Annotated in this window: 49 protein-coding genes, 3 tRNA genes and 2 pseudogenes; 14 read left to right on the top strand and 40 right to left on the bottom strand. The window is 68.8% G+C overall.

Annotated elements, in window-relative coordinates; all coding sequences use genetic code 11:
* Positions 1-149 precede the first annotated feature (149 nt).
* Positions 150-695 (bottom strand): hypothetical protein, encoded by a 546-nt coding sequence (locus tag ACFUTX_RS14340; RefSeq protein ID WP_378865983.1) that lies wholly within the window; start codon positions 693-695, stop codon positions 150-152.
* 301 nt (positions 696-996) lie between these two features.
* Positions 997-1,227, bottom strand: coding sequence for a hypothetical protein (locus ACFUTX_RS14335; protein WP_378865980.1), 231 nt, complete (start codon positions 1,225-1,227; stop codon positions 997-999).
* A gap of 115 nt (positions 1,228-1,342) precedes the next feature.
* Here ACFUTX_RS14335 and ACFUTX_RS14330 point away from each other — a divergent pair, with 115 nt between their 5' ends.
* The gene (locus ACFUTX_RS14330; protein ID WP_378865978.1) at positions 1,343-1,699 is read left to right on the top strand and encodes a hypothetical protein; all 357 of its coding nucleotides are present in this window, start codon (positions 1,343-1,345) and stop codon (positions 1,697-1,699) included.
* 183 nt (positions 1,700-1,882) lie between these two features.
* Here the strand turns inward: ACFUTX_RS14330 and ACFUTX_RS14325 are convergent.
* The 4 genes from ACFUTX_RS14325 to ACFUTX_RS14310 all read right to left on the bottom strand — a co-directional run bounded on the left by ACFUTX_RS14325 (position 1,883) and on the right by ACFUTX_RS14310 (position 4,851).
* Positions 1,883-1,956, bottom strand: a tRNA-Met gene (locus tag ACFUTX_RS14325).
* A gap of 35 nt (positions 1,957-1,991) precedes the next feature.
* Positions 1,992-2,063 (bottom strand) — tRNA-Thr (locus ACFUTX_RS14320).
* A 64-nt stretch (positions 2,064-2,127) separates the two neighbouring features.
* Complete coding sequence (locus tag ACFUTX_RS14315; RefSeq protein WP_378865975.1) at positions 2,128-3,846, bottom strand: peptidoglycan DD-metalloendopeptidase family protein; 1,719 nt, start codon at positions 3,844-3,846, stop codon at positions 2,128-2,130.
* A gap of 198 nt (positions 3,847-4,044) precedes the next feature.
* Complete coding sequence (locus tag ACFUTX_RS14310) at positions 4,045-4,851, bottom strand: inositol monophosphatase family protein (RefSeq protein WP_378865972.1); 807 nt, start codon at positions 4,849-4,851, stop codon at positions 4,045-4,047.
* 57 nt (positions 4,852-4,908) lie between these two features.
* Here ACFUTX_RS14310 and ACFUTX_RS14305 point away from each other — a divergent pair.
* Positions 4,909-6,533, top strand: a pseudogene (locus tag ACFUTX_RS14305) (phytoene desaturase family protein).
* Positions 6,534-6,542: 9 nt separating this feature from the next.
* Here ACFUTX_RS14305 and ACFUTX_RS14300 read toward each other — a convergent pair.
* The 20 genes from ACFUTX_RS14300 to ACFUTX_RS14205 form a co-directional block, all read right to left on the bottom strand.
* Positions 6,543-7,601, bottom strand: a complete 1,059-nt coding sequence (locus tag ACFUTX_RS14300; protein WP_378865969.1) for a hypothetical protein — start codon at positions 7,599-7,601, stop codon at positions 6,543-6,545.
* Positions 7,602-7,703: 102 nt separating this feature from the next.
* Positions 7,704-9,104 carry a UDP-glucose dehydrogenase family protein gene (locus tag ACFUTX_RS14295; protein ID WP_378865967.1) on the bottom strand — a complete coding sequence of 467 codons (1,401 nt, stop codon included), beginning with the start codon at positions 9,102-9,104 and terminating at the stop codon, positions 7,704-7,706.
* A gap of 38 nt (positions 9,105-9,142) precedes the next feature.
* Entirely contained in the window at positions 9,143-10,543 is a 1,401-nt protein-coding gene (locus ACFUTX_RS14290) for a glycoside hydrolase family 26 protein (RefSeq protein ID WP_378865964.1), read from the bottom strand.
* 4 nt (positions 10,544-10,547) lie between these two features.
* Positions 10,548-12,167 carry a glycosyltransferase family 2 protein gene (locus tag ACFUTX_RS14285; protein WP_378865961.1) on the bottom strand — a complete coding sequence of 540 codons (1,620 nt, stop codon included), beginning with the start codon at positions 12,165-12,167 and terminating at the stop codon, positions 10,548-10,550.
* A 493-nt stretch (positions 12,168-12,660) separates the two neighbouring features.
* Positions 12,661-13,080 carry a GNAT family N-acetyltransferase gene (locus tag ACFUTX_RS14280; protein ID WP_378865958.1) on the bottom strand — a complete coding sequence of 140 codons (420 nt, stop codon included), beginning with the start codon at positions 13,078-13,080 and terminating at the stop codon, positions 12,661-12,663.
* 154 nt (positions 13,081-13,234) lie between these two features.
* Positions 13,235-13,429, bottom strand: a complete 195-nt coding sequence (locus tag ACFUTX_RS14275; protein ID WP_378865955.1) for a hypothetical protein — start codon at positions 13,427-13,429, stop codon at positions 13,235-13,237.
* A 33-nt stretch (positions 13,430-13,462) separates the two neighbouring features.
* The gene (locus ACFUTX_RS14270; protein ID WP_378865952.1) at positions 13,463-14,131 is read right to left on the bottom strand and encodes a hypothetical protein; all 669 of its coding nucleotides are present in this window, start codon (positions 14,129-14,131) and stop codon (positions 13,463-13,465) included.
* 148 nt (positions 14,132-14,279) lie between these two features.
* Complete coding sequence (locus tag ACFUTX_RS14265; RefSeq protein ID WP_378865949.1) at positions 14,280-15,158, bottom strand: ATP-binding cassette domain-containing protein; 879 nt, start codon at positions 15,156-15,158, stop codon at positions 14,280-14,282.
* A gap of 13 nt (positions 15,159-15,171) precedes the next feature.
* Positions 15,172-16,584 carry a PH domain-containing protein gene (locus ACFUTX_RS14260; RefSeq protein WP_378865946.1) on the bottom strand — a complete coding sequence of 471 codons (1,413 nt, stop codon included), beginning with the start codon at positions 16,582-16,584 and terminating at the stop codon, positions 15,172-15,174.
* A complete protein-coding gene (locus tag ACFUTX_RS14255; RefSeq protein ID WP_378866003.1) occupies positions 16,571-17,074 on the bottom strand; it encodes a PH domain-containing protein in 504 nt (167 codons plus the stop codon). The genes ACFUTX_RS14260 and ACFUTX_RS14255 overlap by 14 nt, the downstream gene beginning before the upstream one ends.
* Positions 17,075-17,161: 87 nt before the next feature.
* Positions 17,162-17,347 (bottom strand): hypothetical protein, encoded by a 186-nt coding sequence (locus ACFUTX_RS14250; protein WP_378865943.1) that lies wholly within the window; start codon positions 17,345-17,347, stop codon positions 17,162-17,164.
* 179 nt (positions 17,348-17,526) lie between these two features.
* A complete protein-coding gene (locus tag ACFUTX_RS14245; protein WP_378865940.1) occupies positions 17,527-18,210 on the bottom strand; it encodes a LuxR C-terminal-related transcriptional regulator in 684 nt (227 codons plus the stop codon).
* Positions 18,211-18,867: 657 nt separating this feature from the next.
* Positions 18,868-18,952 (bottom strand) — tRNA-Tyr (locus ACFUTX_RS14240).
* 97 nt (positions 18,953-19,049) lie between these two features.
* Complete coding sequence (locus ACFUTX_RS14235) at positions 19,050-19,964, bottom strand: PfkB family carbohydrate kinase (RefSeq protein WP_378865937.1); 915 nt, start codon at positions 19,962-19,964, stop codon at positions 19,050-19,052.
* Entirely contained in the window at positions 19,961-20,461 is a 501-nt protein-coding gene (locus ACFUTX_RS14230) for an FBP domain-containing protein (RefSeq protein WP_378865934.1), read from the bottom strand. Before ACFUTX_RS14230 ends, ACFUTX_RS14235 begins: the two co-directional genes overlap by 4 nt.
* A 276-nt stretch (positions 20,462-20,737) precedes the next feature.
* Entirely contained in the window at positions 20,738-21,523 is a 786-nt protein-coding gene (locus tag ACFUTX_RS14225; protein WP_378865931.1) for a hypothetical protein, read from the bottom strand.
* A complete protein-coding gene (locus ACFUTX_RS14220; RefSeq protein WP_378865928.1) occupies positions 21,520-23,490 on the bottom strand; it encodes a glycoside hydrolase family 13 protein in 1,971 nt (656 codons plus the stop codon). Before ACFUTX_RS14220 ends, ACFUTX_RS14225 begins: the two co-directional genes overlap by 4 nt.
* A gap of 129 nt (positions 23,491-23,619) precedes the next feature.
* Positions 23,620-24,627, bottom strand: coding sequence for a sugar ABC transporter permease (locus tag ACFUTX_RS14215; protein WP_378865926.1), 1,008 nt, complete (start codon positions 24,625-24,627; stop codon positions 23,620-23,622).
* A complete protein-coding gene (locus ACFUTX_RS14210) occupies positions 24,627-26,222 on the bottom strand; it encodes an ABC transporter permease subunit (RefSeq protein WP_378865923.1) in 1,596 nt (531 codons plus the stop codon). The genes ACFUTX_RS14215 and ACFUTX_RS14210 overlap by 1 nt, the downstream gene beginning before the upstream one ends.
* 95 nt (positions 26,223-26,317) lie before the next feature.
* A complete protein-coding gene (locus ACFUTX_RS14205) occupies positions 26,318-27,565 on the bottom strand; it encodes an extracellular solute-binding protein (protein WP_378865920.1) in 1,248 nt (415 codons plus the stop codon).
* A gap of 264 nt (positions 27,566-27,829) precedes the next feature.
* On the opposite strand from ACFUTX_RS14205, the gene ACFUTX_RS14200 reads away from it, so the two are divergent.
* Positions 27,830-28,318, top strand: coding sequence for a YajQ family cyclic di-GMP-binding protein (locus ACFUTX_RS14200; protein ID WP_378865918.1), 489 nt, complete (start codon positions 27,830-27,832; stop codon positions 28,316-28,318).
* Between the two features lie 49 nt (positions 28,319-28,367).
* Here the strand turns inward: ACFUTX_RS14200 and ACFUTX_RS14195 are convergent, their stop codons facing one another.
* Complete coding sequence (locus ACFUTX_RS14195; RefSeq protein WP_378865915.1) at positions 28,368-29,063, bottom strand: hypothetical protein; 696 nt, start codon at positions 29,061-29,063, stop codon at positions 28,368-28,370.
* 53 nt (positions 29,064-29,116) lie between these two features.
* Positions 29,117-30,163, bottom strand: coding sequence for a zinc-dependent alcohol dehydrogenase (locus ACFUTX_RS14190; RefSeq protein WP_378865912.1), 1,047 nt, complete (start codon positions 30,161-30,163; stop codon positions 29,117-29,119).
* A gap of 176 nt (positions 30,164-30,339) precedes the next feature.
* Between ACFUTX_RS14190 and ACFUTX_RS14185 the strand changes: the two genes are divergently transcribed.
* A complete protein-coding gene (locus ACFUTX_RS14185) occupies positions 30,340-30,555 on the top strand; it encodes a hypothetical protein (protein WP_378865910.1) in 216 nt (71 codons plus the stop codon).
* Between the two features lie 95 nt (positions 30,556-30,650).
* Here the strand turns inward: ACFUTX_RS14185 and ACFUTX_RS14180 are convergent, their stop codons facing one another.
* Positions 30,651-31,157: a flavodoxin family protein gene (locus tag ACFUTX_RS14180; RefSeq protein WP_378865907.1), complete on the bottom strand. Its 507-nt coding sequence runs from the start codon at positions 31,155-31,157 to the stop codon at positions 30,651-30,653.
* A gap of 162 nt (positions 31,158-31,319) precedes the next feature.
* On the opposite strand from ACFUTX_RS14180, the gene ACFUTX_RS14175 reads away from it, so the two are divergent.
* Together ACFUTX_RS14175 and ACFUTX_RS14170 are read left to right on the top strand one after the other, a co-directional pair.
* The gene (locus ACFUTX_RS14175) at positions 31,320-31,826 is read left to right on the top strand and encodes a universal stress protein (protein ID WP_378865904.1); all 507 of its coding nucleotides are present in this window, start codon (positions 31,320-31,322) and stop codon (positions 31,824-31,826) included.
* A gap of 11 nt (positions 31,827-31,837) precedes the next feature.
* Positions 31,838-32,302: a GyrI-like domain-containing protein gene (locus ACFUTX_RS14170; RefSeq protein WP_378865901.1), complete on the top strand. Its 465-nt coding sequence runs from the start codon at positions 31,838-31,840 to the stop codon at positions 32,300-32,302.
* Between the two features lie 69 nt (positions 32,303-32,371).
* Here ACFUTX_RS14170 and ACFUTX_RS14165 read toward each other — a convergent pair whose 3' ends face one another.
* The 6 genes from ACFUTX_RS14165 to ACFUTX_RS14140 all read right to left on the bottom strand — a co-directional run bounded on the left by ACFUTX_RS14165 (position 32,372) and on the right by ACFUTX_RS14140 (position 39,320).
* On the bottom strand, positions 32,372-34,951 hold the full coding sequence (locus ACFUTX_RS14165) for a cation-translocating P-type ATPase (RefSeq protein WP_378865898.1): 2,580 nt from the start codon (positions 34,949-34,951) through the stop codon (positions 32,372-32,374).
* Complete coding sequence (locus tag ACFUTX_RS14160; RefSeq protein WP_378865896.1) at positions 34,932-35,618, bottom strand: GIN domain-containing protein; 687 nt, start codon at positions 35,616-35,618, stop codon at positions 34,932-34,934. The genes ACFUTX_RS14165 and ACFUTX_RS14160 overlap by 20 nt, the downstream gene beginning before the upstream one ends.
* Before the next feature lie 44 nt (positions 35,619-35,662).
* Positions 35,663-36,115 carry a hypothetical protein gene (locus ACFUTX_RS14155; RefSeq protein ID WP_378865893.1) on the bottom strand — a complete coding sequence of 151 codons (453 nt, stop codon included), beginning with the start codon at positions 36,113-36,115 and terminating at the stop codon, positions 35,663-35,665.
* 23 nt (positions 36,116-36,138) lie between these two features.
* Positions 36,139-36,633, bottom strand: coding sequence for a universal stress protein (locus ACFUTX_RS14150; protein ID WP_378865890.1), 495 nt, complete (start codon positions 36,631-36,633; stop codon positions 36,139-36,141).
* A 207-nt stretch (positions 36,634-36,840) separates the two neighbouring features.
* A complete protein-coding gene (locus tag ACFUTX_RS14145; RefSeq protein ID WP_378865888.1) occupies positions 36,841-38,778 on the bottom strand; it encodes a heavy metal translocating P-type ATPase in 1,938 nt (645 codons plus the stop codon).
* Positions 38,779-38,792: 14 nt separating this feature from the next.
* Positions 38,793-39,320, bottom strand: a complete 528-nt coding sequence (locus ACFUTX_RS14140) for a pyridoxamine 5'-phosphate oxidase family protein (protein ID WP_378865885.1) — start codon at positions 39,318-39,320, stop codon at positions 38,793-38,795.
* Positions 39,321-39,442: 122 nt separating this feature from the next.
* On the opposite strand from ACFUTX_RS14140, the gene ACFUTX_RS14135 reads away from it, so the two are divergent.
* Genes ACFUTX_RS14135 through ACFUTX_RS14120 form a run of 4 tightly spaced genes read left to right on the top strand, consistent with a single transcriptional unit; the run spans position 39,443 to position 43,356 of the window.
* Complete coding sequence (locus tag ACFUTX_RS14135) at positions 39,443-41,164, top strand: GAF domain-containing protein (RefSeq protein WP_378865883.1); 1,722 nt, start codon at positions 39,443-39,445, stop codon at positions 41,162-41,164.
* Positions 41,161-41,826, top strand: coding sequence for a response regulator (locus tag ACFUTX_RS14130; RefSeq protein WP_378865880.1), 666 nt, complete (start codon positions 41,161-41,163; stop codon positions 41,824-41,826). Before ACFUTX_RS14135 ends, ACFUTX_RS14130 begins: the two co-directional genes overlap by 4 nt.
* Positions 41,827-41,884: 58 nt before the next feature.
* Positions 41,885-42,703: a universal stress protein gene (locus tag ACFUTX_RS14125; protein WP_378865877.1), complete on the top strand. Its 819-nt coding sequence runs from the start codon at positions 41,885-41,887 to the stop codon at positions 42,701-42,703.
* A complete protein-coding gene (locus ACFUTX_RS14120) occupies positions 42,700-43,356 on the top strand; it encodes a hypothetical protein (protein WP_378865874.1) in 657 nt (218 codons plus the stop codon). The genes ACFUTX_RS14125 and ACFUTX_RS14120 overlap by 4 nt, the downstream gene beginning before the upstream one ends.
* Before the next feature lie 11 nt (positions 43,357-43,367).
* On the opposite strand, the gene ACFUTX_RS14115 is transcribed toward ACFUTX_RS14120, so the two are convergent.
* Together ACFUTX_RS14115 and ACFUTX_RS14110 are read right to left on the bottom strand one after the other, a co-directional pair.
* On the bottom strand, positions 43,368-43,847 hold the full coding sequence (locus ACFUTX_RS14115; RefSeq protein WP_378865871.1) for a hypothetical protein: 480 nt from the start codon (positions 43,845-43,847) through the stop codon (positions 43,368-43,370).
* Positions 43,848-43,850: 3 nt separating this feature from the next.
* Complete coding sequence (locus ACFUTX_RS14110; RefSeq protein WP_378865868.1) at positions 43,851-44,696, bottom strand: universal stress protein; 846 nt, start codon at positions 44,694-44,696, stop codon at positions 43,851-43,853.
* 166 nt (positions 44,697-44,862) lie between these two features.
* Here ACFUTX_RS14110 and ACFUTX_RS14105 point away from each other — a divergent pair, with 166 nt between their 5' ends.
* From ACFUTX_RS14105 to ACFUTX_RS14095, 3 genes are all read left to right on the top strand, one after another.
* Positions 44,863-45,615 carry an SDR family NAD(P)-dependent oxidoreductase gene (locus ACFUTX_RS14105; RefSeq protein WP_378865865.1) on the top strand — a complete coding sequence of 251 codons (753 nt, stop codon included), beginning with the start codon at positions 44,863-44,865 and terminating at the stop codon, positions 45,613-45,615.
* Positions 45,616-45,655: 40 nt separating this feature from the next.
* Complete coding sequence (locus ACFUTX_RS14100) at positions 45,656-46,204, top strand: flavodoxin family protein (protein WP_378865863.1); 549 nt, start codon at positions 45,656-45,658, stop codon at positions 46,202-46,204.
* Positions 46,205-46,286: 82 nt separating this feature from the next.
* Positions 46,287-47,639, top strand: coding sequence for an MBL fold metallo-hydrolase (locus tag ACFUTX_RS14095; RefSeq protein ID WP_378866000.1), 1,353 nt, complete (start codon positions 46,287-46,289; stop codon positions 47,637-47,639).
* Positions 47,640-47,645: 6 nt separating this feature from the next.
* On the opposite strand, the gene ACFUTX_RS14090 is transcribed toward ACFUTX_RS14095, so the two are convergent.
* The 3 genes and pseudogenes from ACFUTX_RS14090 to ACFUTX_RS14080 all read right to left on the bottom strand — a co-directional run bounded on the left by ACFUTX_RS14090 (position 47,646) and on the right by ACFUTX_RS14080 (position 51,164).
* Positions 47,646-48,128 (bottom strand): universal stress protein, encoded by a 483-nt coding sequence (locus ACFUTX_RS14090; protein ID WP_378865860.1) that lies wholly within the window; start codon positions 48,126-48,128, stop codon positions 47,646-47,648.
* 87 nt (positions 48,129-48,215) lie between these two features.
* A pseudogene (ppsA, locus tag ACFUTX_RS14085) lies at positions 48,216-50,628 on the bottom strand (phosphoenolpyruvate synthase).
* A 119-nt stretch (positions 50,629-50,747) separates the two neighbouring features.
* Positions 50,748-51,164, bottom strand: a complete 417-nt coding sequence (locus ACFUTX_RS14080; protein ID WP_378865857.1) for a hypothetical protein — start codon at positions 51,162-51,164, stop codon at positions 50,748-50,750.
* Positions 51,165-51,230: 66 nt separating this feature from the next.
* On the opposite strand from ACFUTX_RS14080, the gene ACFUTX_RS14075 reads away from it, so the two are divergent.
* Positions 51,231-52,019, top strand: coding sequence for an alpha/beta fold hydrolase (locus ACFUTX_RS14075; RefSeq protein WP_378865854.1), 789 nt, complete (start codon positions 51,231-51,233; stop codon positions 52,017-52,019).
* Positions 52,020-52,097: the final 78 nt, after the last annotated feature.

The raw sequence follows: 52,097 nt of genomic DNA, 5'->3' as shown, positions 1-52,097 counted from the left end.
CGCCTGGCTCCATCACTACAATCACCACAGACCCCACACCGGCATCGGCGGCACCGTCCCCTCAGACCGCGTTCACAACCTCACGGGGAAGAACAGCTAGCCGTCATGCTCTCGGGTGGCTGGCATCCGCAGAAACGCGCGCCGAGGCGCTACTGATCGGCGACTCGCGCGCGCAGGGCGCGGTATCCGGTGAGTTTCGCGCGACGCAGGGCCCGCATCACGTCGCCGTTCACGATCAGGTGCCCGGCCACATTGGGGCGCTCGGTCACCGAGATGCCCTCGATCTTCGGCGCAGAGAGGAACCAGCGTATCGGGAGGCCGGACGGGCCCCATTGGGTCCACTCTGGATCAAGGATGTCCCGCTCGCCTGGGAAGTGCGGCACCCAGCGCCGAGCCTCGTCTCCACCTTTTGTGCGCAGTGTCATCGGTAGCCACTGCAGATCGTCCGTCGGCGTGAGATGGGCGTCGATCACCGCCCGGAACCGGTCTGAAAGGAGGGGAATCATCCACAACCCCCACACCCAATCGGGCGGCGGCACGTCCCCCTGGTAGAACCAGCGGACGTCTTGCTCGTCGTCGATCCGACCCGAGGTGCGTAGCTTGTGTGCGAGGGATCGTTGGAACCCGGGGGCATCCGGTGCCGTGTCAGCAACGCCGAAATTCTCGCGAGGCATCAAGAGGTAGTACGGGTTCATCGTCCGGCTGGTCGCTTCCGCGTGGTTATGGGCATACGGTGTCACAGGGGCCTCGCGGGACGGCCTCACGGCTAGATTAGAGGCACAAACACCGGACGCTTCGCGGATCTTACACATAAGGGGCCCGGCGAAAGCCGAGGCCCCTTATTCTCTACCCGGTATCCGACCATCTCACCGCTGGGAGGCGGCTCGAACTCCAGGTTCCGCCGGTCGTCGTCCTGAACGTGACGAGTGGCGGCGCCTCGTCCCTCTCCCATGATCCTGTGGAGGATTTAGGGAACCCGCGAGGGTGAGCCCTGCGCTACGAGCCTTCTCGCGCCGACAGGCGCGCGCGGGCTCCCTCGAGGATCTCCGCATATCTCAGATCGAACGGCTCGGACAGGACTCGTTCCAGCGCAGCCGACAGCGCCCCGAGCGCCGCAAGCTCCCCCGGCTCGAGTGGTAGCTCCCGGTTCTCCTCGTCCCAGCGATGCAGCAACTCGAAGAGAACCAACGCCTCGTCAGTCTCGAGTGAGATCGAACGGTCCGCCACACGGACAGGGCTAGCTGTCGAACTTCATCGATCGTGTGAGCAGATACCCCGCGACCTTCGGAAAACTGAGCGGCGGTGGAAGGCGGTCGGAGCGCCTTGCGCGGATTCGCCGGAGATGAAGCCGGAAAAGCGCTGGTCGAAGCAACCGCTCGCCGGGCCCGGGCGGCCGCGGTTGCGCGCCGGAGCGAGCTCCGTGAAGAAGCGGTCAGCTCTGAAGAGGCTCGAGTGGAATGCCAATTTGTGCGCGATCGCCGGTGTTGTGATTATCGCCCTAGCGATCGTGCTGATGATCACGGATCCCATAAGCGCTGCTGGCATCATGCCTGCGATTCCCTTCTTCCTGGCGATCTTGGGCCTCGTCGCGCTCCTCTCGGGTCTGTTCGGAGTGATGCTCCTCCTCCACGCGCAAGCGCTCGTCGAGGGCGTGCCAACGGGCACGCTCAACGCCGATCGGTCAGAGCACCCGCAGTAGCTCGGCAACATCTTCCGACGCTGCAGTTTCCGGCATCCGCTGCGTCGCAAGGATTAGGCGGATGCCGCAAAGTGGCGCCCGCGCGGCATACTGCCCGCGCAGCGGGACCGCTCGCGCGTGACGGCCTCAAGAACCACCCCCTCGAACGACCGAAGAGGGCCCACAAGGGGCCCTCTTCGTTCGTAGCAGGAGCGGGGCTTGAACCCGCGACCTCACGATTATGAGTCGTGCGCTCTCACCAACTGAGCTACCCTGCCGCGAGGCATCCGCTCACGGATGAATGGATGCTGCGAGCCCCGAGTCAGGATTGAACTGACGACCCCTTCCTTACCATGGAAGTGCTCTGCCACTGAGCTATCGGGGCGTGCTGCCCGCACGCGGGCAACTAGAAGAGGATACCAGAGCGAAGGCGCCTCTCTGAATCGACGTCAGCCTCCGGCGTGCTCGCGCAGCCAGGGCATCGGGTCGATCGGGGTGGTGCCGTTCATCAGGATCTCGAAGTGCGTGTGCGCCCCGTACGAGCGGCCGGTGTTGCCGGTCTTGCCGAGGACCGTGCCCACGGTGACCTTCTGCCCGGGGACGACCTCGAGCGAGCCGTACTGCATGTGCGCGTAGTGGCTCGACACGAGCTGACCGTCGATCATGTGGTCGATGATCACGTGCACGCCGTAGGCGCCGCCGGCCTCGGACGCGACGCGCACCGTGCCCTCGGCGATCGCCTGGATCGGTGAGCCGGCGCCCGGCGTGAAGTCGATGCCCTCGTGCATGCGGCCCGAGCGCATTCCGAACCCGTACGACATGGTCACGCCCACCGCGAACGGCCACTGGATCGCCGAGTTCGGGTCGTTGTGGAACAGGTTCGAGAAGTTCTGGATGCCCGCCTGCGACGCCAGCTCGGCCGTCGTCACGGTGTCGTAGGCACCTGCGCGGTCGAGGGTGTCGGCCTCAGCCTCGGCCGGAGCGACGTACGCCTGGATCTCGTCGGCGTCGACCTCGGTGACGGTGGTCGCGCCCGGAGCCACGATCGACATCGAGACATCCGCGCCGCTCGCGGCGGCGACCGCCTCGGCGGGGGTGGTCATGCCGACCGTCATCACGCCGACGGTGCCCATCACACCGACCGAGAACGACGCGGCGGCCAAGCGCTTGAAGCTCGCCCCGCGCTCGGCGCGGGTCTTGCGGGGCGCCACGTGCGGCTCAGCCGTGGCCTGCGCGTCGCCGGCCTCGCTGTCGGAGTCCTCAGCGGACGCCTGAACCGACACCTCGCCGGTGAACGAGAAGAGCCGGGCAGCGGCCTCGAACTCATCGATTCCGGATGCCTCGTCCTCGGCCTCACCGGCATCAGCGGCCTGCTCGCCCGACGCGGTCGGCTCGTCGCGAACCTCGGCTTCAACAGCGTCGGCATCAGCCGCAGCAGGATCGGCGACACCGCCCGCAACGGGCGCGTCGGCCGGGGCATCCGTCTCGGACACCACCCGTCGCACCCGCTGCCGGCGAGTCGGACGCGCGGCGGAAGCCTCGGGAACGACCTCGAGGACCTCGACGTGCTCGGCCGAATCCCCAGCCGTGGCAGCAGCGACGGGCGCCGGCTCGTCGATCACGGGCTCGAGCAGTTCGAACGGCTCGGCGGGGGTGAGCACGGCGTCGATGAGCGGAGCGGGGGCGACGGTCGTCGGCAGCTCGGCGGCGAACTCCGGAGCGGAGCGCTCGGCCTCGGCCGGGGCGACGGGCGCGATCGGAGGAAGCTCGACGACGGGCTGCTCGACGGTGACCGCACGGCGGGCGCGGCGGCTGAGCGGAGCCGACGACACGTTCGCGACGGCAGAGGCGCCCGCGGACGGCGCAGCCGGGGAGACGGATGCCGCGACCAGCGGCGTTGCGGCGGCGACGGCGTCGATGATCGGGACGCCCGTCGCGGGAAGGTCGATCGCCGCCGGTGCGGGAGCGACACCGGCCACCGAGGACTTCTCCGCCGCGGGGCCCACCGGCGCTGACGCCGAGCCGTCGAGGACGACCGTCACCCGCTCGTCGGGCGAAGCCGCCCGGCGGCGCAGCTGCGCGCGCGATGCACCGAGGGTCTCTGACGACGCCGGAAGAGGCGTGGGCGAGAGACGGCTCGAACGGCGCGTGGGCGCAGGCTCGGCCATCGGGGCGTCAAAAGGCAAGCGGGATGTGCTCTCGGGTCGTGTCGCTCGGGGGGCAACGGTACGGTCTTCGGGCAATGACCACTTTCGCCGTTCGGGGGGACGAAAGTAACGATCGGGTAAACACTACCTCGGTCGACCTGGGAATGCCATGTGGCGCTCGCAATCTTCGGACGATCCGTCGCGATTCTTCAGAAACGCTCAGTCTTCGCCGTCGAGCGCGGCCGTGAGAAGACGATCGAAGATGACCGGGGAGGATGCCACGACCAGCGGCCGGGGCTGCGCGTCGTCGCCCGCGACGAACTCGAACGACCCGCCGGCCTCGGTGACCAGGAGCGCGCCCGCCGCGTGGTCCCACGGCGCCAGCCCCCGCTCGAAGTAGCCGTCGAGACGGCCCGCGGCGACATAGGCGAGGTCGAGCGATGCGGCACCGGCTCGGCGCAGGTCGCGCGACATCGGCATGACCCGGGCGACCCGGGCGAGGTCGCCCGCGTGCGTGGCCGGGTCGTATCCGAAGCCGGTCGCGAGCAGTGCGCCCGCCGGACCGACCTCGGCGTTGACCTCGATGCGCCGGTCACCGAGCCAGGCGCCGCCGCCGCGCGACGCGTGGAACAGCTCCCCCGTGGCAGGGGCGTACACGGCCGCAGCGACCGCCTCCCACAGCTCCGGCGCCGGCTCGCCGATCACGGCGGCCACGCTCACGGCGTACTGCGGGATCCCGTACGCGTAGTTGACGGTGCCGTCGATCGGGTCGATCACCCACGTCACGTCGCTCGACCCGCGCTCCGCACCGGTCTCCTCGCCGAGGAAGCCGTCGTCGGGCCGCGCCTCGGCCAGCCGCGCCCGGACCAGGGCCTCCACCTCGCGATCGGCGAGAGTGACGATGTCGGCGAGCGCCGACTTGGTCGCCGCGATGTCGACACCCTCCGCGCGCCGCGACCGGGCGAGGGCCCCGGCATCCTGCGCGATGTCGATGGCGAGTGCTTCGAGGTCGTGCGCGAGGCTCATGTGCTCCACGGTAGTCGCGGGGGCGCGGCATCCGTCCCCTCCCGATAGCGTGGACCGATGGTCACCGCGGTCCACCCCCACACCCACGACGTCGTCATCGTCGGCGGCGGGCACAATGCGCTCGTCGCCGCCGCCTACCTCGCGGGCGCCGGCCATTCGGTCGTCGTGCTGGAGCGGCTCGATCACGTGGGCGGCGCGGCCGTGTCGGAGCGCCCGTGGCCGGGGGTCGACGCGCGCCTGTCGCGGTACTCGTACCTGGTCAGCCTGCTGCCCCGACGGATCATCGACGACTTGGGGCTGAACATCGAGCTGAAGCGCCGCAGGTACTCCTCTTATACGCCGGATCCGAGTCTTATACGCCGGATCCGAGCGACCCGTCGCGCGGCATCCTCGTCGACACGGCGGATGCCGCGGCCACCGCCGCCTCGTTCGCCCGTACCACCGGGATCCTGGGCGAGGCGGAGCGGTTCGCGGAGTTCTACGACCGCATCGCACCGGTGGCGCGGTCGCTGTTCCCGACGATGACCGACCCGCTTTCCCGCCGCGAGACCGTGCGCGACGGGCTCGGCGATCCGCTGCTGTGGGACGACCTCTTCGAGCGACCCCTCGGCGAGGTGCTGCGCGCCTCGCTGGACTCGGACCTCGCCCGCGGCATCGCGCTGACCGACGGGCTGATCGGCACGTTCGCGTCGGCCGACGACGAGAGCCTGCGGCAGAACCGCTGCTTCCTGTACCACGTCGTCGGCGGCGGGACCGGTGACTGGGACGTGCCCGTCGGAGGGATGGGCCGCGTCAGCGGAGAACTCGAACGCGCCGCCCGTGACGCCGGGGCGGAACTGCGCACCGGCGTCGAGGTCGGCTCCGTGACGCCCGACGGCGAGGTGACCTTCACCGACGCCGCGGGGTCGGCGGGCGCCGTGCGTGGCCGGCTGGTGCTGAGCGGGGTCGGACCGCGGGTGCTCGACCGGCTGATGGGAGAGGCCGGCGCGTCCGGCGCGACCACCCGCGGCGGGGAACCCGAGGGCGCGCAGGTGAAGGTGAACATGCTGCTGCGGCGGCTCCCGCGCCTTCAAGACTCGACGGTCGCGCCCGAGGCGGCGTTCGCCGGCACGTTCCACATCAACGAGACGCTGACCCAGCTCGACGCGGCGCACCGCGCGGCATCGGGCGGCGTCATCCCCGACCCCCTCCCGGCCGAGATCTACTGCCACTCGCTGACGGACCCGTCGATCCTCGGTCCCGAGCTCCGCGCCTCGGGCGCCCAGACCTTGACGCTGTTCGGCCTGCAGGTGCCGCACCGGCTGGTCGAGGGTCGGGACCCGGATGCCTCGCGCATGGCGCTCCTCGCCGCAGCGCAGCGTTCGCTCGACTCGGTGCTGGCCGAGCCGATCGCCGACGTCGTCTTCGAGGCGCCGGACGGCAGTCCCTGCATCGAGGCGCGCACGACGGCCGATCTGGAGCAGTCGCTCGGGATGGCCGCCGGAGACATCTTCCACGGACCGCTGTCGTGGCCGTGGGCCGACGACGACGAGGAGCTCGAGACGCCGGCGCAGCGCTGGGGCGTCGCGACCCGCCACGACCGGGTGCTGCTGTGCGGGTCGGGGGCGCGCCGGGGCGGGGCGGTCAGCGGCCTCGGCGGTCAGAACGCAGCGATGGCGGCGCTGGAGCTGCTGCGCGGCTGATCCGGCCCGTCACGGACGCGGGGGCAGCGGCGGCGGAGGCGGGTAGCCCTCGTACCCCGAGGGAGCGGGCGGGTTCGGCGTCGTGGGCGCGGGATGCGTCTGCGGCGTCGGGAACACGTGCGCACCGGGCGACGGGTAGCCCGTGTAGTACGCGTTCCAGTCGGGCGAGCCGTCGGGCAGCATCGGCAGCGGCGTGATGCCGTCGACGTAGTTCGGCCAGGGCAGCAGCTCCTGGGGCGCGGCCGCCGCGGCCTGGGCGGCGGCGTGTTGCGCGGACGCGTGCTGGGCGGCCGGCTGCGGGGCCGGATGCTGCTCGACCGGCGCGGCCTGGTGGTACGGCGTCGGGGCGGCGGGAAGCTGCTGCGACGGCCACGGCGCCTGCCCGTACGGCGCCTGCGGATAGGGCGCCGGGTACACCGCGGCGGGACGCGGCTTCTTCGGTGCGAACAGGGCGTTGACGAGTGGGATCAGAGCGGTGCCGACGGCGGCGAGGATCGCGATGGCCACCACGATCCGCCAGTAGAGGTCGGCGAAGTCGAGGTACTCCCCGATCACGAGCGGCACGATCAGCAGGACCGCGAGCGCGGCGACGAGCACGATCGTGACGATCGCGACGGCCCGGGTGAACGGGGTGTCGTAGCGCTGGAAGGCCTTGACATAGAGGCGCACGTGCAGCAGCGCCAGCTGCAGGATCAGCACGATGAAAAGGAACTGGATGAACCGGGGGAAGCCGCTCCACGAGTACCGCTCCGGCATCCAGATCATCACCGCACCGATGAGCAGCGCCGCGATCCAGGTCGCCATGCTGGCGAGGGCGAACCACGCGGGACGCCGCGGAGCGAGGTGTGCGTCGAGGATCGTGACGCCGGCGAAGGCCGCCAGCAGCAGGATCGTCAGGAACGCGCGACCGACGATGCCGTTCTGTTCGCCGATCAGGACCCAGACGACGCACACGATCGCCGCGGCGATGAGCGCGCCGATCGCGACCCAGATCGCGGCCCGCAGGAGCGACGGCTTCGCTTCGGCCTGAGCCTCGGATGCGGCGGCGTAGGGATCGGGCACGGTCATGGCGGTCCTCTCTCTCGCGGACGCCAGGCCCGCATGCCCATCCTGGCACGCGGCACGCGGCGACCGGGAGCGTCGGCCCGCGCCCGTGGAGAGACTCGCTGGTCAGGCCGCCGTGGACTCCCCCACTTTCAGGGGCACGGTGACCGCCGGTCGCACTCCGAGACCGCGGTACTCCCACCCGGCGTTCGCCCACGCCGGCGCCGGCAGGCAGTTGCGTGCGTCGACGACGATCTTCCGCGCGACTAGCCGCCCGACGTGCGCCGGATCGGCCGAGGTGAACTCGGGCCACTCCGTCAGCACCAGCACCAGGTCGGCATCCCTCACCGCATCATCCATGGAACCGACGTAGGTGAGCGTCGGGAACAGCCGCTTGGCGGTCGCCCCCGCCTCGGGGTCGTAGACGGCGACATGCGCGCCCCGCAGGTGCAGGGCCGCCGACACGTTGAGCGCGGGCGAGTCGCGCACGTCGTCGGTGTCGGGCTTGAACGCCGCACCGAGCACGGCGATCCGCGCGTTGAGCACCGAGCCGCCGAGCAGAGACACGGCGAGATCGATGGTGCGCTGCCGCTGCTCCATGTTGATCTCATCGACCTGCTGCATCAGCGCGACCGCGGAGTACGCCCCCAGCTCCCCCGCGCGATGCATGAGCGCCCGGATGTCCTTGGGCAGGCATCCGCCGCCGAATCCCAACCCGGCATTGAGGAACTTGCGCCCGATCCGCGCGTCGTGACCGATCGCGTCGGCGAGGACCGTGACATCGGCTCCCGCCTTCTCGCACAGCCCCGCGATGGCGTTGATGAACGAGATCTTGGTCGCGAGGAAGGCGTTCGCGCTCACCTTGACCAGCTCGGCGGTGGGCAGATCGCACGCGATGACCGGCGCGCCGTGCGCGATGGGGGCCGCGTAGAGGCGACGCATCGCGTCCTCGGCCCACGGCGAGGCGCCCCCGATGACGATGCGGTCCGGACGCAGCGTGTCTTCGACCGCCATGCCCTCGCGCAGGAACTCGGGGTTCCAGATCAGTTCGACGTGGATCGACGTCGGGACGATCCCCCGGGTCAGGCCGCGAAGGCGTTCCGCCGTGCCCACCGGCACCGTCGACTTCCCGACGATGATCCCGTCGTGCGTCATCGCGGCCGCCACGCCCTTGGCCGCGGCATCCACGAATCGGAGATCCGCGCCGTGACTGGCCGGCTGCTGGGGCGTGCCCACGCAGATGAAGTGCACATCGGATGCCGCGACCGCCTCGGCCAGATCGGTCGTGAAGCGCAGGCGTCCCGACTCGACGTGCTTCTTGATGAGCTCGGGCAGTCCGGGTTCGAAGAACGGCACCTCGCCGCGTTCGAGAGCGGCGACCTTGTCGGGATCGGTGTCGACGCCCACGACGTCGAAGCCCATCTCGGCGACCGCGGCCGCGTGCGTGGCGCCGAGGTAGCCGGTGCCGATGACGCTGACCCGCAGCGGCATGTCGGACTCGGGGACAGGTGTCAGGTGAGTGCTCATGAGCTGGCCTTTCGCTGGAGAGGAGGCGGATGCCGGGGTCAGGTGTAGGGGATGATGGTGAAGTTCCCGCCGGGATCGAGGAGCCCGTCCTTGAAGGCGGCGAGCGAGTCGGCCCGGGATTCGATGCGCCAGTCGTTCGTCACCCGCTCGCCGCCCGAGAAGGTGGTGACGGTGAGGTTGAACCACGCGAACCCGATGATGTCGGCGTTCTCGGGTCGGGCGAAGGCGTCGAAGAAGTCGGTCACCCACTCGGGTTTCTTCCCGCCGATTTCCGTCGCCCCGACCTCGGCGAGGAACAGGGGCTTGTCGGTGATGGCGCGCAGCTGCTCGAGCGTGCGACCGAACGTGTAGTCGAAGGTGAACGTCTGGCCGGAGCGGAACGGCGACCGGAGGTAACCCGAGACGCCGACGATGTCGACGTACTCGTCACCCGGGTACAGCGACCGCGTGTACTCGATGCCCTGATGCCGCGAAGCGAGGTTGTTCACGATGTTGGGTGCCCACACCCACATCACGTACTTGTTCGCCCCGGCCTTCTCGAAGATGTCGTGCACGTAGCGCCAGGTCGCGGCGTAGTCCCCCGGCCGGTTGCCGTTGAGGGATGTGCCGTCTGCCTTCTGCTCCGACCACGGGTACCACGTGCCGTTCATCTCGTGGTTCAGCCGGATCGCCAGGGGCAGACCCGTCTTGACGATGTCCTTGGCGTACTGGGTGAGGTAGGCGTCGAACTTGCCCGACAGGATGAGCGGAAGCGAGTACTCGGGGTCTTCGGGCTGGTCGTTGCCCGCGAGCATCGGCCGCGATTCCCACGTCAGCATCGGCACCAGCCCGCGCTCCCACGAGCGGCGCACCGCGTCGCTCCGGAAGGGCTGGTCCCATCCGCTGAAGTAGCCGACCAGCGACTGCCGACTTCCCGCCTTCACGGCGGCGTCGTCGAAGGTCGCGAAGTTGTACGGCGCCTGGGTGGTGTACATCCCGAAGTAGCGCTGGGCGGGGTTCAGGATGCTCTCGACCGAAGGCGCCGTGACGGGCGCCGGGGCAGCGGGTTCGGGGGCCGGGGCCGGCGGTGGTGGCGGGGCCGGCTGACCCTCGATGGCCGGGTCGCGGTAGACGACGATCGTGTCGGGTCCGTTGTCGGCGGGCGGAGCGGGCTCGGCCGTCGGCTTCGGCTTCGGCTTCGCGGTCGGCGTGGGCTTCGGCGTCTTCGTGGGTGTCGGCGTCGGACGGGGGCTCGGGGTGCTGTTCAGCTTGCCCTCGGCGCTCCACAGCTCCTGCTGCAGGCGTTCGTTCTCCGCCTGGGCTGCGGCCAGCTGAGCCTCGAGGCTCGGCGGGGCCGCCCCTCCGCCCGGGCTCGACCACACGGCGAGGCTCGTCACCACCAGGGCGACGGTCACGACCGCTGCCCCGATGACTCCTCGCACGCCGGTGGCGCTCTTCAACCAGTTACGCGGTGCCGAAGACAATGAACGCTCCTTCCAGGGCGATGATCGCGAAGCCGATCACGTACGGCCACGCGGCCTGCGGGTTCAGGCGTTTGCGGGCGGGTTCCGGCGTCGCGCGGGGCTGAGGGTCGGGGCGCGGGGTGGCCGCGAGACGCTCGGAGACGATGCGCGCCTGCGCCCGGCGGGTCACGGTTCCCACGGCGCCGGTGCTGACGGGGACGTCGGCCGCGGCATCCGTCTCACTGATCACCGGGATGCCCCGCGGCGGCGTCTCCGGTGCCATGCGGGTCGTGTTGCGCAGCAGCTCGTCGAGGTCGTCGTGCATGCGCTCGCTCTCGGCGTCGGGTGTCACGTCGGTCTCGGTGATCGGGTCGCCCTTCTTGTACGCTCCCGCCCGCGTGCCCCAGCCGGCGACATGCGCCATGCGGAAGAAGCCGATGAGACGGATGGGCATGAGGAAGGCCGTCGACGCCAGGATGAAGATCGGGAGGCGGAAGAAGTCCGAGGGCTTCTCGGACAGGTGCCGCAGCTGCCGGATCGCCATGCTGAGCACCGACGAAACGACGACCAGTCCGATGATCCACGCGATGCCCATGTGGATGCCCATGTCACCCACGATCGGCTCGTAGAAGTTGTAGCCCTCGCCGATCACCGAGCGGTAGATCCAGCCCGCGATAACGCCCGCCAGCAGGAACGGCAGCACGATGTCCATGACCATGAACAGGGCGAGCAGCGGCGCGTGCGACAGCATCCACGGCAGCATCCGGAGCGTGTTGTACTGGCTGCCGCGTGCCCACCGCAGCTGCTGCTTGTACAGCTTGGGCAGCTTGGTCGGGGCGTCGGTATAGCAGAGCGACGTGTACTGGTAGACGGTGCGGTAGCCGTCCTTGAGGGTCAGGTTCGTGAGGGTCCGGTCGTCCGAGACCTCGAGGAAGACGCCGAGGAACTTCTCGCTCATGAACTGCGGCATGACGCGGACCAGGATGTCGCGGCGGAACGCGATCGTGCGGCCCGGCAGGCACCCGACCTGACCCACGACGCTCTGCGCCGGCATCGAGTAAAGGGCTCGCGAGTTCTCGAGCCAGTCCGCCCAGCGGGTCATCCACCGCCGCTCCGGTTCGAGGATGCGCTGCCGTGTGGTCACGCCACCGACCCGCGCGTCCTTGAACGGCTTGATCAGCTCTTCGAGGCATCCGGGGGTCCAGATCGTGTCGGAGTCGACCAGCACCGAGATCTCGTACTTCGAGCGCTCCACCCCGATCTTGACCGCGTTGCGCTTGCCGGCGATCGGCGTGTGCACCCACTGGACCGCGGGAGCGAACTCGGCGCAGACCTCTTCGAGATCGAAGTTCCGCTTGCCGTTGATGACCACGATGATCTCGTCGGGCTTCTGGTCGACGATGCGCTGCAGCACGTCGCGGAACAGGTCGAGCGGCTCGTCCACGACCGGGATGATGATGCTCGTGCCGGCCTTGTGCGGCTCGGTGTAGGGCCGGTACCGGCGGGACATCACGACCTTGACGATCCACAGGCCCCAGATGAGCACCGAGTACACCGCGAAGAGGTACAGCTCGGGGTAGCCCGCGAGCATGTTGCGCACCTGCAGAAGGAAGATGAACATCGGCTGCTCTCGCTCTCTTGTCAGGGACTCCCGCTGCGTTGAGGGCGATTCGGTCGAAGTGCTCCGAGTGTGCGCGCCGAATCCCGCGAGGGCAACAGCCGGTTCTTTGGGCGTGTCGGCTGTGACGAGAGAGTCGGATGGGACGGATGTCGCGGGTGGAGTCCTGATCAACGCGCAAATCGTGCCGGCGGTCCAGGCCGCACTTCGTGTCGTTTATGAGAGCCGTCTCATCTGATGGCGACACGGATTTAACGCGGGAGAAATGCAACGATCATCCCGGTTTTTTCCGCTGTCCGCCGCATGGGGGACACGTTCGAGAAAACTTTGTCCGCCGGTTGGGGGACACGGATTCGAGGGGTTCGAGGCCGGCTTGGGCGGGAGACCGTGGGGTGAGCACTAACTCAGGCCGTCCCGGTCTGGTCTGGGCGCGCAACCCCGTGAATCGGGTGCAGCGTCGCTCGGCTGGACCTCTCCGGCCTGAATTCGTGCTGCGTCAGGGGCGAGGTCGACGGGCGGGACGCACCATGGCAGTCGAGTCTGGAACGGTGAATCCGAACTGCTCGTACAAACCGTGCGCGTCGGACGTGAACAGTGTCCATCTCATCGCGGCCCCCGGGCCGTCGTCTATCATCAGCTGGAGCATTCTCTTGCTGAGGCCCCGGCCGCGGTGGGCGTCCGCGACGAATACGTCGGCGAGATACGCGAAGGCGACGCCGTCCGACAGCGCTCGTGCGAATGACACCTGTTCGCCGGTGTCGACGCGGTAGGCTCCGACGACGCGCCATGACCCATCGACCTGCTTCTTCACGTCGGCGCGAGTGCGCTCTCGCCCCCAGTAGGCCTCCGTCGACAGCCACCCCCATACGAAGTCGAAGTCGATCCGCTCGGGGTCGTCGTCAAGCTCGTATCGCACGTCTTCAGTATGGAGACTATGTCGTGCGATGCCCGGGGCCACCAGGGCACGCGTGGCTTGGCGGCGGAGTCGAGCGTCGGCTCAGACAGCGACACGCTCCGCCGCCGGCTCGGTGAAGAGGAGGAGACAGGCCGCTCCCCGCGAACCGCGGGCTCTAGCCCCGGCCGCGGCGACTGACCAACGTATGCGTAACCGCCGCGGCGAGGACTCCACAGATCACGGCAGTCACGCCGCGGAGCGCGATGTGCAGATCCGCCACGATCGCTAGGCCAACGCTCACCACCGCGATCACGACGAAGAGTACGACAGACGCTGCATCCTCGGCACGCCCATTCTTCTTGGATGCCATCTCTTGAACCTCGTTCTTCGCAGTTTGCGATCTCTAGGCGTCGCGACGAATGAAAGTGACACCCGCGAGTGTCGCCGCGGTCAGAGCCCACGCCGCGAGTCCGATTTGCCCGTTCAAGACCTCGAGCATTCCTTGCGACGGAACGGTCGACGCACTCGTCGCCCTGATGAGCAGGCCCGCGGGGGTGGCATCCGCGATCAGCCCAGCTAGGCGCGCCAAGCCGCTGGGAAGAAGACCGCTAACGGTGGCGGCGATCGCGGATGGCAGGAGGAAGAGGGCCATGAACAACAGGACGCTGACGCCGCTTCTCCGCGCCAGCGTTGCCAGGCTGAAGGCGAGAAGGCACAGAGACGCCGTGGCCACCACTACGAGCACGACGCTGAGAAGGGCCCACTCGATGTACGCGCCCGCGGCGAGGAAGTTAGCCGCGCCCGCCACCGCCGTTGTGACCAGAACGACAGCCGAACTTCCGACGACGGTCGGGGCGAGGGCCCGAGCGGCGAATAGTCGACGTCGCCGGGGCGTGAGAGCAATCGCCAGAGCCACATGTCCAGCGTGGTCTCTCGCGGTTGCTAGCACGACGGAAACCGCGAGGAGCACGCACATGACGAATCCTGCGAGTTCAACGGGCGTCGTCACGAGGACGTGACTCGGCGCGCTCGCCATCGACCTCAGCACGAGGATGGCAAGAATGCCCGCCACGACGCCCGCCCCGGCCGCGCATGCAACCCCCGCAACAGATCCCCCTGTCCGCGCGCCACGGCGTATCTCCGCCCAGAGAACGTGCGATGCTCGCTGCCTTGATGAGGGCTCATTTGTCTGTACGCGACCAGTCATGAGTGGTGTGCCTTCACTCATTCCTGGCCATCTCGAAGTAGACCTCCTCGAGCGTGCGGGTCGCGGCCTCCAAGTGTGTGAGGCCGACACCGGTCTCGAATGCGATCCGGCCGACGTCCAAAGGGTGCGCAGCTTTCACGACGAAGCCGTCCCCCGCGCCCTGGGTTATGTATCCAGCACTGGCGAGCGCGGATCGGACGATGTCTGGCTCGGGAGCGATTGCAAACACCTCTGGCTCGGCCCGCGCGACCACGCGGCGGAGCGAGTTCTCCTGCATGACGCGACCCTTATCGAGCATGACGACGCGGTCGGCGATCTGCGAGAGCTCAGCCATGTGGTGCGATGACAAAAGGACCGTCGCTCCGCTTTCCGCAACCTGCCGCAGGTACGTTCGCAGCCAAGAGATCCCCTCCGGGTCGAGACCGTTCACCGGTTCGTCAAGGAGCAGGACACGCGGCCGTGCGAGCGTTGCCGCGGCGATCCCGAGACGTTGACGCATACCCAACGAGAACGTTCTGACTCTCCGCGTCGCAACATGCGAGAGTCCCACAAGTTCGAGGGCGTCACGGACCGCGTCGCTCGTGATTCCCTGACTTTCCGCGACGTACTTGAGCACGGCGCGTGCGGATGCCGCGGGAGGTATCCACTCCGCGGAAAGGAAAACACCCATGGCGGACGCCGGCGCAGGCGCGTCTACGAAACGCTGACCGCCTATTCGAACGGCGCCGGAATCAGGGGACGTCAACCCGGCGATCATGCGAAGAACAGTGGACTTGCCAGCACCGTTGGGCCCGACGAAGCCCGTTATCGCGCCGTCCGGCGCGCTGAACGACACGTCATCGACAACTCGCCGTGCCCCGTACGTTTTGCAAACGCCATTGACCTCGATCACGTAATCTCCGTCCTCACGGGCGAGGCCCGGTGGATCGTTCTGGCCGCAGCAATGCTGGTCCGATGTCGTTCACGGCACTGGCCGACGTGATCGCAGTCAGGACTTGCGCGACGCCGGCGAAGTAGTGCGCACGGATAACCAGCGGTTGGCGACCGAGCTTAAACAGGGCGACTAGGTGGATCGCGTCACTGCGCACCACATCCTCGCGCTCCGTTAAGCCGCGCACGCGGAGCCGGAAGCTACCAGCCTCTGTACCCAGGCGGGCGGAGACCAGCGTCGATAGCACACGAGCCAGGACTCCGCTTGTGACCCCGAAGAGTACCGCCACACCAATGGCGAATGGCCACAGCGAAAAAACGAGCATGAAGGTGCCAACGGCCACCGCGACAGTGGCGAGGTTCATCAGGAGTGCCCGGCACAGAGAGCTACGCCCACTCGTTTCCAGGACCGCCGTACCGGACAGGGCAGGCAAAAGACCGCTGACTATGCGCGCGGCCGCCGTCCGAGGAAGTGAGGGAAGCACGAGGTTTCTCGAGACACGTTCGGCGGTGTCCCCCGAGTACAGGGAGACTCGAACGCGATCCATCGCCATTTCAGCGAGATTTCGCTCGATCCGGACGCCGACGATGGCGCTGGAGCTCAACGTGCGCTCGAAACGTCCAAACCACCCGTAGGAGATCGTCACCCGGTCAACAGTCCGAGTCACCTCAAAGCGGTGGTACCGCATCAGCGTGATGGTGATAGATGCGGCGACCGACATGCTTGCAGCGGCAATCGCCCAAACGATGGGAGCCTTACCCGCCTCGATGAGGAGGCCATCCAGCAGTCCTAAGCTGCGAAGAGAATCAGATGCGGCAGCAGAGGCGCCGGCAGCCACGAGGATGAACTGCCCGTGCGTCACGGTTCCGGTAAGCAACTCACTTCGCCGCGCGCGATAGACGACGTCCTGAGTGTTCGGGATTGCCGCAAGCATGGGCGACGCATGTTCCGCCTTGGACGAAATCAGATCGACTGCACCGTCGGCAACTCCGACCAACGTGCAACGCGCATCTTCGCTAGCACCAGCCCGCAGGGAAACCACAACCAGCCCGAATATCCGATAAGCCCAAGGTTGGTGTCTCTCCACCACCCGGACCGTGGCCCATGGAATAGTCCGGGTTGATACCAGAATCATGCCCGTTCTGAGCCAGAGGGCCTCGGCGTCGAGGTCAAACCGCACCGTTGCCCACGCGAGCAATGGATGCCCCAGCCGGACGGTCAAGAGAAGGCCAATCGGAACGACGGCCCACGAGCCCGGCCACAGTCCGCTATCCGTCGAATAAGCCCAGAGAGCACCGAGTAGCCCGACAATGCCTGGCGCATTATGCAACCAATACGCGGGAATCGAGGCGCCTGAGAGTCGGCGTGGCTTTTCAATGCTGCTCATCGAATGCACCCTCCGGCATCCGTAGCGCGTTCGCGCGCATTCTCAGCGCATCGGACAGTGGAATTGGCCCGAACGGTTCGACGTATGCGATGGTGGTGAACTTGACTTTCACCAATCCCATTCGCCTAAGAAGTGGTCCGTGCAGAATCGACACATTAAGTAACTGCTCACTATTGATCACGATTTCCCGGCGAATGAGGCGGCCACGACGTATGCATACGGCGCCGTTCGCAATGATGAATGACGTGTGACGTACCTCCAGGCGATTGAGGAGGGGAACCTCCATCAACAATCCGACCGCGCAGAGGGCAGCGGACAGCGCGAAGAGCGGCAACAACCAGGACCCAGGCGCGAAGACGACACCGCTCACGAGGGCGAGGGCGGTCAGGGTGATCACCTCGACCACCGAGCGGATGTTGAGGTAGCGGTAGGCCTGCTCTGACAAGGCTCCTCGACAGTTGAACCCCGAGTCGCCTCTTTCCTGCACCATCACTCCTTCACCACCTCCGCCCCATTCCGAGGCGCGCGGACGACCGACTCGTTGAAGCTCTCGGCCATCCGCGCGCAGACGGCTCAGTTAGGCGAGCCCCAAGGCTTGCAAGATCCATTGCACGATGGTGCCCCAGGCCACCCCGCGTTCCAGCCACTTCTGAACCTTGAACCAATTTGCCTTCGCCCATGCAGCCACCTGAGCGACAACCCAAGCGCCCCAACGCCAGACTTGACCGGCTACCCAAGCGATGAATTTGAGGACTGCAGCCACAGCATTTTCCTTCCGTTCGCGAAAACGCCGCGCCGATGGAATTGGCACAGCGTCCCGCAACGCTAGGAATTACGTTTGGAACGCCGCTTCGCCCGCTTGGCCAGAACCGGCCAACAAGTGGCCGATAAAACGGACCAGATGTAGAACGAATTCTGGCTGAAATGCAGCCATCGCCTCCCTCATGGACCACTAATCAAACCTTCAATCGAAACCTCGACCCCCAAGGCCCGAAGAGCTACCTGTAGTCGATCCCGTACTCCCCACTTGGCCATGACGCTCCCCAAGTGGACTTTGACTGTGCTCGGGGAGACGTACATGGCGGTGGCGATCTCCTGATTCGTGAGCCCTCGAACAAGCAATGCGACGGCGGTCCGCTCGCGATCAGTAAGAGCTTCGAGCAGGGCCTTGTGCGGCGACAGGGTGCCCGTCGGCGCCGGGGCCAGCCGAGTGAGAACTGCTTGGAGCGCGGACCGGGAAGCGAACGCGTGCCCGGTGGCTACCTCCCGGACAGCACGGACAAGCTCATCCGGCGCCGCATCGCGGGATACGACGCCGCTCGCCCCGGCGGCGAAGAGGTCTGCCACCTCCTCTGCTGTGCTGAGACTGACAATGGCGACAACCGAGCAATGCGGGGCCGCCCGGCGGAGTTCGGCAATGTAATGGGTTCCGGGTGGTCCGCTTTGGGCAACATCGACAACGGCGACCGCGGCTTGGTACTCCGCCCGCTCAGGCTGGCCATCGGCTTCGCGGCGCCGATCAGCCGGGACAGTGCTGACAGCGAACTGCTCGCTCAAGAGACGCCCTAGGGCGGCATTCACGAGCGGCTCCGCCCCGACCACGACGACTTTGGTGTCAGAGTCCATTCATCTGCCTCGAAGCGGCGCGGTACGCTACCTTCTCACCGTTGACGCCGACCCGTGAACGGATCGAGGTCGCTCCGCCAAGCAAGACTCCGACCGTGGTCTCACCATGCAATGTCAATCCACCTCTCGTCGTGGGCACCCGGCGCGGGCGCACGCAGGTGTCCACGACAGTAGGACGGCTCGGGGCTCCAACCGGCGCGAAGGGCGAATTGCAGTAGCGTTACGCGACGAATTCAGTAGCTACGCAAACGGACTCAGTGCCGTACCCATCGGTTCCTACACAAAACTAAGTGGCAGGGGACCCTCCTGACGTGCCCCGAGGAAAAGGGATACGTATGGAGCGCGACGTCTGGACTCCCGGGGTTCGCTTCACTTGCTCGTCCTGAATCACGGTAGATGCGTACAAGGGCCCCGCTTCGCGGAGCCCTTTGCACATCTGGTGGCGAGTGAGGGACTCCGTCGCTTCGCTGCGCTCGGTCCTCCCCGAATCCCCAACGGCTCGATAGGTGAAAGGAGCGCCACCCCGTTGGGGCGGCGCTCCTTTCACATGGTGGCGAGTGAGGGACTCCGTCGCTCCGCTACGCGGGGCTCCTCCCCGAATCCCCAGCGCTCGATAGATGCGCAAAGGGCCCCGCTTCGCGGAGCCCTTTGCGCATCTGGTGGCGAGTGAGGGATTCGAACCCCCGAAGTCTAAGACGGCTGATTTACAGTCAGATCCCTTTGGCCGCTTGGGTAACTCGCCAGGCGCACCCGTCCGACTTTTCCAGACGACCGGAGGCGCGATCACTCATCTTACGCCGTATCGGGCCATGCTCGAAATCCGCGCCACCGACCGCGGATCAAGTGCCGATGCGGTCGAGATCGAGGCCCTCGAGCGCCGACGGCGTGCGCAGCAGCGCGCCCTCGAACCGGCAGGTCGCGGCCGCGACATCCATCGCCGACTGCAGCGCCTCACCCCACTCCTCCTCGCTCGCCGGCTGCTTCTCGACGAGCGCCGCGATCGTCGCGGCGAACGCCGCATCCCCCGCGCCCATCGTGTCGACGATCCGACCGGGAAGCGCCGAGATCGGACGCGTGACCACGACCTCGCCGGCCTCGATCGTCGCGCCGCCCGCACCCTCGGTCGCCAGCACGGCTTCGACACCGAGGTCGATCAGCCGCGCACGCAGCGCGTCGAGCCGCTCCCCGTAGAGCAGGTTTGCATCGTCGTCGCCGACCTTCACCAGCGCCGCACCCGTAGCGAGCGAAGCGAATCCGCGCGCGAACTCCGCCTTGTCGTGCATCATGCCCGCCCGGGGGTTCGGGTCGATCGCCCACCGCGTGCCGGATGACGCGATGGCATCAGACAGCTCGACGGTCTGGTCGGTGTCGTCGAACGCCACGCAGCTGACGACGACGAGCGCGGCATCCGTCATCGCCTGCCGTTCCGCATCGCCGTAACGGATGCGGCGCCGCTGGGCCGCTTCATTGAAGACGTATTCGGGCTCGCCGCCGCCGCTGCGGGTGCTGACGGCCCGGGCCGTGCCGTGCGGAGAGTCCGTGGCGATGAGGTCGACGCCGTAGTCATCGAGGTACGTGCGGATGTGCGCGCCGGGCTCGTCGTCGCCCACCATCGCGATCAGCGTCGACGGGATGCCGAGCCGCGACAGCCCGACCGCGACGTTGAGCGCCGCTCCTCCCACGAACTCCCGCACACCGGTGTCGTCGCGCAGCTCATCGATGAGGGCATCCCCCACCACCACGACCCGGGTCATCGGCGGCTCCCCGCCGTCTCGAGCACGCGGCCGACGAAGGCCTCGGTGCGGCGCCTCGTGCCGTCGATGCGCAGATCGACGCTCGCCCGCACCTCGTTCGGCGCCAGCGGCATCGCCAGCCGCACGTTCTCGTGGCAGGAGAGATCGGTGCAGATGTACGTTCCGACGCTGTCACCGTGCTCACCGGCCGACCCTGCCTTGCGGGCCGTGAACAGCGCGACCTGATCGGCGGGCTGCATGGTGTGGCACAGGTTGCACATCGCCGACCTCGCACTCGACGTGCCGTCGGCCGCCCGCAGGACCACGCCGCGCGGCTCGCCCTCCACCTCAGCGATCACGTACCCGCGGCCGCGGGTGCGCGGATCGCGCCAGGCGAAGAAGTCGAGATGATCCCAGTCGGCGAGCAGGAAATCGGTCGGCAGGGCGACGATCCGCAGCTCTTCAGGTGAGGCGTTCACGAAAGACGAACGCACGTCTTCTTCGGTCAGTGGGCGCATGGCACCTCCTCGCGCCCCCAGTCTACGAACCGCGGGGGAACTCGATACCCAAACGAGGGATCCGAGCCGAAATGCGGAGAAGTGCAAGATTGCGGATGCCGCGGGGCCGAGGCATCCGTGACGCAGCACTTTTCCGGCGTTGTGCGCGGGGGGATCTCGATACACCCGCTGCGCGGGCACTCGATCTGCGGGAAGGGGTGACCCGCTGCGCGGGCACTCGATCTGCGGGACGGGGTCACCCGCGGCGCGGGCACTCGATCTGCGGGGAGGGCCCCCTCACCAGCCGAGGCGGCGCTTGACGGCGTCGGCGGCGGCGGTCGGGAACTCGTCCCAGCCGGGCTCGAGGATCTCCCGGGTCAGAGCGAACAGCGCACGAGCCGCTTCCTCAACCGGGCGCTCGACGGCGTCGGCGATCCGCGCACCCCACTCGGGGAAGTCCCGCTCGAACCGGCGCACCGGGTCAATCGTGTCCCGCACCGACGTCGACGACTCCGTGAACCGGCCACGGATCGCCCGCACCAGCAGCTGCACAGCCCACTGCCGGATGAACTGCCCGCCGTTCAGCACCTCGCCCCGTCGCACGCGCCCCACGCCGATCAGCAGCTTGACCAGCACGAGCCGCACGTCGTTCGCCGGGTCGAACCGGTCCCCCGCAGCCGCCCGCGCCCGCGACTCCGCGATCAGCCTGGCCGTGGTCCCTGCCGCGTCGTCGACGACGACCGTCGCGTCACCGGCGAGCGCGCCCTCGAGTTCCGCGGCATCCGAGAACGCGAACTCGAACACGTGTCCGTCGTCGTACACCGCCGCGAACCCGATCTCGCCCTCCCGCGCGGTCAGCACCAGCCGGTCGTGGTCGGGCAGCCAGGTCAGGTCGGGGCGGATCTCGCGACCCCGCCCGGCTTCGGTGATCGCGAAGAAGTCGTGGTCGGACCATTCGTCACGGCGAGCGGATGCCTCGTCCGACGCCGATCCGAGCATCGCGAGTCCGATCAGCCCGTCCCGCTCGCGCACGCCGCCAGCCAGCCCCGCGCTGAGCTCGTCGAACTTTTCGGGCGACGTCACGACGACTTCACCTCGTCGGCGGGGGTGACCTCCGCGCCGTCGACGACGCCGCGCGACACCTCCGCCGTCACGGGGACGGATGCCGCGGCCGGCGCGCTCACGCCGGGGAGGCTCCACACCGCGAACGCGGGACCGTCGGCCGAGATCAGCACGGCGCCGTCGTCGGCCACCGCGAGTGTGGCGTCGCCGAACAGCGCCTGAGCGGACGCGGCACCCGCGACGGAACCGGCCGGGATCGCGGCATCCGCATCGCCCCTCGTCGCCAGCACGAGGATCGTCTCGTCCGCGGTCTCGCGCACGAACACCACCGTCTCGTCGTCGACGTGCAGCCAGCGGAAGCCGCCCGACTGCAGGGCGGGGTGCGCACGCCGCACCGCGATGAGGTCGCGGTACAGCGCGATGCGCTCGGCCACCGCGGGCTCGTCTTCGGTGCCCCACGGCATCGGGGTGCGGCTCGACTCGCCGTCGACGCCGGGCAGTCCGAACTCGTCGCCGGCATAGACGACCGGCAGCCCGGGCATCGTCAGCGAGAGGCCGACGGCCACCGGCATCGCCCCCGGAGCGGCGTGAGTCGCGAACCGGGCGGTGTCGTGCGTGTCGAGGGGCTGCATGTTGCCGAGCCGCACCCGCCACGGGATGCCCGCGGTGAACCGCGTCACCGTGTCGGCGAACTGCCGTGCGGTGTAGCGCGGGATGCCGCCGATCGGCTGCCCGAAGAACCAGGGCGCGGTCACTTCGACACCGTCGACGTCGCGGTACGGCACGTCGCTCGGCTCGCTCAGCCACCCCCACAGCGGCCGGGTGAATCCGGGGTACGTCATCGCGCCGTGCCAGCCGTCGCCCTGCAGGTCGCTGGTCGCGTCGTTGGTCGACTCGCCGAGCAGGATCGCGTCGGGGTTGATCCGCAGCATCGTCTCGCGCAGCAGCTGCCGCACGTCGGCGTTGAGGTCGACGGCACCGAGGCGGCCGGTCATGTTCGCCACGTCGATGCGCCAGCCGTCGATACGGTACGGCGGCTTCAGCCACTTGGCGACCACCGAGTCCTCGCCGGTGATGAAGCGGCGGCGCAACGCGTCCGACGACCAGTCGAACTTCGGCAGACTCGCGTAGCCGAGCCACGACACGTACTCGGTGTTGCCGTCGTCGGTGAAGTAGTAGAACTCCTCCTCCGGCGCACCAGGGTGGCCGAACGCCGCGCGGAACCACTCGTGACTGTCACCGGAATGGTTGCTCGTGAGATCGCCGATGACCCGGATGCCGCGGGCATGCGCCGCCTCGATGAGCGCGATGTAGGTGTCGTCCCCGCCGAGCAGCGGGTCGACGCGGTCGAAGCTGCCCGCGTCGTAGCGGTGGTTCGACTCGGCGGGGAAGATCGGCGTCAGATACAGCAGGTTCACGCCGAGCGCCGTCAGATGGTCGAGCTTCTCGATCACTCCGTGCAGGTCGCCGCCGTAGAACTGCTGCGAGCGCGCCGGCATGACCGGCTCCACCGGGTCGGTCCACTCGGCGGGGATGGCCCACTCCGGCGTCGGGTGCTCGTCGGCGTGGGCCGATCGCGCGAACCGGTCGGGGAAGACCTGGTACATCACCGACTCGGTGAGCCACGCGGGCGGTGCCGGGTACGCCACGAGCGCGAAGTCGTCGGCGTCCACCGTCTCGATGCGGTGCAGCCCCGCCTGGTTCAGCCACTCCACCGTGCCGTCCTCGTGCTGCAGCAGCCATCGGTACCCGTGCCGCGGGTTGCGCACGGCGACCGGCGCCTCCCACCAGTCCCACCCGTCGTGCGTGCCGAGCAGAGTGGCGTCGGACCACTCCGGCTCGTGGTCGGGGTTCGACCGGGTGCGCACCGCCGCGAGCGGGCCGTAGCCGTGCGGCACGCGCAGCCGCACGAGCACGAGATCGCCGAGCGCGGGCGCCTGGTCCGACACGTACAGTGCCGAGCCGTCGTGATGGGGAGCGAGGGTCATGACAGGCCTTTCGGTGGGTCGGCAGCGCGCGCCGCCGGATGCGACGTGGTTGCACGGCCCGAGGCCATGACAGAGCCCTTGAGTTGTTTGGTGGTTTCGATTCCGGATGCCGCGGCCCGCGGCATCCGTTTACTTCACGCTGCCCGAGGTGAGACCGCTCGAAATGTAGCGCTGCGACAGGAAGAAGATCAACATCACCGGCAAGGCCGCGAGGATCGCGCCCGCCGAGAAGATCCCCCAGTTCTGCGACTGGAAGCCCGACACCAGCTGGAACAGGCCGATCGCGACCGTCTGCGTGTTCGGGTCGGTCAGGATGACGCTCGCGATGGCGAACTCGCCGATCGTCCCGATGAACACGAGCAGGCCGACGACCACGAGGATCGGCGTGACCAGCGGCAGGATGATCGTGAAGAACACGCGGGCGTGCCCGGCGCCGTCGATCTTCGCCGCCTCGTCGAGTGCCGGCGGGATCGTGTTGAAGAAGCCGTACATGAGGAACACGTTCACGCCGAGCGCCCCACCCAGGTACACGATGATGAGGCCGGCGTGGGTGCCGAGGCCGATCGCGGGGAACACGTCGCCGATCTGGATCATCAGCAGGAAGATCGCGGTGATCGCCAGCAGCTGCGGGAACATCTGCAGCACCAGCAGCGTCGCCAGGCCGAAGCGGCGCCCGGTGAACCGCATCCGCGAGAACGCGTACGCGCCGAGGGCGCACAGGAACACCGTGGCGACGCTGGTGACGATCGCGATGATCAGCGAGTTCACGTACCACGCGCCGTACGGGATCGACGGGTCGTTGAAGAGCCGCTCGTAGTTTCGGGTCGAGAACTGCGAGAACAGCTGGTTCGAGCCGGTCAGGGTGCCGATCGGGTTGAGCGACGCCGACAGGATGTAGAGGAGCGGCAGCAGCGCGAAGATGATGACCACCCACGCGACCAGGTGCCTCCACCCCTTGTCGACGAACCAGCGCCCGAACGACTGCTTGTTCCGGGGCGGGGTGACCGGGCGGTGCTCCTGGGCGAGCGCCTTGCCATAGATCTCGCCTTCGATGATCGCGCCACCGGAGAAGGCGCCGAGTGCCGCGCTTCCCGCGGCGGAACGCCCGCGAGGGGCTTCGGTCGTTTCGTCGCTCATCAGTGGATGTCCTCCAGAGCCTTGGTCCGCCGGAAGCTCACGACCGCGACGATCGTGACGACGATGAAGATCAGGATCGACAGTGCCGACGCCAGGCCGAGGTCTCGCCCGCCGCCACCGCCGAACGCCACCTTGTAGACCATCGTGATCATGATGTCGGTGGCGCCGACGTCGAGGGTCGTATCGGTGAAGCGGGGATTGCCTCGGGTCAGCATGTAGATGACGCCGAAGTTGTTGAAGTTGTACGCGAAGGTCGCGATCAGCAGGGGCGCGACGGCGACGAACAGCAACGGCAGCTTGATCGAGCGGAAGATGCGCCACGCGCTGGCTCCGTCGACCTTGCCGGCCTCGACGATGTCGTCGGGGAGCGACTGCAGCGCACCCGTGCAGACGAGGAACATGTACCCGTAGCCGAGCCACATGTTGACGAAGATGACGCTGAATCTCGCCAGCCACGGCTCGCCGAGCCACGGGATCTGCGCCCCGCCGAGGAGGACCTCGTTGATGAAGCCGAACTCCTCGTTGAGCATGCCCGCCCACACGAGACCCGTCAGGTACGCCGGGAAGGCGTAGGGCAGGATCACCAGGATGCGGTAGATCTTGCGGCCGCGGAGCGTGGGGTGGTTCAGGACGATCGCGACGAACATGCCGAGCACGAAGCAGGCGAGGGTCGACAGGGCAGCGAACGCGAAGGTCCAGATGGTCACGCGGAGGAGAGGGTCGCGGATCTGCTCGTTGGTGAAGACGTTCGCGAAGTTCTCCCACCCGATCCAGACGCGCCAGCCCGGGGTGAGGGTCTCGCCGTTCTCGGCGCGGAAGTTGCCCTCGCCGTCGTCGGAGTACACCACCCCGGTCTCGGTGTCGGTGAAGGTGTCGGCCGCCTCGTCGTACTCGAGCGCCGACGTGAACACGAAGGCGGTGCGTCCGTCGGACGTCCGCAGGGTGCCGTCGTTGAGGTCGTCCGAGACGGGCACGTTGAGCGCGAGCACCTCGTCCTGGAAGCGGATGACCTGGTTGAGGTTCAACTGCTCCCAGCCGCTCGGCGCGGCCGAAGCATCCTGAAGCGGCTGCTCGTTCGTGCCGAACGACGTGCCGCCGCCCGGCTCGGCGACCAGCAGACCGAACTGGTCGGCCTGCTTGTAGACCTCGACGGTGTACGTGGGCGAGTCGGGCACGCGCTCCTGCGACGTGCGAATGATCTGCGCGACAGCATCTTCTTTGGTGCTGTTATGCGCGTCGCCGGCGTTCGTGAAGGCGATGTAGCCGGTGTAGATGATGACGAAGATCTGGAAGATCGCCAGGAAGATGAGGCCCGGCGTCAGGTACTTGCCCGGGAGGAGCCCGGCGCGCAGGTAGATGTAGTTGACGCCGATGACGACGAGCGCAAGGGCGATCGCGGCGACCCAGTCGCCCTTCGCGATGAGGACCCACACGCCGAAGACGGTGAGGGCGTCGATGATGCCGAGGAGGATCACCTTGACGGCGAGCGCCACGAGCCCGCCGGAGGTGAAGCGCCGCTTCGGGGTCTGGAACGGATCGTCGCCCCAGCGGCTGGGTGCGGCGGTCGCGGGCGCAGCGGTCTTGAGGTCGGCCATCGAAGCGACGCTCCTTCTTCGCAGGGTCAGGGTACAGATGAGGGAAAGGCGGGTGGAGCCGCAAGGGGCCCCACCCGCCCTGCCAGAGGGAGTCGTCAGCCGATCTTGGACTGGATGTTCTCCGCGGCGGTCTGCCAGACCTGCGCGGGGTCACCCTCGCCCTTGATGAGCTGCAGCTCGGCGTTGCCCCAGTCCGACCACACGGCACCCATCTCGGGGATCGCGGGCATCGGAGCGCCGGTCTGACCGATCTCGCCGAACGCCTGCACGTCGGGGTCGTCGGCGGCAGCGGTCTCGTAGGCCGAGATCAGTGCCGGCGGGCGGCCGCCCACCTCGAAGAGGCTGAGCTGAGCGTCCTCGGTGCTGAGGTAGTTGACGATGAAGTCGGTCGCGGCCAGCGCGTTCTCCGACTTGCTCGACAGGAAGAAGCCGTTGACGCCGACGAACGGACGGGCTTCTTCGCCACCGGCGCTAGGGAGCGGGTCGATGGCGTAGTTGATGCCGGCCTCGGAGATCGCGGGGATGTTCCACGGACCCGTGAGGTAGTAGGGCGACTTGCCGGCGATGAAGAACTCGCGGGCGCGGTCACCGTCGATGTTGGCGTTGAGGATGCCCTCGGCGCCCCACTGCTTGAGCGCGGTCGCGAACTCGACACCGGCCTCGTCGCCGAGGACCAGCTGCGATGCGTCGTACGAGCCGTCGGCGTTCTGCGCGAACACCTGCGAGCCGAACGAGGTCTGCAGCGGGTAGAGGTGGTACGGGTCGCCCTGCTCGGGCGAGAGGCCCACGAGGAAGGGGTACTCGGTGCCGGCGGCACGGCCGTTGGCGATGACGTCGTCGAACGACTCGGCGGGCTCGGCCACGAGGTCGGTGTTGCGCACGAGCGCCACGTTCTCGATCGAGTAGGGGACGCCGTAGACCTTGCCGTCGTACGTCATGGCCTGGAGCGCCGCCTCGGCGAAGCCGTCGGCGACGTCGCCGAGCTCGAGCGGGGCCACGACACCGGCCGACACGTAGGCGCCGAGCTTGTCGTGGGGGCTGACGATCACGTCGGGGCCCTTGCCGGTGGGGACCTGGCTGATGAAGTCCTGGTCGACCGTGGCGAAGTCCTTGGTCACGAGCTTGACCTCGACGCCGGTCTCCTCCGTGAAGGATGCCGCGACGTCTTCGAGGGCGGGCTTGCGCTCGATGTCGACCCAGACGGTGATGGGCGTCGTGTCTGCGTTCTCGTTGCCGCTGTCGCCGCCGTTGTCTCCGCCGCCGCTCGCGCAGCCGGAGAGAACGAGCGCTCCACCGGCGATGAGCGCGCCGAAGCCGAGCACGCTCTTCTTGTTCACCTTCATCGGTGTGTGCCTCTCTGAAGTGCTGTTGGATCAGACCGGCCTCGGCCGGCGCGGGCACCGTTGAAGGCCGTTCTTCCGCTCGCAGAAACTGCAAGCGCTTACATTGTTACCACGATGCCTCTCGAAAGCAAGCGCCGGGTGTCCGCATCGATACGAGTTCGTGACGTGGAATTTCGCGGAGAATCCGCGAAATTGGCAGTTTGCAAACGCTTCCACGTAGATCGTGCCAGAGTGCCCCCCGCGCGCCGGGGTTAGAATCCCCGCATGGCTGATTCTTCGTTCGACATCGTCAGCAAGGTCGACCACCAGGAGGCCGACAATGCGCTCAACCAGGCCCGCAAAGAGGTCGAGCAGCGCTACGACTTCAAGGGCACCGGAGCCTCGATCGAGTGGAGCGGCGAGGCGATCCTGATCAAGGCGGGCACCGAGGAGCGCGCGAAGGCGGTGCTCGACGTCTTCCAGTCGAAGCTGATCAAGCGCGGCATCTCGCTGAAGAGCCTCGAGTCGGGCGAGCCGGTCCCCAGCGGCAAAGAGTTCCGCATCACCTCGACGCTCAAAGACGGCATCTCCTCCGAGAACGCCAAGAAGATCTCGAAGATCATCCGCGACGAGGGACCGAAGTCGGTCAAGTCGCAGATCCAGGGCGATGAGCTGCGCGTGCAGTCCAAGAGCCGTGACGATCTGCAGGAGGTCCAGCGGCTGTTGAAGGCGGCCGACCTCGACGTCGACCTGCAGTTCGTCAACTACCGCTAGCCGGCTCTCACACTCTCAGATCCGCCGGCCGCCCTCGCGGCGATCGTGGTCACGACGTCGCCCGAGCGGAGGCGTCCGCTGCCCCCTTGGTGCGGAGATCGTCCCGACGCATGCGGACCGCACGCCAGATCAGGAAGGCGCCCGCCGCGACGACTGCGCTCGGCCACAGGACATTCAGAGCGATGATCCAGTCCGCCGAAGTGAACAGCACAGCGAGCCCGCCGACCGCCAGCACGGCGGCCGGGATGTAGGCCCACCACCGCCGCCCGGCCCCGCCGGGAAGCACGGCGACGAGCAGGAAGGTCAGCGCCGCGCCGAAGAGGAAGATCGCGCCGGACACGGCTCCGTCCACCGCCGTGGCCGCTCCCGTCACGACGGCCAGGGTCAGCAGGATTCCTCCCGGGATCAACGCCCACCAGCGACCGTGATCGCGAATGTAGATGGCGCCGAACCCGACGCCGAGGGCCGCCAGCATCGGGACCTCCGTCCACTGTCCCGCGCCCTGCGGATCTAGCTCCATGAGTCGGCTCACCGCCGCACCCAGCAGTGCAGCACTGGGAATCGCCGCCCACCACGAGCGCCGCTCGGTGAAGAACACGTATCCGAACGCCGCCGCGCCACCGGCGAGCACGATGGCCCACAGGGCCGGCTGGCTGACCACCACCCCCGTCGTCTCCAGAAGCAGCAACACCCCGGCCGCCAGAACGAGTGCGCCCAGGATCGCCACCACCGCGGGCTTCTTCATTGCGATCTCCTTACTTCTCGGCGTCGGCAGTCGTGTCGGCAGCGGTGCCGTCGTCAGGATCCGGTCGGCGGACGCATCAGGTCGGCGGTGTGGTACGTGAACACGAGGCGCGCCGGCACGGTGCCGGAGAGCACCTCTTCCACGGAGTCGTTGACGCGGTCGAGGTCGCGAGTCTCGGCGATGACCCTCGTGCGCCCGGCTGCGTGGAGATCGAAGACCTCGACGAGATCCTGGCGGGTGCCGACGATCGAGCCGATCACGCTGATGCCCTTGAGCACCGTCTCGAAGATGGGCAGGGTGATCTCGCCGTGCGCGGGGAGCGAGACCAGCACGAGGCGTCCGCCGCGATTGAGCGAGTCGAACGCCTGTCGGAACACGCTGGGCGCCACGGCCAGCACGACCGCGACATCCGCTCCTCCCCACTCGTTGATCGCCTTCACTGGATCGGCGAGCTCAGCGTTCACGACATGGTCGGCTCCCAGGTCGGTGGCGAGGTCGAGCTTCTCCTGCGTGACATCGACCGCGACGACCTTCGCGCCGACGAGCCGGGCGTACTGCACGGCGAGGTGCCCGAGTCCGCCGACGCCGAAGACGGCGACGGTCTCTCCCGGCGTGACGCGGGCGTTCTTGATCGCGGCGTACGTCGTGACGCCCGCGCACGTGAGCGGCGCGGCGTCGAGGGGGCTGATGCCATCCGGCACCGGAACCGCGAAACGGGCGTCGGCGAGCATGTACTCCGCGTAGCCTCCCGGCACGCCGTAGCCGTTGTTGTACTGCTTCTCGCACAGGTTCTCGCGGCCGTCGACGCAGTAGCGGCACTCTCCGCAGGCATGACCCAGCCACGGCATCGCGACGCGCTGACCGATCTCGCGCGTGGTCACACCCTCGCCGAGCCCCTCGATGATGCCGACGCCTTCGTGTCCGGGTGTCAGTGGCAGGTTCGGCTTCGCGGGCCAATCGCCGCGCATGGCGTGGATGTCGGTGTGGCAGAGCCCGCAGGCCTCGAGGCGCACCAGCACCTGACCGGAACCCGGCCGCGGCACCTCGCGCTCCTCGACGGTGGCGGGTGCTCCGAACTCTGCGACGACTGCTGCCCTCATGATCTCTCCTCGGCTTCGGGGTCGTCGTCAGTCTTCGCGCTGCGCCGCGGCATGCGGGTACAAGGTCCCGCCGAGTTTCATCGCGGTGCCGGATGCCGCATCCAAGTCCGGCCCTGGGAGAGAACAACTCTTCAGCGGGTGAACTCGCACCCGCCCTTTGGGAGAGGGAAAGTCCAATGAAGCGCATTCTCGCAACCGGAGCGATCGTCGCTCTGTCGGTCTTCGGCTTCGCCGGAGCAGCCCAGGCCGCACCCGCCGATGCGGCCTGTTTCGGCCAGATCCACAAGACGATCAACACCGAAGGCGCACTCGGGTTCACCGGCGTCGGCGAGGTCGTCAAGGCCATCGGCGGCCAGGGCAAGAACGCCGTCGCGCGCGGTCTCTGCGACTGATTCGTCAGCCTTCCCGGCGGCCCGGGCGCGATGCGTCCGGGCCGTCACTCATCCATTGAGGCGGCGCCGTGATCGTGAGCGAGGATCGCCTCCAGTCACCCCGCGAGGTGCTCGGTCAGGCCGTGCCCCCACTCCCGCGCCCGCTCCAACTCCCCCTCGACGAGAGGGCCCTCGTACCCCTCCACGAGAAAGCTCGCCGGCTCGGCCGCATCGAAACTCCGCTCCTTCGCGAGGCGGGTGGCGGCATGCGACGCAGCACCCGGCAGGAGTGCCATGTCGTCGACGCGGGTGTCGAACGCCGCGAAGGCGAGTCTGCGCTCCGATGACGGCAGATGCTCCAGCCACTCGCGGACTCCTTCCGGCACATCGGTGAAGGCTCCACCCCTGCGGGCGGCTTTGCGGCGCGTGCCGACCCTCGACAGCGAGAACACGTGCGTGGGGGCTCCGACCACGACGAGGTCGACATCCGGCGGGATCGATTCAGGCGCATCCACCACATCGGTGATGGTGACGTCCTCGCCGTCCGCCATTCCGTCGGCGACCGCCTGCGCGATCTGGGCCGTGTTCCCGAACATGGACTCGTAGACGACGAGCGCTCGCATCGATGCTCCTTCCGGACGCGGTTGCCATCACCCGCGCCCCTCAGCGTTGTCGTCCCTCCGGGCGGATGTCGGGTCTTTGGTCCTCCGGCTCCCGGGTCGTCGCCGCACTCCGGCAGGACCTTCGGCCCGGTGGTGAACGGCTCGGTGTCCCAGCATGGAGCCATGCCCGACATGGCCGAGCCCCCGGGCGACGCCGGGCGGCGGCATCCGCTCCCCTGGTCTCGCCCGGGATTGCTGGTGGGCGTCGACGGATCGCCGGCGTCTCTCGATGCGCTGCGGCTCGCGGTCCGCATGGGGCCCGCACTCGACCTTCCGGTTCACGCACTGGCGGTCTGGTACTACTCGAGTCCGCTCGAGGGTCACCGCTCTTCTGCTCCCGCCGACTCGCGCCCCGAGATGGACGCTCGAGCCGTGGTGGATGCCGTCCGCCGCGACGTCTTCCCGAGCGCGCCACCGGAGTGGTTCAGCGTGGGGATCGAACGGGGACGGCCCGCATTCGTGCTCCTGGAGCACTCACCCGACTGCGAGATGCTCATCATCGGGAGTCGCGGCCACGGCGGGTTCGCCGGGCTGCTGTTGGGCTCGGTGAGTTCGATCTGCGTACGTCATGCGTTGTGCCCGGTGCTCATCGTTCCCGCTGAGCATGCAGTGACGGCGGCGAGCCGATGAACCGAGAGGACATGTCCACAGCGGTGAAGATCGAGAACCGCGCGGCGGTCCGCACGGCCGGTGTGCGGCGGACCGTGCCCATGGAGGCGCTCACCGGGTTCTTCTCGGATGCGTTCACGCAGACGATGCGAGCGATGACAGCGCAGGGCGTCATGCCGGCCGGGCCGCCCTTCGGCAAGTACTACGGCGCGCCGACGGCGACGATCGACGTCGAGGCGGGGTTCCCGGTCGCGCAGGCGATCGAACCGTCCGGTGAGGTCGTGCCCGGCTCGCTTCCCGGTGGGTCCATCGCCGAAGCCGAACACATCGGCAGCTACGACGACATGGAGCGCACGTATGCGGTGATGGAGCAGTTCATCCGCGACGCCGGACTCACGCCCGGGCCGATCATGTGGGAAAGCTACCTCACGGGTCCGGATGCCGAACCCGACCCCCGCGCTTGGCGGACAGTCATCTCGTGGCCCGTCGCGGCGTGACCGCCCTCATCGCGTAGCCGCGCTTCTCGCCTCTCATGCCGGTTCGCCCGCGGACCAGCTGCCAGGGGCTCACCGCCGGCCGGGCCACGCCCGCGCGGAGACGGCGGACTTCCAGATCGCGTCGACGAGGATCACCGCCGGGACTGCGGCGCCCGCGACGAGCCACCCCAGCGGCGAGGGCCACGTGCCGCCCAGCAGTTCGGCCACCGGCTCGATGCCCAAGAATGCGATGAGAAGCAGGGCCTGGGCACCGACGGCGTACAGCACGAGAGGGTTGTCGGACAGCCTCAAGCGCCACACCGGGCGAGTCGTGCTCCGGCATGCGAAGGCGTTGGCGATCTGGCCCAAGGCGATCGCAGCGAATGCCGTGCCCGAGGCGGTGGCCAGGACTTCCGGCGTCACGGCGGCTCCCCATCGCCATCCCGACGCCGCGAGGACGGTGAGGAAGGCGGCGAGCGCCACCGTCGCCTCGACGAGGCCCAGAACGAGGAACGCCCGGGTGAGCAAGCTGCGATCCACGAGCGAACGGCTTCGGTGGCCGCGCATGACATCGTCGCGCGCCGGCTCTGCGCCCAGAGCGAGCGCGGGGAGCATATCGCTGCCGATGTCGAGGGCGATCACCTGCAGCACGCCGATCGCGAGCGGAATCGACCCGCCGCTGAGCGCCCACACGACGAACGGAGCGAGTTCGGCCACGTTGTCGGTGAGGTGGTAGGTGAGAAAACGCCGGACATTCTTGAACGTCGCCCGGCCGAGCTCGATGGCCAGCACGATGGTCGCGAAGTGATCGTCGAGCACCACGAGGTCGGCCGCTTCCCGGGCGACGTCGCTGCCACCTGCCCCCATCGCCACTCCGACGTCGGCCTCGCGAAGAGCCGGGGCGTCGTTGACGCCGTCCCCGGTCATGGCGACGACGTGACCCTTGCTGCGGAGCGCGCGGGCGATTCGCAGCTTGTCTGCGGGCGTGGCTCGCGCGACCACCACCCCGTCTTCCCTGTCGAGCGCGCCAGCGAGCGCGACGTCGTCAGCGGGCAGCACCGGGCCCTCGAGAACAGCCCCATGCGGCCCCAACAGGCCCACTTCGCGGGCGATCGCCTCTCCGGTCCACGGGTGGTCGCCCGTGATCATGGCGATCCGGACACCGGCCGAACGGCATTTCTGCAGAGCCTCCGCGACACCTTCGCGCGGAGGGTCTTCGAGGGCGACGAGGCCGATCAGCTCGAGGCCACGCTCCATCTCCGGTGACACGTCGCCATGCCAGCTCCTGGTCGCGACGGCGAGCACGCGGCGGCCCCTCCCGGTCAGCTCCCTCACCGCCGTATGCATCCGCTCCGGCACCGTGTCGCATCGCGCGAAGACGGCTTCCGTGGCGCCGATGACAGACACCCGGTCGTCGGACAGCGCTGAACTGATCATGCGTTCGGGTGAGTAGGGCGCTCGGCCGACCACCGGTTCGTCCGCCACGCCAACGCGGAGGGCGAGGCAGTGGAACGCGGCCTCCATCGGATCACCCGTCGCCTCCCAGCCCTGCGGGCCCCCGACGACGCGTCCCGTCACACAGCGCAGCGCGGCTTCGGCGATCGTCGGCACGAGTGATTTCGCAGCATGGTCCCCGTCGAGTTCGGCTCTCGGCTCGTAGCCGTCCCCGTGGACGCTCACCGCTCCCGCGAGCGTCACCACCTCGACCACGCTCATGCGGTTCTGCGTGAGGGTGCCGGTCTTGTCTGTGCAGATGAACGTCGTCGCTCCGAGCGATTCGACGGCGTCCAGCCGGCGCACGAGTGCGTTCTGCGCCGCCATCCTCTGCGCCCCCCGGGCCAGAGAGAGCGTCACTGTGGGAAGGAGCCCTTCGGGGATGAGAGCCACGGCCACGCCGACGGCGAAGATGAAGGCGCTGCTGACCGAGAGCCCCAGCGCAACCGATGCGATGCCGAGCCCCGCGCCGACGACGGTAGCGATGACGGCAACGACCCTGACCACGCGCCGAAGCTCCACCGTCAGCGGGCTGGGCGGCCGGTCGGCGTCGGCCACGAGCCTTCCGATCTCGGCCAATCCGGTGCGGTCCCCTGTCGCGGTCACCACCGCCGTCGCTTCCCCCTGGATGACGAACGTGCCGCTGCGGAGCCCATCGCCGATACGCCTCGGCACGGCGGTGCTCTCGCCGGTGACGAGCGACTCGTCGAGTCTGAGGTCGTCGGCGGTGACGACCTGCAGGTCGGCTCCGACGCGGTCCCCGGGAGTGAGGAGGACCACGTCGCCCGGGACCAGGTCGACCATGGGGATCTGAACCGGGACCCCGTCGCGCAGCACCCGCGCCCTGGTCGGCAGGAGGTCGCGCAGGCGCTCCGCGGAGCGATCGGCCCGGTATTCCTGCAGGAAGGCGAAGCCGGCGTTCAGCAGCACGATCACCACGATGGCGACTGCGAGTTCCGGCGTACCGGCCATCAACGCGAGGGCTGCCGCCGCCCAGAGCAGGAGTGCGAGCAGGTGCGTCAACTGCTCGAGAACCATTCGCACGGGTGATCTGCGGCGCGGCGGCGCGACGACGTTCGGCCCGGCGAGCGCGAGCCTCGCGCTCGCCTCGGCGGAGGTCAGGCCCTCGCGAGGAGCGTCCGGTCGGGTGGCGCCCTCAGCCGCGGACGACTTCACCCGAGCCCCACACGTTCGTGTCGAGCCGAGGGTCACCGTGGTAGATGACGCGCCCGCTCCCGGCGATCTCGGCGACGAGGGAGTCGTGCGCGGTGAGTTCGACGTCGCCCGATCCTCGTATCACGACCGAGCCGGCGGCTGCGTCGACCTCGGTCGCGTCGACGTCGCCGCTCCCGTCGATCTCCACGACGATCTCATCGGCCGACCCGTGAAGCCGGACGTTGCCCGACCCTGCCACCCGCACCTCCACGCGGTCGCTGGAGAGTTCGGACCAGGACACGTCCCCCGATCCGTTGACCTCGATGCGGATGGAGCCGTTACCCGGGACCGCCACCTCGGCGTCGCCGGACCCGTTCACGTCCACCTCGGTGAGCGCGGGCAGGGTCAGGTCGTACGCGGCGCTCCAGCCGGTGAGCGACATCCCGGGGGCGGAGCCCAGCACCAGGATTCCGTCGTGCGTCTGCGAGGTGAGAGCCTGCAACGCAGCCTCCGGTGCACGCACAGTCAGCCCGGGCTCACCCTCGATGACGGCGAGATCGCCGGAGGTGCCCAGGACGACCGCGGTCACGTCGTCGTCGACGGGGCGCTCTTCGAAGGCGATCGGTCCTGGAGCGATCACGGGCATGCATCCGCTGAGGAGGAGGACGGATGCCGCGACTGCCGTCATTCGGACGCTCTTGGTGGCGGTCACCGTCGGCGGAACCACGGCCCTCACGCGTGCCCCGGGTGGAGGGAATCGGAGAATGTCGCCCGGCACAGCGCGGCGCCGGTGATGAAGAGGCCGATCACCGAGATGACGTAGACGGCATAGGGCGCGATCATCAGCAGCAGCGGGGCGCCGGCCGGCGGTGTCGCGCCGGAGGCGAGTCCGGTGGCGTCGGCGATCCAGATGGTGCCCCCGAAGGAGACCACCGCGGCGGCTGCGAGAACGCCCGCGACGATGCTCAGGCGATCTGCGACGAAGGCAGCCGCCATCGTCACCGCGGCCCCCACGAGAACCACGACGAACAGTTCGCCCGGCATCAGCGCATCGAAGCGCAGCTGGCCGGTGCTCGCGACTGACACCAGCGCGAGGGCGAGGGGGGCCGCCAGGGGGATCCCGGTGATAGCCGTGCCGGAGACGGCGAGCGCTCGGCTGGTTGTCGTTCGGGCACTGGCGTTCATGGCGTCGTCCTTCCCTCGAGCCTTCATCCGGCCGGCGCGTGGTGCGGCCGGACGATCAGGACGGGGCAGTGCGAGTGGGCGGCACACGCCGAGCTCACCGAACCGAGCAGCAGGCCGGCGAAGCCGCCATGCCCCCGACTGCCGACCACGAGCATCTCGCTCTGTCGGGAGGCTGCGACGAGCTGCGCGGCGGCGCCGCCCTGCCTCGTCGCCACTTCGAACCAGTCCGGTGCCCCGTCCGGGAAGAGCTTCGCTGCCTCGAGCCGAGCGAGCTCCTTCGCGCCCTCCTCGAGGCGCTCGATCTCTTCGGGCACGTACCAGTCCCCCCAGGCGAGCGCGGGATAGTCCCAGACCACCAGAGCACGGAGCGGGAGACCGAGCTTCGGAGCGAGGTCCGCGGCGTAGCGGAGCGCCGCGCGCGCCGGCTCCGATCCGTCGACGCCCACGACGATTCCGGATTCGACCCCCGGGAACGCTTCGGCAGGAACGGGTTCTGGCGTCGGCTGAGTCTCTGACATGCCGCCATCGTGCTCCGCCGCACATCTCGGCGGAGGGTCGAAAGTCCCGCTCCGCCGGAGAACGCGGGTCGGAGCACTCCGGACCCGGTCGATGGTGAGGTGTGGCGATCCTGCTGACGCCGTCGGGTGGCGGGGAGACGCCCTCAGGGGCGCCTCCCCTAGCTGCAGCAGCCGCGGGATCCATGGACGCAGCTCGTCGGAACCCCGTCAGTCTTCGGCTGCACGGGCGCGACCCGCGTGGGGGACGGTAGTCGACACCCCGCGGGCACCTCGGGACGAGGGTCCCGCCGCCCCTCGGGCCTCACGACGTCCCAGCGCTCGGAGGGCCCACAGGATCGACACGACGTCGACCACCTCCTGAAGAAGCGCGCCGATGAGCGCGGGCAGAAAGCCGAAGGCGGCCACGAACATGAGCACACCGCTCAGCCCCATCCCGAGCCAGATGCTCTGCAGCGCGATGCGGATCGTCGCGCGAGCGACCGCCCGCACGCTGCCGAACCCGGCGATGTCGTCCTCGAGCAGGACGACGTCGGCGGACTCGCTCGCCGCCGTGGCACCGGCGGCCCCCATGGCCACTCCCACGTCGGCAGCGGCCAGCACCGGTGCGTCGTTGACACCGTCGCCTACCATGACCACGGGCCGCACCTGCATCCCCTGCACCACCGCGACCTTGTCCGCGGGGAGGCACCCGGCATGAACGTCGTCGATGCCCACCGATGCGGCCACGTGCTGCGCCGTCTGGACATCGTCGCCCGTCACCATGGCGATCACGCGAACGCCGCTCGAGCGCAAGGATTCCACCAGCGTGCGAGCGTTGGGCCTTGTGCGATCCCGGAAGACGAGCGTCGCCGCCCACACCCCGTCGATCGCCACGTACGTGGCGATCTCGCCGGGCTCGAGGTCGGGCCGGCGCACCGCCCGACCTGTCGCGGTCTCGATGAAGACCCGCTTGCCCACCAGCACTCGATGTCCGTCGACGGACGCCGAGACGCCGTGGGCCGGATTCTCCTCGGCGGACGAGGGCGTGCGCAGCGCGATGCCCTCTGACAACGCCGCTCGAACAGTCGCGTGCGCGAGCACATGCGGCGACACCTGCTCGGCGTCCGCGGCGAGCTCGAGCACTTCCGACCGCGACGCGTCTCCCTCGACGTGCACCGCCACGAGTGACGGGCGCCCGAGCGTCAGCGTGCCCGTCTTGTCGAAGACCACGGCGGGCGCGCGGTGAAGCACCTCGAACGCACCGCCGCCCTTCACGATGACGCCGTGGCGGGCAGCCCGGCTCATGCCCGCGATGAAGGCGACCGGTGCTGCCACGAGCAGCGGGCACGGAGTGGCGACGACGAGCACCTCGGCGAAGCGGGCGGGATCGCCGGTCGCCCACCACGCGGCCGCAGCGAGCGCCAGGGCGAAGGCGGTGAACGGGATCGCGTACCGGTCCGCGAGTCGCACGAGGGGCGGACGGCTGCGTGACGCCTCCTCGACGATGCGCACGATCGACTGGTACTGGCTCTCGGAGGCGAGCCGTGAAGCGATGACCGTGACCGCGGATGACCCGTTGACCGTTCCGCTGAGAAGCTCGTCTCCCGCCTTCTTCTCGACGGGGATGCTCTCGCCGGTGACCGACGACTCATCCACCACGGCCAGCGCATCCACGAGTTGCCCGTCCACCGGCACCAACTCCGCCGGGCCCACGAGGAGGCGGTCTCCCGTGCGCACCTCGTCCACGTCGATGTCGTGCACGGTGCCGGCTTCAGAGATGATGTGGGCCGTCCTCGGCGTCCGGTCTATCAGCGCGGACAGGTCATGTCGCGCGCGTCTGCCGGCGAAGTCCTCGAGCGCCTCGCCCGTCGACAGCATGAGCACGATCACCCACGCTGCCCACCATTCGCCGACCGCCAGCGTCGCGCCGATCGCCACGACAGCGAGCGCATCCACGCCGAATGCACCGCTCCGCAGCCGACGAAGCATCCCCATTGCGCTGCGCCCTGCCATAAGCAGAGCGAACCCCGCGAGCAGCCAGGTGCCCGCGGGGAGCCCGGCGATCTGCATCGCGCCTGCGACGACACCGACCGAGAGAGCGGCCCACAGGTACGGATAGGCCCGCAACGACCGGATGCCGCGGGCGAGTCCGGTCGCTCGACGCATCGACGGACGGCCGGTCACCAGAGGCCCGGATGGCGCGGTGGCAGCGAGGGGATGTTGAAGGGCACGTCGGATGGCTGCGCTGCGGGCGCGGGATCTGCGGCGACGCGATCAGCTGGATGCACGGGGCGCGACGGGGCGCGGTCGACCTTCACGAAGCGGCGACCGGTGACCGTGTGCGCTGTGAGCTTGATCACGTACGGTTTCTGGCGCGGGCTCCACGAGACGATCCTCCTCGCGCCGACCCGCTCGATCTCGGCGTCGTCGGTGAGTCGAGCGATGGCGCCGCGCACGACGACGCTCCACACCTCATCGCCCTCGCTGCCGTCGACCTCGAACCCCGCGACGGGGTGGGCGACGATGCGAAGGATTTTCGAGTCGTGCGCGGTGCGGATGTAGATCGCGCCCTCGTGCGCGACGTAGTTCACCGGGAACAGATCGGGCACGCCGTCGTCGCCGATGAGGGCCAGGCGCCCGAGGGTCTCGCTCTCGAGCAGAGTCCAGCACTCCGCGGTCGTGAGGTGTGTCGGCATGGGCGTCGTCATGGCATGTCCTCCGTCTTCATCCGAACACCGGGACCCCGGATGCCGCGGGCCCAAAGTCCCGTTCATCTGGCGCCGCACCACCTCTGGTCCTACCCTGGGGTCGGCGCAAGAAGGAGGCGTCGATGCCCGCGGATGAACGCATCGTGTTCCCCGACAGCCCTCGCCTCGAACTGGACAACGCCCTTAACGGCTTGCTCAGGCAGGCGGAGAAGGTGCGGCACACCCAAGAGCGCCTTCGGGCCCTGCTCGGTGCGACCCAGTCGGTGGTCGAGGAGATCGATCTTGCGACGCTGCTGCGGCGCATCGTCGAAGCGGCCGTTGCGCTCGTCGACGCGGAGTACGGAGCGCTGGGAGTCATCGCTCCCGAGCGTGACCGGCTCGAAGAGTTCATCTATGTCGGCCTCGATGAAGCCGACGCGGCGAGGATCGGTCGGCTCCCCGAAGGGCATGGGCTCCTGGGCGCGGTCATCAGAGACCCTCAGGCGATTCGGCTGACCGAGATGTCGAGCGACCCCCGGGCAGCGGGGTTCCCCGCCCACCACCCTTCGATGACGACGTTCCTGGGCGTGCCGGTGCGGGTGCGCAACGAGGTGTTCGGCAACCTCTACCTGACCAACCGGCGCCACGGCGAGTTCACCGACGAAGACGAGCGACTGATCTCCGCCCTCGCCACCACGGCGGGGTTCGCCATCGACAACGCGCGCCTGCTCGACGCGGCGCGCACGCGCGAGAGGTGGATGACCTCCGCAGCAGAGCTCTCGTCCGCTTTGCTTTCTTCGCCGACCGCCACCGCCTTCGACTTGATCGCCGGACGCATCTTCGAGCTGCCCGGGATCGACAAGGTCACCGTGCTGCTGGTCGACGACGATTCCGACGAGCTTCGTATCGCCGCCGCACGCGGCGCAGACGAGGCGGAACTCCGCGGTGCCGTACTCAGCGCCGACGCCGTGTGCGCTGGCGGCAGCCTCACCGACGACGGCGCGCGCGCGATCGCGGCGCCGACGACCGGAGCGAGTCCCCTGCACATCACAGCCGACGGCGAGACCGGCCCCGCTCTTGCCGCGCCGATGCGCACCAAAGCACGCTTGTGGGGCGTGGTGTGCCTTGCACGGGAACCGAAAGCGCGGCGGTTCAGCAGAGCCGAGATCGACAGCGCGGGAGACTTCGTTTCGCGAGCCGGCATCGCCCTCGAGCTCGCCGTCGCCCGCGAGGAGGCCCAGCGGGCGATGCTCGCCGACGATCGCAGCCGCATCGCCCGCGACCTGCACGACCACGTCATCCAGCAGCTCTTCGGGACGGGTCTCACCCTGCAGTCGGTGGCCGCATCGCTTCCCGCCGGATCGGAGGCGGATCGCGTGTCGGACTCGATCGACCAGCTGGACGACGCCATCTCGCAGATCAGGACCGTGGTGTTCGCCCTGTCGCGCCGTGAGGAGACGACCGTCCGGCACCAGATCATCGACGTCGTCGCGGCCGTCTCCGGCTCGATGAAGCGTCCACCCGCGATCCGGTTCACAGGACCGGTGGACCACCTCATCGTCGACGACCTCGCGACCGAGGTCGTCGGGGTCGCGCGCGAGCTGCTGAGCAACGCCGTGCGCCACGCGCACGCCGACCGCGTTTCCGTCGAGCTCGCGATCGAGGACGGGTCCGCTGCCCTCACGGTCGAGGACGACGGAATCGGGATCGGCACCACCTCCCGCCGCAGCGGGCTCGACAACCTGGACCACAAGGCGCGCCGCCGCGGCGGCGTGTTTCTCCTCGACTCGAGCTCGACCGGGACAGCCGCCACCTGGCGGGTGCCGCTGCCGGACCGCCGCCACGATCGGAAGGACATCACGTGATCGACGTGTTCCTCGTCGACGACCACGAGGTCGTGCGCCGTGGAGTCGCGGATCTGATCCGCACCCAACCCGACCTCGACGTCGTCGGTGAGGCGGCAACGGTCCGCCAGGCACGCGGCCGCATCGAGGCGACACGGCCGGACGTCGCCGTGCTCGATGTGCGACTTCCGGACGGCAGCGGCATCGACCTGTGCCGCGACATCCGCTCCCGGGTGCCCGAAGTGAAGTGCCTCATCCTCACCGCCTACGACGACGACGCCGCCGTGCGGGCGGCGGTCCTGGCCGGAGCATCCGGATACGTGCTGAAAGACATCGGCGGCGCGCGGCTGCTCGACGCCGTGCGCGCCGTGTCGGCCGGGCGATCTCTGCTCGATCCGGCGCTCGCGCGCCAGGCGGCGGAGCAGATCCGCGAACGGGCCGACGCCGAGGACCCGCGGCTCGGATCGCTCGGGCTGCGCGAGCGGCAGATCCTCCGGCTCATCGCCGACGGCCTCACCAACCGCCAGATCGGAGAGAAGCTCGGCATCGCCGAGAAGACGGTCAAGAACTACGTCTCGTCGCTGCTGAGCAAACTCGGGCTCGAGCGGCGCACCCAGGCCGCCGTGTTCCACCTCGAGCACCGCGAACCCGAGCACCCCACCCCGGCGCGGGACGGGACCTAGGTCCCGGAGCAGCGATCACCCTCTCTCTATCCTCGGACCACGACGACGGAGGCGGGAGATGGAGCGGATCCTGGTCGGATACGACGCCGGCAAAGGAGCGGAAGCCGCGCTGGACTGGGTCATCGACCGAGCGCTGCGCCGCGATCTGCGCGTCGAGGTCGTGATCGTCACGAACCCGTTCCTGCAGGATCGCCCGCGCGCCGAGGAGCAGCTGGCGCAGGCAGAGCAGCGTCTGCGGACTCAGATCCCGGGTTTGGCGGTAGAGACGGCGCGCATCGACGGAACACTCGCGAGGGCGCTGACGGATGCTGCGGCCGACTCGGATCTGCTCGTCATCGGCATCGACTCCGACCGTCCGGTGCGCGAAGCCCTTCACGGGTGGCTGTCCCTCCGCATCAGCGCGAAGTCGCCCGTGCCGACGTGCATCGTCCCGGCGGGATGGTCCGCGAAGAACGGTCCGGTCACCCTTGCCTTGGCGACGGATGGATCGAGCGAACGGGCGGAAGGGTTCGCCGCGGCAGAGGCCGCGGAATGGGGTGAGAACCTCCGTGTGGTGCACGCCTGGTCCGTCCCGATCACGACGTCGGGGTCGTCGGCCTTGGCGACCTCGCGCCAGCAGGCGCTCATGCAGCACCGCGACGTCATCGAGCGATCGGTGGAACGCATCCGCCATTCCTCTCCCGGCGTCACTGTCGAACCGGTGCTGATCCACGACAATGCGGTCGCCGCCGTCGCCGCGGCGGCCGCCGACAGTTCACTCGTCGTCATGGGCACCCACGGGCGCGGCGTGCTCGCGGGCGGCGTCTACGGCTCTGTCGGGCAGGACCTCATCGGCACCGTGCACACCCCGATCGTCGTCGTGCCGGCTGCGCGATGACAGCCGGCGAGAGCAGCGGCGCGGCCCTCACGACGACGACCACCGGGTCGGCTCCCTGGCTGGGTCGCTGGATCGCCGTGGTCACTCTCGGCGAGACGGTCGGCTTCGCCGCGCCGGCTCTCGTCGGCGCGGCCTTCTCGGACTCCCCGGCTCTCGTGCCGCTTCTCCTGGGGGCGGGCGCGGTGGAGGGCGCGGTGCTGGCAACAGCCCAGCTCGTCGTCCTCCGCCGTCTCCTGCCGTCGATCCGGCCCTGGGTATGGGTCGCCGTGACGGCGGCTGGAGCGGTCGCCGCCTACGTGATCGGCATGGTGCCCTCGACCCTCGCACCCGTCTGGAGCACGTGGCCGTGGCCCGCTCGAGCCCTGATGTTCGTCGTTCTCGGAGCCGCCCTCCTCTCGACCATCGGCGGCGCGCAGTGGCTCGAACTGCGACGGCTCGTCAGGGGCGCCGGGTGGTGGGTCGGCGGCACGGCCGCGGCGTGGCTCGTCGGCCTGGCGATCTTCCTGCTCGTCGCCATGCCGCTGTGGCACGAGGGTCAGAGTGTCGCCGTCGCCGTGGCGATCGGGCTGGGCGCCGGCGTGCTGATGGCTCTCGCCATGTCGACCGTCACGGGCCTCACTCTTGCTGCGTTGCTCCGCCGACAGCACGTCTAGGCTGCGGAGGCTCAGCGGCCGGTCGGAATCGACCCTCGATCGCCGTCCGACACAGTCACCATGGTCGACCGACGCGGGTGGGCGGCGAAGTCGAGGACGCCGAGAAGCAGCAGGGTCAGGCCGAGCTCCAGCAGCCCCACAGCGAAGTACACCGCTTGCAGCGGGCTGAACGGGATGTAGACCATCTGCACGAAGATCCAGATGAGGCAGGCGAAGCCGGCGGCGGACGAGAGGAACTCCGCCGCCGGCCGGCGCCGAAGAACCCTCACGAACGCCCATGCGTGCGGGGCGGCGACGAGCAGGATCAGCGCCAGCCCGGGCAGGAGATACGAGCCGAACGGCGACCCCGAGAGGTAGTCGCCCGGCGGGATGATCGTGTAGGGCACGTCCGGGCTGAGGCTGCCCAGGATGAGGGCCACACCTCCGGCGAGCGCCGTCACGGCCACGAACGCCAGCGACGACAGCAACGCGATGCGAGCGATCCGAAGCATCCGTCAGTCCTCCTCGAAGCGGGACGTCCCCGCCTCATTCGGCACCACGATGACCGGGCACTCGGCGTGCCACAGCACCTCCTGCCCCACCGAGCCCAGCACGCCGCCCGCCAGGATGCCCCGGTGGTGCGTGCCGATGACGAGCATCGACGCTCGACCGGCGAATCGCAGGAGTGCGGCGGAGCGGCTGTCGCGTACCAGTTCGGTCTGAACGGGGAGCGTCGCATGACGCTCCAGAACCCATGACAGTGCGTGCTCGAGCACCTCGCGATGCTCGGCCATGACCGAATCCGTGGTCTGAACGAGCACGGTGTTGCCCGAGAACGATGGAGTGGGCATCAGCCACGAATGCACGAGCCGCAGCGCAGTAGCGGTGGCCCGCGCCTCGCGGGCCCCGAATGCGAGTGCGGCGTCGGATGACTCGTCAGCGGCGATTCCGACCGTCACGGGGTCACTCCCGGCGACCCACCCGGCGGGGACCATTGCAACCGGGACGCGGGAGAAGGTGCTCAACCGCAAGGGCAGTGCGCCCGCGACGGTGGCCCGGATCGGATGGCCCGGATTGATGCCCACAACCAGAAGGTCGGCTTCGTCGGCGAACTCGGTCAGCGCATTCGCCGTGCCCCCTTCGAGCCGGTGCAGCTCGACGCCCGTCCCCGGCGCCCGCTCGCGCAGGTATGCCTCGGCCTCGCCCAGTCGGTCAAGGGTCGCTGCGCGGTCCCGTGCGAGCTTCGACACCACGTTGACCACCCCGACCATCACGTGTCCGCGGGCGGCCCGCTCCGCGACCCACTCGAGCGCCGAGACCGACGCCGAGGTGCCGTCGTAGCCGAGAACGATGCGCTCCATGAGCCCTCCTGTCATCCGCGGCCACCGCCGCGTCAGCGACGCTATGGGGCCGGGAGCGGCCGGTTAGGGCCCTTGGTCCCGTCGGCGGATAGCGCGCGGGACTTTGGGCCCGGGGTGAGTGTCGGCGTGGAGTGTGCAATGACGTGACACCGCGAAAGGACCTCCCATGACCCTCCATGAGCATCGGTTCGCCGGCTGCACCGTCATCGTCACGGGCGCCGGCTCCGGCATCGGCCTCGCCACAGCGACCCGCCTGGCGATGGAGGAGTGCCGCGTGATCGCCGTCGACGTGTCCGCCGGCAGGCTCCATGACCTGACCTCCGAGGTCGAAGGCGACATCGTCCCGATCACCGCCGACATCACTGACGACGCGAGCATCGCCACCGTCATGTCCACGGTCGGTGAACGAGTGGACGGGCTTGCGAACGTCGCCGGCATCATGGACGGCTTCGAGCCCACTGCTGACATCGCCGATGCGACGTGGGATCGGGTTCTCGCCGTCAACGTGACCGCCATGATGAGACTCACCCGTGCCGTCCTGCCGGTCATGCTCGAACGAGGACGCGGGAGCATCGTGAACGTCGGCTCCGAGGCGGGGCTGCGAGGATCGGCGGCCGGCACGCCGTACACGACGTCGAAGCACGCGGTGAATGGACTGACCCTCAGCACGGCGTTCTTCTACACCCCGCGCGGCGTGAGGTGCAACGCCGTCGCTCCGGGCCCGGTGGCGACCAACATCGAAGCGCCGTTCCGCTCGGAGTGGGGTCAGACGAGAATCGGCCCGTTCCTGCAGACCAACGTGCCGGGGGTCGCGCGCCCCGAGCAGCTCGCCTCCGCCATCACCTGGCTTCTCAGTGACGACGCGTCGAACGTGTCCGGCGCCATCATCCCCGTCGACGGCGGGTGGGCGGCGATCTGATTCGCCATGCTCGCATACCTCCAGAAAAAGGAACGCCATGATGAACGACACCACCGGATCCATCGTGATCGTCTACGAATCGATGTTCGGCAGCACCCGGCGCGTCGCCGAGTCGATCGCCGACCGCCTGAGCGCCGACCACACCGTGAGCATCATCCCGGTCCGCGAAGCGCAATCGCTTCCCGACGACCTGTCCCTCTTGATCGTCGGCGGCCCCACCCACGTCCACGGCCTCAGTCGGCCGGAATCCCGCGCCGACGCGCAGAAATGGGCGGCAGATGAGAGCAAGGATCTGCAGCTCGAGCCGGGATTCGATGGGATCGGCATCCGTGAATGGCTCAAGCGGTACCAACCCACCGTGGCCCACCATGCCGCCTTCGACACGCGCGTCGACATGCCGCGCCTCTTCACCGGCTCTGCCGCGGGCTCGATCGACAAGCGCCTGAGCGCTCTCGGATCTCACCGGCTCGTCGAGCCGATGAGCTTCTTCGTCGACAAGGAGAGCCACCTCGAACCGGCCGAGATCGAGCGTGCTCGGCGTTGGGGGTCGGAGCTCGCAGAGGCCCTGGTACCGGCCGCCGCGCGATGAACGGCTGAGGGCGATGGTCGACCGTCCCACCGGTGCGACACCCGGCATCGGGCCGCGGAGCGGCCCTCAGCACGCAGCCTCGATGGGGTTCCTCGGGGCCGCCGACACCGTGACGGGTTCGCGCTACCTCATCCGCCACGGGACCCACCGCACGCTCGTCGACTGCGGGATGTTCCAGGGATACAAGGTGCTGCGGGCGCGCAACCGCGCACCGTTCCCCGTCTCGCCTTCGTCGGTCGACGCCGTCGTGCTGACGCACGCGCATCTGGACCACTCCGGCTACCTGCCGGCGCTGGTGCGGGACGGCTTCCGCGGGCCGATCTACTGCTCGCAGGGGTCGGCTGAACTGTGCCGGATCATGCTGCCCGACAGTGCCCATCTTCTCGAGGAAGAGGCGCGTCACGCGGCCCGGGGCGGCTGGTCGAAGCATCCGATTCCGCGTCCCCTCTATACCGTCGACGACGCCGCTGCCGCTCTGGATCGTCTGCGGCCGATCGATTTCCACGAGCCGGTCGAGCTCGCGCCCGACACCGCGTTCGAGCTCGCGCCGGCCGGACACATCCTCGGAGCCTCGTGCGTGAGCTTCACGGTCGGTGGCACGACGGTCACATTCACGGGGGATCTGGGACGTCCGGACGACCCGCTGATGCGACCGCCCGAGCCGCTGGGTCCGACCGACGTCCTCGTCACCGAATCCACCTACGGAGACCGCGCACACAGTCCGGAGAACCCGGAGATCCACCTCGGAGACGTGATCCGACGGGTCACGAAGCGTGGCGGTGTGGTGCTCATCCCCGCGTTCGCGGTCGGCCGGACCGAAACGATCCTGCTGCACCTGTCGCGACTGCGCGAGCGCGGTGAGATCCCCCCGGTCCCCGTCTTCGTCAACAGTCCCATGGCGGTATCGGTCATCGACGTCTATCGACGATTCCCCGCCGAACACCGCCTGGACAGCTCCGAACTCGACCGCATCTACGACCTTCCCTCCCTGGTGCGGTCCGTGGACGACTCGAAGCTCCTGAACCTGCGCGGCGGACCCATGGTGATCATCTCGGCCAGCGGCATGCTCACGGGCGGTCGCGTGCTCCATCACCTCACGGCGTACGGCTCGGATCCTGCGAATGCCGTGGTGCTGACGGGATTCCAGGCGGGCGGAACTCGCGGAGCTGCCCTCGCTGCAGGCGCACGCAGTCTGCGCATCTTCGGCCGGGATGTGCCGATCCGCGCTGAGGTGGTGCTCCTCGACTCGCTGTCCGCACACGCCGACGCCGACGAGGTGTTGGCGTGGATGAGGTCGACGCCGCGCGCACCGCGGGCTGTGTACGTCACCCACGGCGAGCCGACGGCGGCCGACACCCTGCGCGCGAGGATCGAGCGGGAGCTCGGGTGGCCCGCACGCGTTCCCGAGCACCTCGAGTCGGTCGCGCTCGCTTGAGCGGGCTCAGCGGTCGTGCATCACCAGCACCGGGCACTGCGCGTGCGCGGCGCACGCGTCGCTGACCGAGCCGAGGAGCAGCCCCGCGAAACCGCCATGGCCCCTGCCGCCGACCACGATCAGCGCGGCCTCGGCCGACAGTTTCACGAGTTCGCGGGCCGGTCGGCCGCGTCGCGGCGACCACGTGAACCAGTCGGGCGGCCCATCAGGGAACATCTCCTTCGCGGCATCGCCGAGCACCTCGGCGGCGTGCTGCTGAGGGTCGAAACCGCCCCAGGGATCGCCGTACGTCCCCGAGACGAACGTCGGGTAGTCCCACATCATGACCGCGTGCGCCGGCAAGCCGAGCTTCGGGCCCATGTCGACGGCGCGGCGCAACGCGGCGAGAGATGCGCGCGAGCCGTCCACCCCGACGAGGATGCCGGGGCGGTCCCAGGGCAGGGGCGGCTGCGACTCGGTGCCGCGCGGGTCACGATAGGTCTCAGGCATGCCCTCAGCATCCGCCGCGGGGAGCCGTCGTCAGGGGTCGAAGGTCCCGCGCCACGCCAGGCCACGCCAGGCCACGCCAGGCCGCGATCACACCGACACGGGATCGGCACCACTCCTCAGGGGCGCCCGGACTTCTGCCGAGGCAAGCCGCATCCACGTCGACATCACGCTGTCAGGATTGAGCGAGAGCGAGCGGATGCCTCGACCGACGAGCCATTCGGCGAAATCCGGATGATCCGACGGACCCTGACCGCAGATCCCGATGTAACGGCCGCGTCGACGGCAGGCGTCGATCGCCAGCTGCAGCACGGCGAGCACGGCCGGGTCGCGTTCGTCGAAGGCATCCGCCACCAGCTCGGAGTCGCGGTCCACGCCGAGGACGAGCTGCGTCATGTCGTTCGATCCGATCGAGAATCCGTCGAAGTGATCGAGGAAGCGGTCTGCCAACAGCGCGTTCGACGGGATCTCGCACATCATCAGCACTTCGAGCCCGTTCACCCCCCGCCCCAGCCCTCTCTCGGCCAGAGCGCGCTCGACGGCCTCGGCCTCGGCCAGTGTGCGGACGAACGGCACCATGATCTTGACGTTGGTCAGCCCCATGTCGTCGCGCACGTACCGCAGGGCGTCGCACTCCATCGCGAAGCAGTCGGCGAAGCGCGCAGTCACGTACCGTGACGCGCCACGCCACCCGAGCATCGGATTCTCCTCCTCCGGCTCGTAGCGGTCGCCTCCGAGAAGGTGCGCGTACTCGTTGGTCTTGAAGTCGCTCATGCGGACGATGACGGGCTTGGGCGCGAAAGCGGCCGCGATGCTCGAGACCCCTTCGGCCAGCCGTTCGACGAAGTACTTGCGGGGCGATCCGTACGCGCGGGTGCGGCGTGTGATCTCGCTCGCGAGGGGTTCGTCGAGCGATCCGACATCGAGGAGTGCCTGGGGATGGATGCCGATGAACTCGGTGACGATGAATTCGAGGCGGGCCAGCCCGACGCCGGCGTTCGGGATCGCGGCGAAGGAGAACGCCTGGTCCGGGCTGCCGACGTTCATCATGAGGTCCACCGGGATGCGCGGCATCCGATCGATTCGCGTGCGCTCCTCGGAGTAGTCGGCGCGTCCCGCGAAGACGCGACCGTCTTCGCCTTCGGCGCAGCTGACCGTGACGAGCGACCCGTCCTGCAGAAGATGCGTGGCCGTCCCGGTGCCCACCACCGCCGGGATGCCGAGCTCGCGCGACGATCGCGGCGTGGCACGTTCGCCCGCCTCGGTCGGTGACGATCGCCGCGGCTTTCTTCATGATGGGCTCCCAGTCGGGGTCGGTCATGTCGGCCACGAGGACGTCGCCGATTTCGACCCTGTCCATCTCCGCCACCGACGACAGCACGCGGACTCTGCCCGACCCGATGCGCTGACCGATCGCCCGCCCGCTGATCAGCAACGGCCCGTGGTCGCCCAGAACGAACCTGTCGAGGGTCGCGCCGTCCTCGCGCGACACGACTGTCTCGGGTCGCGCCTGCAGGATGTACAGCCGACCGTCGACGCCGTCGCGCGCCCACTCGATGTCCATGGGCCGCCCGTAGTGGTCTTCGATCACAAGGGCTTGCCTTGCCAGTTCGGCGACCTCGTCGTCGCGAAGACTGAAGCGCGAGCGCTCCGCGTCGGGCACCTCTTCGAAGCGGGTGCTGTGCTCCACGCTGCTCTCGCGGGCGAACCGCAGCGCGGTGGCCTTCTGCCCGAGACGGCGGCGGAGGATGGCCGGGCGGCCGGCCCGGAGAGACGGCTTGAAGACGAGGAACTCGTCCGGGTTCACCGCCCCTTGCACGACCGCCTCGCCGAGTCCGTACGCTCCCGTGATCAGCACGGCGTCGCGGAACCCTGACTCGGTGTCGATGGTGAAGATCACCCCCGAGGCCCCGATGTCGGAGCGCACCATTCGTTGCACGGATGCCGACAGGGCGACGTCGGAGTGCGCGAAGCCCTGGTGCACCCGGTAGGCGATGGCCCGGTCGTTGTACAGCGACGCGAAGACCTTCTTCACCGCGGCGAGGATGTTGTCTACTCCGGAGATATGGAGGTAGGTCTCCTGCTGTCCCGCGAATGACGCGTCCGGCAGATCCTCGGCGGTCGCCGACGACCGCACCGCCCACGTCACCCGCTCATGCTCGGGGTCTCCGGCCACGAGGGTCGCGAACGACGACCGGACGTCGCGCTCCAGGTCCACCGGGAAGGGCTGCGCTTCGATGAGCGCACGGATCTGGCTGCCCACTGCGGCCAGCTCGTCGACATCGCCGATGTCGAGGGTGGCGAGCAGGCGGTCGATGCGATCGGCCAGTCCGTCGGCGGAGAGGAATGCGCGGTAGGCCCGAGCCGTCGTCGCGAAGCCGCCGGGAACGCGCAGACCATCGCGGGTCAGGCGGGAGATCATCTCGCCCAGCGAGGCGTTCTTGCCGCCGACCTGCGGCAGATCAGACATCGAGATGTCTTTCAGGGCGATCACGTTGCTCATGCGGGGCTCCTTCGGCCGTAGTCGGTGTCGACGACATCGCGCTGCGGGCGCGTCATCCTTGCCCACGCTGGACGACGGTCGCGCTGTCGATGGGGTCCTTGGTCCCGCGGCGGCGGGGTTCAGGCGCCCGGCGTCGCGGTGCCGTCCCCGGTGCGGTCGAGCAGCCGGCGCACCCCGCTGCGCGCGAGCATGAGCGTGATGATCAGCGCGGTGACCTGGAAGAAGCCGCCGAGCGAGACCGCATCGCCGAAGAAAAGCGCCACAGCGCCGAGGACCAGGAACTTGCTGCCCGGAAGCACGAGCACCAGCGCGACGACGTTGACCGCTCGGACCCAGGATGCACCGGCGCCGCGAATCTGCCCCACGATGCGCTTCTTCACCCAGAGCACCACCTCAAGCATGAGCTTCAGCAGCACCGCAGTGAGGAGGGCGAGTAGGAAGGTCTCGGAGATCACCTGCGGAAAGAGCTGGATGAAGACGCCGAGCACGACGAGATAGACGAACACGTCCACCAGATCGATCGCACGGAGTCGCACGCGACGAGCGTAGCGAGCGATGTCAACCGGCGGCCGCGCTTTCCGCCGCCTTCGTAGCATGGGCGCATGACCTTCGCCGACCATGCGCGCGGCGCGAAGCGCGGCCGGAAGCTGCGCGTTGCCGAGGAGCGGCTCGATGTCGAGGGTCTCGCGTTCCGCGTGCTCTCGTCGATCGCGCCGGCAAGTCGGCACCCCGCGGTCGTACTGGTGCACGGGATCGGGGTGTCACACCGCTACCTGTCGCGACTGCACGACGAGCTCGCGGCATCCCGCACCGTCGTGTCTGTGGATCTGCCCGGGTTCGGTGGACTGCCCAAACCGAGCCGCGATGTCGACGTCGAAACGATGGCCGGTGCCCTCGCGCAGGTGCTCGAGCGGCTCGAGCTCGGGCCGGTCGTGCTCGTCGGCCATTCGATGGGGTCACAGTGGGTGGTCGAGGCGGCCGCGCAGCGGCCCGACCTGCTCAGGTCGGTGGTGGCGATGGGCCCGGTCACCGACGACCGGCACCGCACGGTTCTGCGGCAGACGCGCGCGCTGGCGATGGACACCCTGCTCGAACCGCTCGCGGTGAACGCGATCGTCCTCACCGACTACCTGCGGTGCGGGATCCCCTGGTATCTCACCCAGCTGCGTCACATGCTGGCCTACCCGCTCGAGGATCGGGTCGCGGGCCTGATGGTGCCGCTCCTCATCGTCCGCGGCGGCGCCGATCCGATCGCCGGCCTGGAGTGGTGCCGGCGCCTGCGAGACAGCGCACCGCGAGCCGACCTCGTGCAGATCCCCGGCCAGCACCACGTCGCCCAGCACTCGGCGCCCCGGGCCGTGGCATCCGCGATCCTCACCCTCGCCGGCTGACGCGCGACCCGCACCCTCGAGTCGCCAAGACACGCCGCTCGCCGCGCGCGCGGTCGGCGTGTGATTGCGACGAGAGCG

The sequence above is a fragment of the Microbacterium sp. NPDC057407 genome (assembly GCF_042803895.1).
Classification (GTDB): Bacteria; Actinomycetota; Actinomycetes; order Actinomycetales; family Microbacteriaceae; genus Microbacterium.
This window is presented reverse-complemented; position numbering and strand designations above follow the sequence as displayed.

What these genes read in the sequence shown, in the direction of transcription:
- ACFUTX_RS14235 (WP_378865937.1), bottom strand. Translation starts at nt 19,964, where the DNA reads ATGACCCGGGTCGTGGTGGTGGGGGATGCCCTCATCGATGAGCTGCGC.
- ACFUTX_RS14245 (WP_378865940.1), bottom strand. Translation starts at nt 18,210, where the DNA reads ATGGACTCTGACACCAAAGTCGTCGTGGTCGGGGCGGAGCCGCTCGTG.
- ACFUTX_RS14175 (WP_378865904.1), top strand. Translation starts at nt 31,320, where the DNA reads ATGCCCGACATGGCCGAGCCCCCGGGCGACGCCGGGCGGCGGCATCCG.
- ACFUTX_RS14105 (WP_378865865.1), top strand. Translation starts at nt 44,863, where the DNA reads ATGACCCTCCATGAGCATCGGTTCGCCGGCTGCACCGTCATCGTCACG.
- ACFUTX_RS14155 (WP_378865893.1), bottom strand. Translation starts at nt 36,115, where the DNA reads ATGAACGCCAGTGCCCGAACGACAACCAGCCGAGCGCTCGCCGTCTCC.
- ACFUTX_RS14200 (WP_378865918.1), top strand. Translation starts at nt 27,830, where the DNA reads ATGGCTGATTCTTCGTTCGACATCGTCAGCAAGGTCGACCACCAGGAG.
- ACFUTX_RS14145 (WP_378865888.1), bottom strand. Translation starts at nt 38,778, where the DNA reads ATGCGTCGAGCGACCGGACTCGCCCGCGGCATCCGGTCGTTGCGGGCC.
- ACFUTX_RS14190 (WP_378865912.1), bottom strand. Translation starts at nt 30,163, where the DNA reads ATGAGGGCAGCAGTCGTCGCAGAGTTCGGAGCACCCGCCACCGTCGAG.
- ACFUTX_RS14170 (WP_378865901.1), top strand. Translation starts at nt 31,838, where the DNA reads ATGTCCACAGCGGTGAAGATCGAGAACCGCGCGGCGGTCCGCACGGCC.
- ACFUTX_RS14120 (WP_378865874.1), top strand. Translation starts at nt 42,700, where the DNA reads ATGACAGCCGGCGAGAGCAGCGGCGCGGCCCTCACGACGACGACCACC.
- ACFUTX_RS14230 (WP_378865934.1), bottom strand. Translation starts at nt 20,461, where the DNA reads ATGCGCCCACTGACCGAAGAAGACGTGCGTTCGTCTTTCGTGAACGCC.
- ACFUTX_RS14115 (WP_378865871.1), bottom strand. Translation starts at nt 43,847, where the DNA reads ATGCTTCGGATCGCTCGCATCGCGTTGCTGTCGTCGCTGGCGTTCGTG.
- ACFUTX_RS14125 (WP_378865877.1), top strand. Translation starts at nt 41,885, where the DNA reads ATGGAGCGGATCCTGGTCGGATACGACGCCGGCAAAGGAGCGGAAGCC.
- ACFUTX_RS14160 (WP_378865896.1), bottom strand. Translation starts at nt 35,618, where the DNA reads ATGACGGCAGTCGCGGCATCCGTCCTCCTCCTCAGCGGATGCATGCCC.
- ACFUTX_RS14135 (WP_378865883.1), top strand. Translation starts at nt 39,443, where the DNA reads ATGCCCGCGGATGAACGCATCGTGTTCCCCGACAGCCCTCGCCTCGAA.
- ACFUTX_RS14095 (WP_378866000.1), top strand. Translation starts at nt 46,287, where the DNA reads ATGGGGTTCCTCGGGGCCGCCGACACCGTGACGGGTTCGCGCTACCTC.
- ACFUTX_RS14285 (WP_378865961.1), bottom strand. Translation starts at nt 12,167, where the DNA reads ATGTTCATCTTCCTTCTGCAGGTGCGCAACATGCTCGCGGGCTACCCC.
- ACFUTX_RS14090 (WP_378865860.1), bottom strand. Translation starts at nt 48,128, where the DNA reads ATGCCTGAGACCTATCGTGACCCGCGCGGCACCGAGTCGCAGCCGCCC.
- ACFUTX_RS14315 (WP_378865975.1), bottom strand. Translation starts at nt 3,846, where the DNA reads ATGGCCGAGCCTGCGCCCACGCGCCGTTCGAGCCGTCTCTCGCCCACG.
- ACFUTX_RS14140 (WP_378865885.1), bottom strand. Translation starts at nt 39,320, where the DNA reads ATGACGACGCCCATGCCGACACACCTCACGACCGCGGAGTGCTGGACT.
- ACFUTX_RS14180 (WP_378865907.1), bottom strand. Translation starts at nt 31,157, where the DNA reads ATGCGAGCGCTCGTCGTCTACGAGTCCATGTTCGGGAACACGGCCCAG.
- ACFUTX_RS14150 (WP_378865890.1), bottom strand. Translation starts at nt 36,633, where the DNA reads ATGTCAGAGACTCAGCCGACGCCAGAACCCGTTCCTGCCGAAGCGTTC.
- ACFUTX_RS14110 (WP_378865868.1), bottom strand. Translation starts at nt 44,696, where the DNA reads ATGGAGCGCATCGTTCTCGGCTACGACGGCACCTCGGCGTCGGTCTCG.
- ACFUTX_RS14210 (WP_378865923.1), bottom strand. Translation starts at nt 26,222, where the DNA reads ATGGCCGACCTCAAGACCGCTGCGCCCGCGACCGCCGCACCCAGCCGC.
- ACFUTX_RS14205 (WP_378865920.1), bottom strand. Translation starts at nt 27,565, where the DNA reads ATGAAGGTGAACAAGAAGAGCGTGCTCGGCTTCGGCGCGCTCATCGCC.
- ACFUTX_RS14340 (WP_378865983.1), bottom strand. Translation starts at nt 695, where the DNA reads ATGAACCCGTACTACCTCTTGATGCCTCGCGAGAATTTCGGCGTTGCT.
- ACFUTX_RS14195 (WP_378865915.1), bottom strand. Translation starts at nt 29,063, where the DNA reads ATGAAGAAGCCCGCGGTGGTGGCGATCCTGGGCGCACTCGTTCTGGCG.
- ACFUTX_RS14100 (WP_378865863.1), top strand. Translation starts at nt 45,656, where the DNA reads ATGAACGACACCACCGGATCCATCGTGATCGTCTACGAATCGATGTTC.
- ACFUTX_RS14295 (WP_378865967.1), bottom strand. Translation starts at nt 9,104, where the DNA reads ATGAGCACTCACCTGACACCTGTCCCCGAGTCCGACATGCCGCTGCGG.
- ACFUTX_RS14260 (WP_378865946.1), bottom strand. Translation starts at nt 16,584, where the DNA reads ATGAGCAGCATTGAAAAGCCACGCCGACTCTCAGGCGCCTCGATTCCC.
- ACFUTX_RS14255 (WP_378866003.1), bottom strand. Translation starts at nt 17,074, where the DNA reads ATGGTGCAGGAAAGAGGCGACTCGGGGTTCAACTGTCGAGGAGCCTTG.
- ACFUTX_RS14310 (WP_378865972.1), bottom strand. Translation starts at nt 4,851, where the DNA reads ATGAGCCTCGCGCACGACCTCGAAGCACTCGCCATCGACATCGCGCAG.
- ACFUTX_RS14215 (WP_378865926.1), bottom strand. Translation starts at nt 24,627, where the DNA reads ATGAGCGACGAAACGACCGAAGCCCCTCGCGGGCGTTCCGCCGCGGGA.
- ACFUTX_RS14300 (WP_378865969.1), bottom strand. Translation starts at nt 7,601, where the DNA reads ATGACCGTGCCCGATCCCTACGCCGCCGCATCCGAGGCTCAGGCCGAA.
- ACFUTX_RS14330 (WP_378865978.1), top strand. Translation starts at nt 1,343, where the DNA reads ATGAAGCCGGAAAAGCGCTGGTCGAAGCAACCGCTCGCCGGGCCCGGG.
- ACFUTX_RS14275 (WP_378865955.1), bottom strand. Translation starts at nt 13,429, where the DNA reads ATGGCATCCAAGAAGAATGGGCGTGCCGAGGATGCAGCGTCTGTCGTA.
- ACFUTX_RS14220 (WP_378865928.1), bottom strand. Translation starts at nt 23,490, where the DNA reads ATGACCCTCGCTCCCCATCACGACGGCTCGGCACTGTACGTGTCGGAC.
- ACFUTX_RS14185 (WP_378865910.1), top strand. Translation starts at nt 30,340, where the DNA reads ATGAAGCGCATTCTCGCAACCGGAGCGATCGTCGCTCTGTCGGTCTTC.
- ACFUTX_RS14075 (WP_378865854.1), top strand. Translation starts at nt 51,231, where the DNA reads ATGACCTTCGCCGACCATGCGCGCGGCGCGAAGCGCGGCCGGAAGCTG.